We start from the raw sequence: 56,232 nt of genomic DNA, 5'->3' as shown, positions 1-56,232 counted from the left end.
TGCACACCGGCGTCCTGGTCGGTGCCGGCCTGGTCGGCCTGCTGGTCGGCCGCGGCAGCCTGGTGCTCGGCCTGGTCTTCCTGGTCCTCGGGGCCCTCGGACCGTGGTTGGTCCTCGGGCTGCGCCGCTCGCGCCGGCGTCGGGCCTTCGAGGCCCTGCTGCCCGAGACCCTGCAGCTGATGTCCGGTTCGCTGGCCGCCGGGCTCTCGCTCGCCCAGTCGGTCGACACGATCGTCCGCGAGGGCTCCGAGCCGGTCGCCGGCGAGTTCCGGCGGGTGCTGGTGGAGACCCGGCTCGGGGTCTCGCTGGAAGATGCCCTCGAGGGTGTCGCCGACCGGTTCCGCAGCCGCGACCTGGCCTGGACGGTGATGGCCGTCCGGATCCAGCGCGAGGTCGGTGGCAACCTCGCCGAGCTGCTCGACACGGTGGCCGCGACCATGCGAGAGCGGGAGTACGTCCGCCGCCAGGTCAACGCGCTGGCCGCCGAGGGCAAGCTCTCGGCGATCGTGCTGGCGGCGCTGCCGCCGGTCTTCCTCCTCTACCTCCTGGTCGCCAACCGCGACTACGTCGAGGTGCTTTTCACCGACGTGCGCGGCCTGGTGATGCTGGTCGGGGCCGGGCTGTGGCTAGCGGTCGGGGCGCTCTGGATGAGCCGCCTGGTCCGGGTGGAGGTCTGAGATGGTGCTCCTGCTGGTGCTCGGCGTCGTCCTCGTGCTCGTCGCCCTCGTGCTGCTCGGCCAGGCCCTGCGCCCGGCCGGAGACCTGACCGGCGTCGGCCGGTCGCTCGCCGTGCTCGAAGCGATGACGAGCGCCCCCGCCGAGCTGCGCCAGGACGCCGACCGCCCGTTCTCCGAGCGGGTGGCCGGGCCGCTGCGTGCCCGGGCCGCCCGGATCGGGCGACGCTTGGTCGGCGCCGACCGCACCGAGCGCTACCGGCACCGCCTCGACCTCGCCGGCAACCCCGCGGGCTGGGGCGTGGACCGCGTCCTGACGACCAAGGTGGTCGGCGCGGCCGCCGGTCTGGTGGCCGGCCTCGGGCTCGGGCTGCTGCTCACCGACGCCACCACGCTGCGGGTCCTCGCGTTGGTCGTCGGGCTGGCCGTCGGCTTCTTCGCCGTCGATCTCTACCTCTACCAGCGCGCCTACGACCGCTCCGAGCTGGTCCAGCGGGCCCTCCCCGACGCCATCGACCTGCTGACGATCAGCGTCGAGGCCGGCCTCGGCTTCGACGCGGCGGTGCGCCAGGTCGCCCGCAACACCGACGGCCCGCTCGCCGACGAGCTGTCCCGGGTGCTCCGCGAGATGCAGCTCGGACAGGGCCGCTCGGAGGCCCTCCGCGGACTCGCCGAGCGCACCAACGTCGCCGACCTGCGCACCTTCGTCTCCGCCATGGTCCAGGCCGACCAGTTCGGCATCCCGGTGGGTCAGGTGCTCCGGGTGCAGTCGCAGGAGATCCGGGTCAAGCGCCGCCAGCGGGCCGAGACCCGCGCCCAGCAGGTGCCGGTCAAGATCACCGTGCCGCTGATCTTCTTCATCCTGCCCACGCTCTTCGTCGCCGTGCTCGGCCCGGCCGCGATCACCATCATGGACAGCGGCATCTGATGCTGGTCGAACGGCATCCGCTCGGCTACCTCGCCCTGGCCGGTCGCGTCTTCGGGTTGCTCGTCATCGGGGCGCCGGTGCTGTGGTCCAAGGACCAACGGGCGGTCGCGAGCCTGGTCCTGCTCGGCGCGATCATGGTGGCCTGCGCCGGCCTCGACCACCTCTCACGCCGGTTCGACCAGTTCTCCCCGGCCCCGGAGGCCGTGCTCGTCGCGACGGTCTGCAGCCTCTGGGTGCCCACCCAGTCACCCCTGGTCGCGGCCCTGGCCCTCCCGGCGCTGAGCGGGGGCCTGCGCCGCGGCCTGCGCGGGGTGCTGGTGGCCCTGACGGCCGAGATGGTGGTGCTCACCGTCATCACCGTCCCGGGGTGGCTGCCCGACGTGGACCCCGAGGCCGCCCTCGCGACCAGCACCTGGCTGCTCGCCGGCCTCGGTCTCGGGCTGATCGGGGCATTCCTGCACAGCGTCGTCCGCCGCGAGCCGTCGCCCACCGAGCCGTACGTCTACGCCCGGAGCCTGCTGCGCCAACTGCTCGACCTGTCGTCCGGCCTCGACTCGGGCCTCGACCCGCAGGTGCTCGGCGGCCGGATCCTCGCCGAGGTCCGTGACGAGCTGCCCACCTCCACGCTGGCCCTGTACGTCGCCCGCGAGCACACGGTCACCCCCCTCGTCACCACGTCGGTCGGCGAGCCCCGCGACCTCGAGGAGTGCGGGATGGTCGCCGTCCACGCCTGGTCCCAGAGCCACACGATCGTGGACGGTCACGTCTTCGCCTTCCCGCTCACCACCGGCATGGACACACCCGCCGTCATCGCCGGTGTCCTCTCGGGACGTCTCGACAACCAGCGCTTCGGCCTCGAGGAGCGGCTCCGCCGGCTGGCCCGCCGGCTGGAGCCCAGCGCGCTGCACCTCGACACCGCGCTGCTCTTCCTGGCCTTCCGCGACGCCGCCAGCGCCGACGAGCGGCGCCGGCTGGCCCGCGAGATGCACGACGGGGTCGCCCAGGACATCGCCTCGCTCGGCTACCTGGTCGACGTGCTGGCCGCGAAGCCGGACGCCCCCGAGGTGCCCGAGCGGATCGACGTGCTGCGCGACCGGATCAGCTCCGTGGTCTCCGAGGTCCGGCAGACCGTCACCGACCTGCGCACCGACGTCGGCACCAGCGCGAGCCTGGGCGCCGCGATCAGCACCCTGGCGCGCAGCCTGAGCGAGGTGTCCGGGATCCCGATCCGGGTCACCCTCGACGAGCACCCCGCCCGGCTGAGGTCCGACGTCGAGGCGGAGCTGCTGCGCATCGCCCAGGAGGCGATGAACAACGCCGTCAAGCACGCGCGGGCCAGCACCATCGACGTCCGCTGCCAGGTGCACGCGCCCCAGGCCCTGATCTCGGTCTCCGACAACGGGCTCGGGCTGCAGCGCGGCCGGACCGACTCCCACGGCCTGAAGATCATGCGGGAGCGCGCCATGCTGCTGGGCGCCGACCTCTACATCGAGGAGGTGCCCACCGGGGGTCTCCGCGTGTCGGTGTGGGTACCCGGATCCGCCCGGGACGACGACCCGACCGAGACCGAGCCCAGCGAGACCAGGACGGTGACCGCATGACCGAGCCCACCAGCCCCATCCCCCTTCTCCTCGTGGACGACCACGAGCTGGTCCGCGAGGGTCTGGCCAGCGTGCTCGACCTCGAGGACGACCTGAAGGTGGTGGGCACGGCCGCGAACGTGGCCGAGGCGCTCGCCCGCTTCAACCAGGTCCGGCCCCGGGTCGTGGTGACCGACCTCCAGCTGCCCGACGGCACCGGTCTCGACGTGGTCCGCGCGCTGCGCCGGCTCGACGAGAACGTCGGCCTGGTCGTGCTCACCATGCACTCCGGCGACGACCAGATCTTCGCTGCGATGGAGGCCGGCGCCTCCGGCTTCGTCGGCAAGGACGCGCCCTCGCGCGAGGTGGTCCGAGCCGCCCGGCACGCGGCCGTCTCGCCACGGTCGTTCGTGTGCGCCGGGCTGGTCGAGGCGATGACGCGCCGTACCTCCGCGGAGTCGACGCGGCTGACCGACCGCGAGCAGGAGGTGCTCCTGCTGCTCGCCGAGGGCCTCGGGGCCGGCGCCATCGGCGACAAGCTCTACATGAGCGAGTCGACGGCGAAGTCCCACATCGCCCGGATCTACCAGAAGCTGGGCGCCTCCAACCGCGCCCAGGCCCTGGTCACGGCCATGCGGATCGGCCTGCTCTCCAGCGTTCGGCGCGCGGAGTAGCCCGAACGGACTACCCCGGGTCCGGCCGCTCTCCCGTACCGCGGCCGGCCCCTCTCGCGGATCCTTGATGGTGTGAGGGAGGGACCTCTCACCCCGTCAGCCCCGAGAGGACACACCATGCTTGAGAACCTGCGCACCTTCATCGAGAGCCTCCGCGACGCCCGTGCCGAGCGGCGTGACGAGCGCGGCGCCTCCGCGGTCGAGTACGGCCTGCTGGTCGCCGGCATCGCGGCGCTCATCGTGACCATCGTGTTCCTGTTGGGCGACCAGGTTCAGGGCGCCTTCCAGGACACCTGTGACGAGATGGCCCAGGGCACCTGCGCGCCGGCTCCCGCCAACCCCTGATCCCGCTCTCCCCACGGGACGGCTACCGGCCCTCGCCGATCCGTTCGGCGAGGGCCGTCCGCTGCAGCACGGTGGGATGGCTGCCGAACCAGAAGTGCTCCCAGGCCGGTCGCTCGGGGTCGGCCACGGAGCGCAGGGCGAGCTGGCGCTGCAGCTCCACGAACGCGGCCGGGTCCTCAGTGGCCCGGAGCGCACCGACATCGGCGCGCAGCTCGATCTGACGGCTGATGGTGTTCTGCACCGGGCTGCTCAGCACCAGCGCGACGGCGTACAACGCCAGCACCAACGGTACGACGGCCGGGTCGGCGGGCGATCTGCCCCGGCGTCGTAGCGCGCCGAGCACCACGCCCAGCAGCCCGATCGCGAAGCAGGTGCCGGCCGCGCCGAGCACCGTCCCGGTGACCACGTCGTCGTGCTTGGCGTGGGTCAGCTCGTGGGCGACCACGGAGAGCGCCTGGTCCTGCGGCAGGTCGTCGACCAGGTTGTCGTAGAGCACCACCCGGCGGCTGCCGGCGATGCCGGAGACGTAGGCGTTCAGCGTCGTCGTACGACGGGACGCGTCCGCGACGAGCACCTCGTCGACGTCGACCCCCTCGCGCTCGGCCAGCGCCAGCACGCCGGTCCTGAGCGAGCCGTCGGGCAGCGGCTCGAAGTTGTTGAACAACGGCTCGACGACCAGCGGGTAGGCGAACGAGCCGAGCACCACCAGCACCGCCGCGATCGATCCGGCGACCGCCGGCCAGGCCCGGCGCCACCGGCGCGCGCAGGCGACCAGGACCAGCAGCGCGAGCGAGACACCGACGACGTCGACCGCCTCGCCCTTCGCGAGGTCGATCGCCCAGGCCGGCCAGGACTGCGTGCTCAAGCCGTAGGCCAGCAGCTGGCGGCGCATCAGCACCGCGAACGGCAGGGTCAGCAGCCGCAGGCCGACCTCGAAGACCGCCACCGCCAGCACGACCGACATCCACCAGGGTCCCGGCAGCCGCGCGAAGAGCGCCCGACCGCGACGCGAGAACCCCAGCCAGCAGGCGGCGGCCAGCCGGACGGCCAGCGAGGCCCAGCCGATCCAGTCGGTCCGGCTCGCGAACCCGGCCGCCCGGTCGAGCTGCTCGGGCGTGAAGAGCGTCGCCGGGTCGGTCGGCGTCAGCGGGCCACCGGGGACCGGGTCCCACGGCACCAGCAGCACGGCCAGGACGACGAACGCGACCCCGCCGACGGCCGTCGTGACGAGAGCGGTGGTGCGGGCCGGAGGGGTCACCCGGCCAAGTCTGACAAACGGTTCCGCCAGGCCCGGACCAGCGCGGCCTCGGAGAGCCCGGCATCGTCCCGCAGGGCCTCGGCGACCGGCGTGCCGGCGGCGACGTCGTCGTACAGCTCGACGAGCGCGGCCTCCCCCGCCCGCTCGGCCAGGACCACGCAGGCCAGCCAGGCGCTCTCGTAGACCGCGCCCAGGTGGGTGGCCTGGAGGTCGAACTCCGTCGCGCCGGGCAGAGCGTCGGGCGGACCGTCGCGGCGGACCTGCTCGATGATCTGCGCAGCCGCCGTCGTCTCCGGGATCCGGACGTCGCGCAGCGCGACGTAGTCGGCGAAGCCTTCGAGCAGCCACAACGGCGTGCTGCTGCTGGACGGCGCGTCGGTGGCCACGTGGGTCGCCTCGTGGCTCATCACCACCTGCGCGCCCGTGGGCCGCAACCGGCCCAGCTCGGCCGGGTTGACCAGCACGTGCACCGGGGCGTCGGGGGCCAGCGAGCCGTCGACGCTCGTGGTGACGGCGGCGATGCTCGCGTAGGTGCCGGGCTCGGCGTCGAGGGCCCGGTCGAGGTCGTCGGCGGTCGCGGGGATCTCCACGACCAGCCGCGGCCGCCACCCGGTGACCACCCGGCGCACGACCGGCACGGCCCGTTCGGCGAGCCCCGCATAGCGGTCGGCGTCCTCCGCCCGGGCGGCCAGCACCAGGGTCTCGGCCGTACGACGGACCGCCACCGGTCCCGCGAGCCACAGTGGCGACCGTGCGTCCCCGCCCCCGAACGAGACCAGGGCCACCTCGCCGTCGACCGCCCGGAAGGTCACCTCCACCTCGGCCAGCGCGGGGGCCCGGTCGAAGCCCGCGAAGCGCCAGCCGAGGTCGGCGCGCGCCGACCAGCTTCCGTCGGCGGCCGCCGGTCCGGTGGCGTCGACGTAGCGGGCGGAGAGGTCACGGACCTCCAGCGCGCCGGCGTTGGTCGCGATCGCGGCCAGCCGGTCCCCGGCCGCCGGGTCGTCGGCCGGCGCCAGGGCTCGGGCCGCCTCCGGGTCGGCCGACGCGGCGGCCGCGACGAACTCGCCGAGCACCCGGCCGGCGCCGGCCGGGTCGACGGCGGCCGCGGACGGGCCCGCGGGCGGCGCGGCGACGTACGGGTCGTCGGCGAGGGTCTGCCAGGTCACCACCCCGACGACGAGGAGCAGGGACAGCGAAAGGCCGGCCACCCACCAGAGGGGGCGACCGGCCTTCGGCCGAGGAACGTGGGCCAGCGTCGTCAGCCGGGCCGGACGGCGCCGACGTACGGCATGGAGTGGAGCTCGGAGACGCGGACGCCGGCACCGGGGTTGGCGGCGTGCACGATGAGGCCGTTGCCGATGTACATGCCGACGTGGCTGATCGGGCTGTAGTAGAAGACCAGGTCGCCGGGCTGCAGGTCGCCCTCGGCCACGTGCGGGCCGGAGGAGTACTGGGCCGCGGACGAGTGCGGCAACGCGACGCCGGCCTGGGCCCAGGCCATCATCGTCAGGCCGGAGCAGTCGAAGGCGTTGGGGCCGGCCGCGCCGTAGACGTAGGCGTCGCCGACCTGGGCCATCGCGTAGGAGATGGCCGCACCCGCGCGCCCGGAGGCGGGGACGTCGGACGGGACCCGCTGCGAGCCGCGCGACAGCAGCTCCCTGCGCTCCTCGGCCTTCAGCTCGTCGAGCAGGTCCTTGGCCTCGGCGAGCTTGCCGTCGGCGGTCTTCTTCTCGGCCGCCAGCGCCTCCTCGGTCTGGGCGACCTGGTCGGCGCGGGCCTCGGTGGCGTCGCGGCGGAGGTCGAGCGCCTCGACCTCGGCGGTGTAGCCGGTCAGCAGGTCGCCCTGCAGGTCGTTGTAGGTCGACATCGTCGACAGCTGGGTGAGGAAGGCGCTCGGGTCGTCGGAGACGAAGAGCTGGCCGGCCGCGGACGTCGCGGAGCCGGAGTACTCGCGGACGAGGGAGTCGGCGACCTGGTCGCGGATCACCTCGAGCTTGGCGTCCTGGCGCTTCTCGTCGGCGCGCAGCGCGTCGAGGTCGCTGCGCAGCTCGCCGAGCTCCAGCTTGGCGTCGTTGTAGCGCTCCGAGGCCTGCTCGGCCTCGTGGAAGAGCCGGTCGACACGTGCCTGCACGTCGTCGATGTCGGGCTCCGCCTGCGCGGGCGAGGAGGGGACGAAGCCGACGGATCCGGCGAGGGCGAGGCCCGTGAGGGCGGTGATGAAGCGCTTGCGACCGTTGAGCACGAGCGGTCTGGTCCCCTTGTGGTGTCGTACGCCTACCGGGTGAGCTGACGGGTTCGGGCACGACTTGCCCTACTCACGCTCCTCGTACGACGCCCGAGAACGCCACACGCCTTGCGAGAGATTCACCCCAGAAGTGGTGGGTCCCCGGCTCCCGGTCCGCACGCGGACCGGAACTCGACGCGGTGCCCGCGCGAACCATGGGCGGTCCACTTCCACGAGCACCTGAGTGCGACAGGTTAGTCGCCCGCGACGGGCTGGCAAAACCCGCTCGGGGTGTCGCGGTCGTTTCTTTACCCATCCGGCCCTCAGGCCGACTCGACCACCGGGGGGTCGACCGGCCGGACCAGCCGCAGCGGCGGCACCAGCCCGCTCTCGGCCAGCACGTCGAGCGCCCGGCGCTCGTCGTCGTCGAAGGTCAGCTCGGGCGGCGGGCCCAGCAGCACCGTGACCACGCAGTCGTGGCACGCCAGACCTCGCACCACGCAGGTGTCGCAGTCGATTCTCGTCGTCATGGGAGGAACCGTGGCACCCCCCACCGACAGTCCGCCTGTGGACGAGGTCAGGACGTGCGGGCGAGGAGGCCCAGGAGGACCTCGGCGGCGACGGCGCGGGCACCGGCGCGGGTGACGTCGGTGGCGACCTGGCGGTCGCTGGAGACGACCAGGACCATCCGGCCCGGGGGCTCGGCGGCGACCAGGTCGCGCAGCACGTCGTCGGCGATCACGCCCTCGGGGCTGAAGAGCACCTTCACGCCGCGCGGCGCGCGCACCACCGGGCGTGTCGCGCTGGCGGCGGCGTCGAAGACGACGGTCGTCTCCGCGCCGGTGCGGGCCGCCACCGGGGCGATCGCGCTCAGCAACCGGGTGCGCTGGGCCTCCAGCGACGACTCCGGCCACGCGGTCTTGCTGACGTTGTAGCCGTCGACGAGCAGCCGGGCGCGCGGCATCGCGAGGTACTGCTCCAGCAGGGCCGGCGTCGCCCCACCCGGTACGGCGGCCGCAGGCGCGGCCGGTGCCCCCGCGTCGGCGACCTCCTGCTCGACCCGGTCCCCCGGCGCGCCGGAGGCCGGCGGCAGGCCCAGCTCGCGCTGCAGGCCGGCGGCCGCCTCGATCACGGTGTCGAGGAGCACCCGGGCCCGCAGCGTGCCCTCGTCGCGCTCGGTCCGGGCCGCCCGGCGACCGGCGCTCAGGTCGGCCTCGGCCCGCTCGAGCTGGGCGCGCAGGCGTCGTACCTCCTTGTCCTGGGCGGCGACCGCCGCCTCTGACTCGGTACGGCGCTCCTCCGCGGACCGGGTCACCGCGTCGGACTCCTGGCGCGCCGAGCGCTCGGCGGCCCGCGCCTCGCCCAGCTTGCGCCGCAGGGCGGCGACCTCGGCCTTGTACTCGTCCACCTGCACCCGGTGCGCCGCGCGCACCTCGCGCAGCGTCTGCTCGGTCTGCTCCAGCCGCTGGCGCAGCCGGGCTGCCTCACCGTCCTCGCGCTCGGGGTCGCCGGCGCGCGCGGTCAGCTCCTCCGCGGCCTCCGCGACGACCGCCTCCCAGCCCACCGGGCGCAGCAGCCAGGCCAGCGCCACGCGCTGGGCCGCGTCGTCGGGGTCGACGGCGGCCCGGGCCGCCACCTGGGTGGCGACCCGCTCGCGGAACTCGTCGTCGGCCAGCGCCGCGGTGATCGCACCGGTGCCGAGCCGGGCACGGCGCGCCGGCGCGAACTCCGCCACCCGCCGCAGCGACGGCGGCAGCCGGACCACGGCCGGCAGGGCGTCGGCCGTCAGGGCCACGACCCGCACGCGGGCCGCAGCCGGCAGCGCGTCGAGAGGGCCCGTCGCCATGGCGGTCTAGTGGTCCGTCCAGGAAGTTCTGGAACGCTTCGCGCACCCAGGGCACGCACCTCGCTGCGTTGCCGACGCCCGCGAGACGACCCGGTACGGCGTCGCGGCGGCGTCTGGCGACGCACCCACCCTGAGCACGCCGAGCGACCCCCTACCTCCCGGCCGGACCACTAGCCGGCCGCCGGGTCGTCGGCGACGGCGGCGTCGTTGCGGGAGACGACCTCGATGGCGTCGGCCCGGCCGCACCAGCGGCAGGTCACCGACCCGACGGTCTCGCCGTCCACGGCCGTCTCCTCGACCCGGTGGTCGCCCGCCAGGTCGAAGTGCCAGTACTCCGTCGTACGACGGGTGCGGGTGACGTCGAAGCGGGTGAGGTTGCCGCAGCCGGCGCAGCGCCAGCGGTGCGCGGCGTCGGGGATCACGGTGCTCACAGGGGTTCTCCTCGTCGGTGGTGCTGCTCGGGACGCGACAACCCTAGGACCGACCCGGCTGGCGCTGGCGCGCCGCCCACGGATTGTCGGTGGCCCGACCTACGTTCGTGGTCATGAGCAGCGCCACCCACGGTGCGCGCTCCCGCTGGGAGTCGCAACGCAGTTTCGACGAGCTGGGCCGACGGCTCAGCGACGTCACGTTCTGCGTGGTCGACCTCGAGACCACCGGCGGCTCGGCCCAGGGCGGCTCGATGATCACCGAGATCGGAGCGGTCAAGGTCCGCGGCGGCGAGGTGCTCGGCGAGTTCCAGACCCTGGTCGACCCCCACACCGAGATCCCGCCGTTCATCGCGGTGCTCACCGGCATCAGCAACGGCATGGTGGCCGGGGCGCCGTCGATCGAGTCGGCGCTGCCGGCGTTCCTGGAGTTCGCGCAGGGCAGCGTGCTGGTCGCCCACAACGCCCCGTTCGACGTCGGCTTCCTCCAGCACTTCGCGGCCCAGCAGGGCCGGGCCTGGCCGACGTTCGAGGTGCTCGACACGGCCCGGCTGGCCCGCCGCGTGATCACCCGCGACGACGCCCCCAATTGCAAGCTCTCGTCGCTGGCCCGGCTCTTCGGGGCCACGACGACGCCCAACCACCGCGCACTCTCCGACGCCCGCGCCACCGTCGACGTGCTGCACGGCCTGATGGAGCGCCTGGGCGGGCTCGGCGTGCACACCCTGGAGGAGCTGCAGACCTTCTCCTCCCGGGTCAGCACCGCCCAGCGCAAGAAGCGCCACCTCGCCGAGGGCCTCCCGCACTCCCCCGGTGTCTACCTCTTCCGCGACGACAGCGAGCGGGTCCTCTACGTCGGCACCTCCAAGGACCTGCGCACCCGCGTCCGCAGCTACTTCACGGCCTCCGAGACCCGCTCGCGGATGGGCGAGATGGTCGGGCTCGCCGAGAAGGTCGTCGGCATCGAGTGCGCCACCACGCTGGAGGCGGAGGTGCGCGAGCTGCGGCTGATCGCCGAGCACAAGCCCCGCTACAACCGTCGCTCCCGGTTCCCCGAGAAGGTCCACTTCGTCAAGCTCACCCGCGAGCCGTGGCCGCGGCTCTCGCTGGTCAAGCGGGTCCTCGACGACGACGCCGACTACCTCGGCCCGTTCGGGTCCCGCAAGGCCGCCGAGAAGTGCCTCGCAGCCCTCCACGACACCTTCCCGGTCCGCCAGTGCTCGGAGCGGATGGGCCGCGCGCCGTCCCGGACCGCGTGCGTGCTCGCCGAGCTGGGCCGCTGCCTCTCCCCGTGCGACGGCAGCGTCGACGAGGCGACGTACGCCGCCGTCGTGCGCCAGCTGCGCGACACCCTGCTGAGGCGGCCCGACGAGGTCGTCGAGGCGATCAACACCCGGATGGAGGCGCTCGCCCGCGACGAGCGCTTCGAGGAGGCCGGCGCCCACCGCGACCGGCTCGCGGCGTTCATCCGCGCCGCTGCCCGCACCCAGCGGCTCTCCGCGCTGACCCGCTGCCCCGAGGTGGTGGCCGCCCGGCGCGAGGACGACGGCCGCTGGGCCGTCCACGTCGTCCGCTTCGGCCGGCTCGCCGCCGCCGGCGTGATCCCCTCCGGGGCCGACGCCCACCAGTTCGTCCGCGAGCTGCGCGCGACCGCCGAGACCGTGCACGGCGCACCCGGACCGGTCCCGGCCGCCACCGCGGAGGAGACCGAGAAGGTGCTGCGCTGGCTCGAGTCGCCGGGCATCCGGCTGGTCGAGGTCGACGGGGAGTGGGTCTGCCCGGTGGCCGGTGCGACCCGCCACCTCGCGGTCCACGACGCCGTGGCCGAGTCGCGGCGCTCGCTGGTCCCCTTCGGCGAGCGCCGGGACCTCGCGACCATCCACCGACCGACCCGATAGCGTCGCCCCCATGATCACCGCCATCGTGTTCGTGAAGGCCGACGTCGCCCGCATCCCCGAGGTGGCCGAGGCGATCGCCGCGCTCGACGGCGTCAGCGAGGTCTACTCCGTCACCGGCCAGATCGATTTGATCGCCCTGGTCCGGGTCCGCGAGCACGACGACATCGCCGCCGTGGTCGCCGACCGGCTCAACAAGGTCCCGGGCGTCACCGCCACCGAGACCCACATCGCGTTCCGCGCCTACTCCCGCCACGACCTGGAGTCCGCGTTCTCGCTCGGGCTCGACTGACCTCCCGACGAGCGGCGACCGTGCTCGACCGGGCCCGGAGGCTCGCCCCGCTCGGCCTCGTGCTGGTCGTCCTGGGCATGCTGACGTTCCGCGCCGCCGGCCCGATCCACAACCAGGACACCTACTTCCACCTCCGCTTCGGCCACGAGTTCCTCAGCGGCTGGTCGCTGCGCGACCCCGGCAGCGTCAGCACCTTCGCGACCGCCGACTGGGTCCCGACCCAGTGGCTGCCCCAGGTGACCATGGCCGCCGTCGAGGACCGGCTCGGCCTCGCGGGCGTCGCCTGGCTGAGCGGTCTGGCCTTCGTCGCTCTCGCCCTCACCTGGTACGCCGTCGCCCGCCGCTGGGCCGAGCCGCTGGTCGCCGCGCCCGTCGTCGGCCTGGGCCTGGTCGCGGCCAGCTCCGGGCTGTCCGCGCGGCCGCAGGTGCTCAGCTACCTGCTGGTCGCGGTGACCGCTGCGGCCTGGCTAGCCTGGAGCCGGGAGGGCCGCACCCCGTGGTGGCTGGTGCCGCTCACCTGGCTGTGGGCCTGCTGCCACGGCATGTGGCCGATCGGACTGGTGGTCGGGGGCGTGGCCGTGGCCGCGGCCGTCGTGACCCCCGGCCGGTCCTGGCCCCGGGTGGCCCGCGGCGCGGGGGTGGTCGCGCTCGGCGCGGGCGCCTCGCTGGTGACCCCGGTCGGACCGCGGCTGGTCGGAGCGGTCGTCGCGGTCGGCGACCGCCGCGAGTTCTTCGGCGAGTGGGGCCGGCCGGACCCGACCGACCCGCGGCTGCTCGGCCTGGTCGTGCTGGTCCTGCTCGCCGCGGCCGCCTGGGCCCGACGGCCGTCGTACGACCCGACCTGGCTGGGGCTCTTCGTCCTGGCCCTGGCCTGCTCGGTCTCCTCCACCCGCACCGTCCCGGTCGCGGTCGCGCTGCTGGTCCCGCTCACCGCGATCGCGCTCCAGCCCCTCCTCGGCGCCCGACCGACCTGGACGCGGCCCGAGGGCGGGGTGGTGCTGGGCGGGGCCGCGCTCGCGCTCGCGGTGCTCGCGGCCGTCGTACCCCTCACGGCGGACGAGCCGCCCGCCCAGCCCGCCTGGGCCGACCCCGCCCTCGACGCGCTCCCGGCCGGCACGACCGTGCTGAACGACTGGAACCTCGGCGGCTGGCTGATGTGGCGCCACCCCCAGCTCGACCCGGTCATGCACGGGTACGGCGACACCTTCACCACCGCCGAGCTGCGCCGCAACACCGACATCCTCGTCGTACGACGGGGCTGGACCGACCTGGTCCGCGAGACCGGCGTCGACTACGCCCTGGTGCGGCCCGGTTCCGCCCTGGGCCGCGCCCTCGTCGACGAGGAGGGCTGGCTGCCGGTGCACCGCTCCCCCGACCTGGAACTGCTCACACCGCCGCCCGGCTGGATGTGACCGCACGCCGGGGCCCGCCGTAGCCTCCACCGGTGACCTGGATCGACGTCCTCGGCTGGGGCGGCAGCGCGCTGCTGGTCTACTCCCTGCTGCAGGCCCGGGTGCTGCGCTTCCGCACCCTCAACCTGGTCGGCTGCCTCGTGCTGCTGACCTTCAACGCCATCATCGGCGTCTGGCCGATGGTCGGCATGAACACGGTGCTGGCGGCCATCAACGTCTGGTTCATCGTCCGGCTGCTGCGCGAGCGCCACGACGAGCAGGTCTTCGAGGTGCTGCCCGTCGGCACCCGCGACGCCTACCTCGCCCACGTCCTGCGCCAGCACCACCCCGACATCGCCCGGTTCCAGCCCGACTGGGACGGCGTGCACGACGAGGACCACGCGTTCGTCGTCCAGCACGGCGACGAGACGGTCGGCGTCGTCGTGGTCCGCCCGGACGGCGACGTCGCGCGGGTGCGGCTCGACTACGTCACGCCGAAGTACCGCGACTTCACCCCGGGCGAGTTCGTCTGGCGGCACAGCACGGTGCTCCGCGACCTCGGCTTCCGGCACGTGATGACCGCCCCGGGGATGGTCGGCGCCTACTACGCCCACGTCGGCTTCCGCCCGAACGGTCGCGAGTTCGTCCTCGACCTCTGAGGCGGTCGAGCGTCAGGCCGAGCTGGCCGCGACCCACCGGTCCAGCAGCGCCGCCGCGGCACCGGAGTCGACGGCCTCGCGGGCCCGCTCCAGCCCGGCGGCGAGCGCGGTGTCGACCGGCTCGCCCGGCGCCCCGTGCACGGCCAGCGCCGCCCCGGCGTTGAGGAGTACGGCGTCCCGCACCGGTCCGGTCTCGCCCTCCAGCACCCGCCGTACGACGGCCGCGTTGTGCGCCGCGTCGCCGCCGCGCAGGTCCTCGGTCGTCGCCGGAGCCAGTCCGTACGCCGCCGGGTCGACCGTCGCGGTCGAGACGGCGCCGCCGTGCACGACCCAGACCGCCGACGTCGTGGTGGTGGTCAGCTCGTCGAGCCCGTCGTCGCCGCGGAAGACCCACGCGTCGACGCCGCGGGCGGCGTACACCCCGGCCATCACGGGTGCCGTCCGGGCGTCGGCGCAGCCGATCGCCTGGGCGGCGGGGCGGGCCGGGTTGGTGAGCGGGCCGAGGAAGTTGAAGGTCGTGCCGATCCCGAGCTCGCGGCGCGGCACCGCCGCGTGGCGCATCGCCGGGTGGAAGGCGGCGGAGAAGCAGAAGGTGATGCCGGCCTCGACCGCCACCTCCGCGACCCGCTCGACGGGGAGGTCGAGCCGGATGCCGAGCGCCTCGAGGACGTCGGCGGAGCCGGACTTCGACGAGGCCGAGCGCGCACCGTGCTTGACCACGGGTGCGCCAGCGCCCGCGGCGACGATGGCCGCCATCGTCGAGATGTTGACCGACATCGAGCGGTCGCCCCCGGTCCCGACGATGTCGAGCAGGCGGCCGGGCACGGAGATCGGGTTGGCCCGCGCCAGCATGGCGTCGGCCAGGCCGGTGATCTCGTCGATGGTCTCGCCCTTGGCGCGCAGCGCCACCGCGAAGCCGGCGATCTGCACCGGGGTCGCCTCGCCGGCGAGCAGCTCGCCCATCGCCCACGCGGTCTGGTCGCGCGACAGGTCCGCCCCGGCGACGAGCGTGCCGAGGACCTCGGGCCAGGTGGTCACCTCGGCCGGGATCAGGCGGTGGCGGGGACCCGTGCGCGCAGCAGCGCGATCACGGTCTCGGCCAGCTGAATCGGGTCGATCGGGTGCGGCACCGCCGCCTCCGCGCGCGACCAGGTGGCCAGCCACGCGTCCTGGGGACGCCCGGTGAGCACGATCACCGGCGGGCACTGGTAGATCTCGTCCTTGAGCTGCTTGGCGATGCCCATGCCACCCGCGGGCACGGCCTCGCCGTCGAGGATGACCAGGTCCATCCGGCCGGAGTCCATGTTCTGGATGACGACCGGCTCGGTCGCGACCTCGACGTACTCGAGCTCCGGCAGGTCGGGGTGCGGTCGCCGGCCGAGGGCCAGGATCACCTGCTGCCGGGTGTTGACGTCGTCGCTGTAGACCAGCACCTGGAGGGGCTTCGTCGTCTCGCTCACGCTCGGATCGTACGACGTCCCGGGGGCCGCTGCCCATGCACCTCCTACGATCCCTACGTCACACCGACCGGCACCACGAGCCGCCCCAGGAGTGAACCGCCCTGATCGACGCCCAGACCTTCCTCAACCTCGCGCTCGTCGTCGTCTTCGTCCTGGTGGGCGGGGTCTTCGCCGCGACCGAGATCGCGCTGGTGTCGCTGCGCGAGAGCCAGCTCGTCCAGCTCGAGCGCACCGGATCGCGCGGAGCCAAGGTCGCGTCCGTCGCCCGCGACCCCAACCGCTTCCTGGCGGCCGTGCAGATCGGCGTCACCGTGGCCGGGTTCTTCTCGGCGGCGTACGGCGGCTCGACCCTGGCGCCGGACATCGCGCCGTACCTCGTGGACCTCGGGCTGGCCGACGGCGCCGCCGACACCGTGGCCCTGGTGGTGATGACGCTGCTGATCGCCTACCTCTCGCTGGTGCTCGGCGAGCTGGTCCCCAAGCGGCTCGCGCTCCAGCGCTCGGCCGGACTGGCGACCCTGGTCGCGCCGCCCCTGGACCGGTTCGCGACGGTGATGCGGCCGGTCATCTGGCTCCTGTCGCGCTCCACGGACGTGCTGGTCCGCCTCCTGGGCGGCGATCCCTCCGCGACGAGCGAGGAGCTCAGCGAGGAGGAGCTGCGTGACATCGTCTCGACCCACGAGGGCCTGGGCGAGCAGGAGCGACGCATCCTGCGCGACGTCTTCTCGGCGACCGACACCTCCCTGAAGGAGGTGATGCGCCCGCGCGGCGAGGTCGCCTTCGTCGCGGCCGACACCCCGGTCACCGAGGCCCGGGACCGGGTCGGCTCGCTGCCCTACTCGCGCTACCCCGTCACCGGCGACGACTTCGACGACGTCGTCGGGTTCCTGCACGTGCGCGACCTGCTCGGCGTCCGCGACGAGGATCCCCGCCTGGTCCGCGACCTGGTCCGGGACGTGCTGGTCCTCCCGTCGACCAACCAGGTGCTGCCGACGGTCGCGACGATGCGCAAGTCGGGCATCCACCTCGCCGTCCTGGTCGACGAGTACGGCGGCACCGACGGCATCGTCACGCTCGAGGACCTGGTCGAGGAGATCGTCGGCGACATCCGCGACGAGTACGACGCCCCCGCGCACCCGCCGTCGTCCGTCGACGGGCCGCACGAGGTCGACGCCGGCCTGAGCATCGAGGACTTCGCCGAGACGACCGGCCTGGAGCTGCCCGACGGCGACTACGAGACCGCCGCGGGCTACCTCGTCGCCCGGCTCGGGCGGATCCCCGAGGTCGGCGACGGCGTCGACGTCGGCGACCACCGTCTCGAGGTCACCGCCATGACCGGGCGCCGGGTCACGACTCTGCGCGTGTCGCCGCCCGCTCCCTAGCCTCCCTCGCCTCCTGCAGGTCCAGGCGCCGGTCCTCGCGCGCCGCCTCCTTCATGGACGAGCGCACCCACTGCACGAAGAGCACCCCGAAGAACACCAGCCCGATCAGGTCGCCCGAGCCCCAGAGGATCCCGCCGGCCAGGTGCTGGTCGTCGGCCATCGACGGCAGCCACGAGGCCATCGGCCCCTCCCGCAGCTCGGCGTAGTGCTCGCCGCCGATCAGCTCGGACTGACCCATGATCGTGACACCCAGGAAGGCGTGGAACGGCAGCGTCAGCACGGTCAGCAGCACCCGGAACGGGTAGCCGACGCGACCCGGCAGCGGGTCGATGCCCATCAGCGGCCAGAAGAAGAGCGAGCCGACGAGCACCAGGTGCACGTGCATCATCTCGTGCACGTACGTCGAGCTCAGCGACGCGTCGTACCAGCCGCTGAAGTACAGGGCCCACGGCGAGATCACGTAGAGCAGGAACGTCAGCGGCGGGAAGGACAGCACCCGGGCGACCTGCGAGTGCAGGACGGCGAGCAGCCACCGTCGCGGCGCAGGCGGGAGCGTGCGCAGCGCCAGGGTGATCGGCGCGCCGAGCGCGAGGGCCAGCGGCACCACCATCGACAGCACCATGTGCTGGACCATGTGCACGCTCAGCAGGGTGGTGTCGTACGCCGCCAGGCCGGACGCCGTGGCGACGTAGAACGACCCCATCCCGACCCCGACGAAGGCGATCGTCCGCCCCACCGGCCAGCGGTCGCCGCGGCGCCGCAGCACGACCACGCCGGCGACGTAGAGGCCGACCACCCAGACCGTCACGACGAACGGCAGCGGGGCCAGCGACCACTCCGAGAAGAAGGTGCCGAAGGACGGCTCCGGGAGGTCCGGGGCGGTCGTGAGAGCGGTCGGCACCGCGAGGTTCAGCACTCCATCAACTTTAGGTCCCCCGGTAAGGGGGGTCGTTGGTGGCCACGGGACCGGGTCGGGACATAATGCTCGGGTGGCGACAGCAACGACCATTCCGGCATCCCGTCTGCACGGGCACCACGACCGACCCAGCATGGTCAGCGTCGGGACGATCATCTGGCTCTCCAGCGAGCTGATGTTCTTCGCGGCGCTCTTCGCGTCGTACTTCACGATCCGCTCGGTGAGCCCCGACCTGTGGTCGCAGAACACCGAGATCCTGAACATCCCGTTCGCCGCGGTGAACACCACGATCCTGGTGCTGTCGTCACTGACCTGCCAGCTCGGCGTGTTCGCGGCCGAGCGTGGTCAGGTCGGCCGGACCGGCTCGGTGCTCCACGTGAAGGGCTGGGGGCTGCGCGAGTGGTTCATCCTGACCTACCTCATGGGCGCGGTCTTCGTGGCCGGCCAGGCCGTCGAGTACGCCACGCTCGTGCAGGAGGGCGTGACCATCCAGGACTCGGCCTACGGCACGATGTTCTACCTCACCACCGGCTTCCACGGGATCCACGTGACCGGTGGCCTGATCGCCTTCCTGTTCGTCCTCGGACGCACCTACATCGCCCGCCGGTTCACCCACGAGCAGGCGGTCAGCGCGATCGTCGTCTCCTACTACTGGCACTTCGTCGACGTGGTCTGGATCGGGCTCTTCGCCACGATCTACCTCGTCAAGTAGCCCGCCCGCCGACTCGCAAGGATCTTTCGTGCGTCTCCTCAACCGCTCCGCCGGTCGACTGTCACGGCACCGCCGTAGCCGTCTCGCCGGGCTGGTGCTGCTCCTCATCGGACTCCTCACCACCGGGGGCATCACGTACGCCGTGATGCCCAGCTCCTCCGCCGGCGACGCGCAGAGCAACGCCGTCCAGGTCGAGGAGGGGCGCAAGCTCTTCCTCCAGGGCTGCTCGTTCTGCCACGGTCAGAACGGCGAGGGCATCACCACGATCAACGGTGACAACTACGGCCCGTCCCTGGTGGGTGTCGGCGCCGCCGCCGTGCACTTCCAGGTCGAGACCGGCCGGATGCCGCTGGTCCAGCCCGGCGTGCAGGGCCAGGCCAAGCCCGAGACCTACTCCGCGGAGGAGGTCGAGCAGCTCGCCGCGTACGTCGCCTCGCTCGGCCCCGGCCCGGCCCGGCCCGACGAGGCCGAGTGGACCACCGCCGGCCTGACCGAGGAGGAGCGCGAGGCCGCGATCAGCCGCGGCGGCCAGATCTTCCTCACCAACTGCACCGCCTGCCACAACTTCAACGGCAAGGGCGGCGCCATGCCGCAGGGCGGCTACGCGCCCGACCTCAGCAACACCGAGGCCGTGCACATCTACGAGGCGATGCTGACCGGCCCCGGCCAGATGGACAGCTTCTCGAACGGCAACCTCTCCCCCGAGGAGAAGCGCGACGTCATCGCCTACCTCTACTCCCTGCGCGACCAGCCGGCGTACGGCGGCTTCTCGCTCGGCGGCCTCGGCCCCGTGTCCGAGGGCATGTTCGCCTGGCTGCTCGGCATCGGCGGCCTCGTGGGCTTCGCCGTGTGGATCGCCGCGCACACGACCCGCACCAAGAAGAAGAAGGTGGAAGCGTGAGCGGCCACACCGACAACCTGCCGGTCGCCGACGACGGCAACCCCGGCCTGCCGGAGCACACCTGGCGTCCCACCGACGTCGACCCGAAGGCCGAGAAGCGCGCCGAGCGCCAGGTCGCGGCACTCTTCGGCCTCTCCGCGGTCTGCGCCGTGCTGTTCGTGGTGGCCTACTTCAGCCTCCAGGTCGGCGACAACCACGACACCGTCCTCGGCCTCGGGGCCTCGAACGTCGCGCTCGGCAGCGCCCTGGGTGGCGCCCTGCTGTTCATCGGCATCGGCATCATCCAGTGGGCCCGCAAGCTGATGGCCGACCACGAGATCAGCGAGCTGCGCCACCCCGCCGCGTCCAGCGACGAGGACCGCGCGGCCACCGTCGCGGCCCTGCAGGCCGGCCTCGAGGAGTCGGGCATCGGGCGCCGCCCGCTGGTGCGCAACTCGATGCTCGGCGCCATCGGACTGCTCGGTGCGCCGGTCGTGGTGCTGCTGCGCGACCTCGGCCCCACCAACGCCCAGGTCGCGGACGCCGAGACCGGGCAGGGACTCGAGCACACCGTGTGGAAGCAGGGCGTGCGCGTCGTCCGCGACGTCGTCGGCACCCCGATCCGACCCTCTGACATCGAGATCGGCGACCTGTTCAACGCCGAGCCCGCCACCATCTTCGAGACCGACGAGGACGGGGAGCCGCTGATCGAGGGCGTCCCGCTCCAGGTCGCGAAGTCCAAGGGCGCCGTCGTCCTGATCCGGATGGATCCCGCCGACAACTCTCCCGGCCGCGGCCGGGAGAACTGGAGCGTCGACGGCATCCTCTGCTACTCCAAGATCTGCACCCACGTCGGGTGTCCGATCTCGCTCAACGAGCGCAAGACCCACCACCTGCTGTGCCCGTGCCACCAGTCGACCTTCGACCTGGCGGACGCGGGCCGGGTGATCTTCGGCCCCGCGGCCCGGGCTCTGCCCCAGCTGCCGATCGCGGTCGACTCCGAGGGGTACCTGGTCGCTCAGAGCGACTTCACGGAACCCGTCGGCCCGAGCTACTGGGAGCGTGACTACTGATGGCCATCGACACGAGCAAGGTCGCGACGAGCAACAGCTCGGCGGCGACCCCGGCCAAGCCCGGCAGGGCCGGCGCCGTGGCCACGTGGGCCGACGAGCGGCTCGGCCTGGCCGGCATGGCCAAGAAGAACCTGCGCAAGGTCTTCCCGGACCACTGGTCCTTCATGCTCGGCGAGATCGCGCTCTGGAGCTTCGTCGTCCTGCTGCTCAGCGGCGTCTTCCTGACGCTGTGGTTCACCCCCAGCATGAGCGAGATCCACTACGAGGGCTCCTACGACCAGATGCGCGGCATCGCGATGTCGGAGGCCATGGCCTCGGCCCTCGACATCTCGTTCGACGTCCGCGGCGGTCTGCTGATGCGGCAGATGCACCACTGGGCCGCGATGCTCTTCATCGCCTCGATGATGATCCACCTGCTCCGGGTGTTCTTCACGGGCGCGCACCGCAAGCCGCGCGAGCTCAACTGGGTGATCGGCTCGCTGCTGCTGCTGCTCGGCACCCTGGAGGGCTTCACCGGCTACTCGCTGCCCGACGACCTGCTCTCCGGCACCGGCGTCCGCGCGGCCGACGGCTTCATGAAGTCGATCCCGGTGGTCGGCTCCTACATGTCGTTCTTCCTCTTCGGGGGCGAGTTCCCGGGCGACTCGATCATCCCGCGGCTCTACATCATCCACGTGCTGCTGATCCCGGGTCTGCTGCTGGCCCTGATCGCGGCCCACATGCTCCTGCTCGTCTACCACAAGCACACCCAGTGGCCCGGCCCCGGCCGCACCGAGGAGAACGTCGTCGGCTTCCCGATGCTCCCGGTGTACGCCGCCAAGGCCGGCGGGTTCTTCTTCATCGTCTTCGGCGTGACCGCGCTGATGGGCGGCCTGATGCAGATCAACCCGATCTGGCTGTACGGCCCCTACGACCCGTCGAAGGTGACGGCCGGCTCCCAGCCGGACTGGTACATGGGCTGGCCGGACGGCGCGCTCCGCATCATGCCGGGCTGGGAGACCCACCTCTTCGGCAACTTCACCATCGCGTGGAACGTCTTCCTGCCGATCATCGTGCTGCCCGGCCTGATGTTCACCATCTTGATGCTGCTGCCGTTCCTGGAAGCGTGGATCACCGGTGACAAGCGGGAGCACCACCTGCTCCAGCGGCCGCGCAACGCGCCCACCCGCACCGCGCTGATGGTGGCGCTGATGACGTTCTACGGCCTCCTCTGGATGGCCGGCGGCAACGACATCATCGCGATCAAGCTGAACTCGTCGATCAACACGATCACCTACATGCTGCGATTCCTGGTGTTCGTGGGGCCGATCATCGCCTTCGTGATCACCCGTCGCTGGTGCATCTCGCTGCAGCGCCACGACAACGAGAAGCTGCTGCACGGCTACGAGACCGGCATCATCATGCGCTCCCCGGAGGGTGGCTACTCCGAGAAGCACCTGCCGATCAACCCCTCGGCGGCCTACGTCCTCAGCGCGCGGGAGCGCGACGAGGTCTACACGGTGGAGCAGGAGACCGACGAGAACGGCATCCCTGCCCCGACCAGCCGGGCCAAGGCGCTGCGCGCCAAGCTGTCGACGCTCTGGTTCGCCGACAACGTGCAGGCACCGACGGCGGCCGAGATCGAGGCGGCCCACCACCACGCCGACCACGAGCACGAGCTCCAGGCGGCGCTGGACGGCCACGCGGCCGACGGGCACCAGTTCGACGGCCACCACTCGGTCGAGGGTGACCCGCTCCGCGGCAGCGACCAGCACTAGGCAACACCAGCAGCACACGTGACGAGGGCCCCGGGATCTTCCCGGGGCCCTCGTGCGTCCCCGGGTCGGAATGCCCACGCCGGGACAGTGGTTGAATCGGCAACGACCTACGGAAGGCAGCACCATGACCACCGGAAACCAGCCCGGAATCCAGCTCGGACTCGACACCTTCGGCGACGTCACCGTCGGCCTCGACGGCACCTCCCTCTCGCACGCCGAGGTGGTCCGCAACACCGTCGAGCAGGGCGTGCTGGCCGACCAGGTCGGGGTCGACGCCTTCGGCGTGGGCGAGCACCACCGCGACGACTATGCCGTCTCCGCCCCCGACGTCGTGCTGGCCGCGATCGCCGCCCGGACCGAGCGGATCGTGTTGGGCACCGCCGTCACCGTGCTCAGCTCCGACGACCCGGTCCGGGTCTACGAGCGCTTCGCGACCCTCGACGCGATCTCCCACGGCCGGGCCGAGGTCACTCTCGGGCGCGGATCGTTCACGGAGTCCTTCCCGCTGTTCGGCTTCGACCTCGCCGACTACGAGCGGCTCTTCACCGAGAAGCTCGACCTGTTCGCCGCGCTCCGCGCCGAGGGCCCGGTCTCCTGGGAGGGCTCCGTACGACGTCCGCTGGTCGACGCCGAGGTCTTCCCGAAGACCGAGCGCGGCACCCTGCCGGCCTGGATCGGCGTCGGCGGGTCCCCCGAGTCGGTCGTCCGGGCCGCGCGCTACGGCTTTCCCCTCGCATTGGCCATCATCGGCGGCGAGCCTGCGCGGTTCGCGCCGTACGCCGACCTCTACCGCCGCGCTCTCGACGAACTGGGTCAGGAGTCGCAGCCGATCCTGGTGCACTCCCCCGGCTTCGTGTTCGACACCGACGAGGAGGCCCGTGAGCTGCTCTTCCCGCACTTCAAGGCCAACCGGGACCGGATCGGTCGCGAGCGCGGCTGGCCCCCGGCCTCACGCCTGGACTTCGACCGCGAGGTCGCCGGCGGCTCGCTCTACGTCGGCTCCCCCGAGACCGTCGCACAGAAGATCACCGCCACCGTGCAGGTCCTCGGGATCGACCGATTCGATCTGAAGTACAGCAACGGCCCGATGCCGCACGAGCACCTGATGCGCTCCGTGGAGCTCTACGGCACCCAGGTCGCCCCGCGGGTCCGCGAGCTGCTGGCCGGCTAAGAGCCGGACGGCCCCGGACGCGGCGTACCCGCACCCGACGGGACGCGGTGGGTGGGCGAGGCCGGGGTCTGCCGGCACCTCCTCGCACTCCCCGGCAGCGACGTGCTCGTCGCTGTCACGATGACCGACGACGGCGGCGCATCCTGGCAGGACGTCCGCGACTCCGTCCGGGTGCTCCCGGAGGGCCTCACGACCGTGCCGCGCTCCGCGCCGCGCGGCTGCAGGTCGAGACGTTCATCCTCGAACGCGAGGAGACGGAGGCGACTACGGCACCGTCGTGACGGGCAGCCTGCTCGGGGTCGAGCCCGTGCCGGGCGCCGTCGTCGAGGTCGTCAGCACCATCACCCTCTCGGTCTCGGGCGATTGCTCAGCTGAGCGCGGACCCCGAGCGGTAGTCGGCGAACGACGCGTTCCAGTCGCCGTAGCCGTTGTCGAGGGTCATCGGGCGGTCGGTGCCGACGTACTCGACGACGTCGCCCCGCTTGCTGCGGGCGTAGAGCCAGCCCGCGTCCTCGGTGCTCATGCCAGTGCAGCCGTGGCTGACGTTCGCATGCCCTTGGGAGCCCACCGACCACGGCGCGGCGTGGATGAACTCGCCCGAGTTGGTCAGCCGCATCGCCCAGCGCACGTCGTCGATGTCATAGGCCTCGGCGCTGCCCGCGGAGATGCCGACGGTCTCGGAGTTCATCCGGCGCTTCTCGAACTTCTCCATGATCACCTTGGTGCCGGAGCGGGTCGTGAAGCCGGCCTTGCCGGTGGTGATCGGGAAGGTCCGCACCTTCTTGCCATTGGTGAAGACCTGCATCTGGTGGGTCTTCGCATTCACCTTGTAGATGTTGGCGTCGCCGACGTGGAACTGGACCCGACGGCTCTCCTGGCCGTAGACCCCGCCGCCGGCCGGGACCGAGTTGATGTCCACGTCGACCGTGACGTCGGTGCCGGCCTGCCAGTAGTGCTTCGGCCGCCAGTGCACCTCCTGATCGCTGAGCCAGTGCCAGCTGCCGGCCTGGACCGGGCTGGAGGTGACCTGCAGGTGCTTCTCGATCGAGGCCCGGTCGGTGACCGGCACGTCGAAGGACACCACGACCGGCATGCCGACGCCGACGGTCTCGCCACCCAGCGGGGCGACCGAGGCGTAGGTCTGCTCGGCGAGCGTGAGATCCTGCGTGGTGAACCGGACGTTGCGCTTGGCGGCCTGGCCGTCCTCGCCCGTCCCCCGGGCCTTCAGGACGTACGTCGTGCCGGGCTCCAGCCGTCGGGACGCGGTCCAGGTCGTCCGGTCGCTGCTCAGCTCGCCGACGACCTCGCCCGCCTCGCCCGACGTCGCGGTGACCGAGACGCGGGACAGGCTGGCGTGGGTGGCCCGCACCTTCAGCACCTGGTCCACCGGGACCCCGGTGGCGCCCGAGCGGACGTTGGCGCGCACCTTCCCGGCCGGGAGGCCGGCCGCGGGCGAGGTGGCCGCGGTCGGGTCGTCGTCGGACGCACCCGGCAGCGCGGACTTGGCGTCGCAGGCGGTCAGGCCGACGGCCAGAAGCAGGGCGGTGCCGGCGGCGAGGGCCGAGTGCGCACGGCGCAGGGTCATGCGTAACTCCCGGGAACGACGTTCAATGGCGAAGCCGCCGGACCCCAGGTCCGACGGCTTCTCCAGCGTAACCGCGCCCACCCCCGGTTCTGGAAACCGGCGGGTGCGGCGCGCGTCACGTGTGCGTCAGTGGGCGTGCTCTCCGCGGTAGTACTCGAAGACCAGGCCGCTCAGCGCCACCGCGCCGAGCACGCCGCCGATGATGACCAGCCACCACGCGGCCATCGCCAGGGCGAAGACCATGACGCTGAGCGTCAGGGCGCACCACAGCGGCCACCAGGAGTACGGCGGGAAGAACCCGAGCTCACCCGCGCCGTCGGCGATCTCCGCCTCCTTGCGGTCCTCCGGACGGGGGTCCATCCGGCGGGCGTGGAAGCCGAGGTAGAGCGTGACCATCGCGGTCAGCAGCGTGGTCATGAACAGCGCGGACGTGCCCGTCCAGTCGCCCCCGTGGTCGCTGGCGTCGGTCACGAGCCAGTAGGCGGGCGTCACCAGCACCAGGAAGATGGTGCAGGCCGCGAAGATCCAGGCCTCGGCCTTCATCAGTGCTTGCCCTCCGGGTCGTCGTCCTGGGTGCGCTCGTTGATCAGGTCCTCGCGCCCCTCCATGTCGGGTGCGTCGGCGAAGCCGCCGTCGCGCGCGGCCTGGTTCTCCTCGAGCTCGATGGCCGCGATCTCCGGGTGGTGGAGGTCGAAGGCCGGCGACTCGGACCGGATCCGCGGGATGGTCACGAAGTTGTGGCGCGGCGGCGGGCAGCTGGTGGCCCACTCCAGAGAGCGGCCCCAACCCCACGGGTCGTCGACCTCGACCTTGGGGGCCCGGCGCGAGACGTAGACGTTGTAGAAGAACGGCAGCGTCGACGCGCTCAGCAGGAAGGCACCGATGGTCGAGACCTGGTTGAGGGTGGTGAAGCCCTCACCCGGCAGGTAGTCGGCGTAGCGACGCGGCATGCCCTCGACGCCCAGCCAGTGCTGGACCAGGAAGGTCGTGTGGAAGCCGACGAACAGCAGCCAGAAGTGCAGCTTGCCGAGGCGCTCGTCGAGCATCCGGCCGGTCATCTTCGGCCACCAGAAGTAGAAGCCGGCGAACATCGCGAACACCACCGTGCCGAAGACGACGTAGTGGAAGTGCGCCACCACGAAGTAGGAGTCGGACACGTGGAAGTCGAGCGGCGGGCTGGCCAGGATGATGCCGGTCAGACCACCGAACAGGAAGGTGGTGAGGAAGCCGATCGACCAGAGCATGGGGGTGTCGAAGGACAGAGATCCCCCCCACATCGTGCCGATCCAGTTGAAGAACTTCACTCCGGTGGGCACCGCGATCAGGAACGTCATGCCGGAGAAGAACGGCAGGTCGACCGCACCGGTGACGAACATGTGGTGCGCCCAGACCGCGACCGAGAGGATCGCGATGCCGAGCGTGGCGCCGACCAGGCCGACGTAGCCGAAGAGCGGCTTGCGGCTGAAGACGGGGAGGATCTCGGTCACGATGCCGAAGAACGGCAGCGCGATGATGTAGACCTCCGGGTGCCCGAAGAACCAGAACAGGTGCTGCCACAGGATGGCGCCACCGTGGGCGGTGTCGAAGACGTGCGCGCCGAGCTGACGGTCGGCCTCGAGCGAGAGCAGCGCGCCGGCGAGCACCGGGAACGCGATGAGCACCAGCAGCGAGGTGATCAGCGTGTTCCAGACGAACAGGGGCATCCGGAACATGGTCATGCCGGGGGCGCGCATGCAGATGATCGTGGTGATGAAGTTGACCGCGCCGAGGATGGTGCCGAGACCGGCCATCCACAGACCCATGATCCACAGGTCGCCGCCGACGCCCGGCGAGCGCACGGCGTCCGAGAGCGGCGTGTAGGCGAACCAGCCGAAGTCGGCCGCGCCCTGCGGGGTCAGGAAGCCGGAGGCGGCGATCAGGCCGCCGAACAGGAACAGCCAGTAGCTGAACATGTTGAGGCGCGGGAACGCGACGTCCGGCGATCCGATCTGCAGCGGCATGATCACGTTGGCGAAGCCGAAGAACAGCGGCGTCGCGAACAGCAGCAGCATGATCGTGCCGTGCATCGTGAACAGCTGGTTGTAGAGCTCGTCGTTGACGATCTGGTTGCCCGGGTAGGCCAGCTCGGAGCGGATCAGCAGGGCCATCAGGCCGCCGATCAGGAACCACGCGAACGACGTGATCAGGTACATCTTGCCGATCAGCTTGTGATCGGTCGTGGTCATCAGCCGGACCAGCTCCTGGCCCAGCGGCTTGCGGGTCGACACGACGGTCGGCCGGCTGGCGGTGGCGGTCACTCTGCTGCTCCCTCGTGCTCGGCGGACTCCTCGGTGTCGAGGCCCACCTGCGTCCTGGTGTAGTCGCCGCCGATCAGGGGCTTCTCGGAGCTCGCGCGGGTGGCGAGGTCCTCGACGTACGCGTCGTACTCCTCACCGCTGACCACGTGGACCTCGAAGAGCATCCGCGAGTGGTAGACGCCGCACAGCTCATAGCACTTGCCGGCGTAGACGCCCTCGGTCTTGGGCGTGACCTCGAAGGTGTTCACCCGACCGGGGATGACGTCCATCTTCATCAGGAAGCCGGGGACGCCGAAGTCGTGGATCACGTCGGGCGAGTGCAGGTTGAACCGCGTGGTGCGGTCGACCGGAAGGTAGAGCGACGGGATGTCCGAGCCGGTGCCCGAGACGTACGCGTACTCCGAGTAGGGGAACTCGTCGTCGTCGTTCTCGCCCTTCTCGTCCTTGGTGTAGTCGACCTCGCCGACCCCGTGGTTGAACGCCCAGCTCCACTGCTGCGCGGTGACCTCGACGATGTTGTCGGGCTCCGCGGAGCGGTGCAGCATCACGTTCTGGGTCTCGACGGTCTGCTGGAAGAAGACGACGACCATCATGATCGGCGCGATCGTGTAGAAGATCTCGAGCGGCAGGTTGTAGCGGGTCTGGATCGGGATCTCGTCGTCGCTGCGGCGGCGGTAGCGGATGACGACCCAGGCGATCAGGCCCCACACCACCACACCGGTGATCAGGGCGGCGATCCACGCGCCCTGCCACAGCGCGAGGGTGCTCTCACCCTGCTTGGTCGCGGGCTCTGGCATCGCCAGCCGCTTCCACTCGCTCTGGCTTTCCGAACCACAGCCGGCGAGGGCCACGACGCTGACACCGAGCACGGTAAGCAGGATCAGGCGGCGGACGGAGCCGCGCCCTCCGGTCCCGCGCCTGGGGAGTTGCAGACTCAACGCTGGAGCCTTCCTCTCGGGCGTTCACAAGTACCGTCGAACAGTATCCGAATCGAGCGCCGAGGTTGGGAGCGGGGCACCCGGTAGGTTCCCCGTGTGACAAATGCCGCGGACCGGTCCGGGGTACCCCTCCCCCGCTACTTCGACACGGCCTCGGCCGAGGCACTGCACCCGGCGGCCCGCCAGACCCTCCTCGCGGCCCTCGACCAGGGGTACGCCGACCCTCGCCGGCTGCACGGACCGGCCCGGAGCGCGCGGCTCCTCCTCGACAACGCGCGGGCCGTCGTCGCGGAGTGCCTGGGCGTGCGCCCCGACGAGGTGTCCTTCACCTCCTCGGGCACCGAGGCCGTCCACCGCGGGCTCCTGGGCCTGCTCGCCGCCCGCCCGGACCGCGGGGACCGGGTGGTGCTGAGCGCCGTCGAGCACTCCGCCGTCGTCCACGCCGCCACCTGGCGGCGCGCCGAGGGACACGTCGAGGTCGGGGTCGACCACCTCGGGCGGGTCGACCCGGACGCCGTCGCCGAGGCCGCCCGACTGCCGGAGGTCGGCGCCGTGGCGGTGCAGACGGCCAACCACGAGGTCGGCACGGTGCAGCCGGTCGCCGCCGTGGCGGCCGCGCTGGACGGCGTACCGCTGGTCACGGACGCGTGCGCCTCGATGGGACGGCTGCCGCTGCCCGAGGGCTGGTCGGTCGCCGCGGGCTCGGCCCACAAGTGGGGCGGCCCGGCCGGGGTGGGCGTGCTGGTGGTTCGCAAGGGCGTGCGGTGGACGACGCCGTTCCCGTCCGACGACCGGGTCGACGAGCGGGTCGCCGGCTTCGAGAACGTCCCGGCCGCTCTCGCGGCGGCGGCGGCCCTGCAGGCGGTCGTCGGCGAGCGCGACGAGGTGAACGCCCGCCAGACGGCGCTGGTCGACCGCGTGCGGGCCGGTGTGGCCGCGATCCCGGACGTGGAGGTCGTCGGCGACCCGGTCGACCGACTCCCCCACCTCGTGACGTTCTCGTGCCTCTACGTCGACGGCGAGGCGCTCGTGGACGGCCTGGCCCGGCGCGGCTTCTCGGTCGCCAGCGGCTCCGCCTGCACGTCCTCCACGCTCGAGCCGAGCCGGGTGCTGGCCGCCATGGGCGCGTTGACCCACGGCAACGTGCGGCTGTCGCTCACCCGCGACGCGAGCACCGACGACGTCGACGGCTTCCTGGCCGCGCTGCCCGAGGTGGTCGCGGCGATCCGGGCGGACGCGGGCCTGTGACGGTCGACCTCGAGCTCGACTGCCGGGGGATGCTCTGCCCGCTGCCGGTCATCGAGCTCGGTCGCCGGTACGCCGAGGTGCCGCCCGGCGGCGTGGTGGCCGTGGTGGCCACCGACGTCGCCGCGCGGCACGACGTACCGGCGTGGTGCCGGATGCGCGGACAGGAGTACCTCGGCGAGGACGCCGCCGACGACGGCGTCCCGCGCTACCTGGTCCGGGTCAGCGCACCAGGCTGAGGTGCGGCTCGACGTCCTTGGCGGACTCGGCGCCGTACGACTCCTCGAGGCGGGCCAGGAACTGGTCGCGGGTGAAGGTGTACTCCTGGGTGCCGACGGTCTCGACGACGTACGCCGCGAGGACGCACCCGACCTGGGCCGCCCGCTCCAGGCTGACGCCCCAGGTCAGACCGGCCAGGAAGCCGGAGCGGAACGCGTCGCCGACGCCGGTCGGCTCGACCGCGGTGACGTTCTTGGCGGCCGGCAGCACGATGTCGGGCTCGCCGGAGCGGCTGACCTTCACGCCCTGGGCCCCGAGGGTGGTGACCTGGGTGCCCACCCGCGAGAGGATCTCGTCGGCCGACCAGCCGGTCTTCTGCTCGATCAGGTGCGACTCGTACTCGTTGGAGAACAGGATCGCCGCGCCGTCGACGAGGTCGCGGATCAGCTCGCCCCCGCTGAACGCCAACTGCTGGCTCGGGTCGGCGATGAACGGGTAGCCGCGCTGGCGGCACTCCTCGGTGTGGCGCTGCATCCCGTCGGGGTCGTCGGCACCGATCAGGACGTACGTCGGCTCCCCGACCCGCTCGACGATCGGCCCCAGCTCGATCAGCCGGGCCTCGCTCATCGCCCCGGGGTAGAACGAGGCGATCTGGGCGCCGGTCGGGTCGGTGGTGCACACGAACCGGGCGGTGTGACGGGTCTCGGAGATCCGGACGTGGGAGCAGTTGACGCCGTGCCGCTCCAGCCAGGAGCGGTAGTCGGCGAAGTCCTCGCCGGCGGAGCCGACCAGCACCGGACGGAGCCCGAGCCGACCCAGGCCGAAGCACATGTTGGCCGCGACGCCGCCCCTGCGGATCTCGAGGTCGTCGACGAGGAAGGACAGGGAGATCTTGTCCAGCTGCTCGACCACCAGGGAGTCGGCGAACTTGCCGCCGTACCCCATCAGGTGGTCGGTGGCGATGGACCCGGCGATCAGCAGTGACATGGGACCGAACACTACTAGTCGGTACCTGTAGGACTACCCCGGAGTAGCCCCTAGCGTCGATCCCATGACTCAGCTCTCCCACGACGACCTGGGCTCGGTCCAGGAGATGCACGCCGACTGCGAGGCCGCCGTGCGTGCCCTCCCCACCGCGGCCCCGTCGCTGCGCTACGAGGACTACCCCCGCGACACCCCCAAGCCGGAGATCCAGATCACCGAGGCTGCGACGCGGATCGCGAACGCGCTGCAGCTCCACCTGGACTGACCGACCGGTCGGTCCCCCTCAGACGGCGGCCAACCCTCCCACGGCCGTTCGACGCCAACAGCCCCCGCCGGGATCGGCGGGGGCTGTTGTGTGTCTGGCTTCGCAGGCTTGTCGCGCCTGGATCACGCTGCGTCAGCGGATGAGTCTCGACACGCGCCTTCTGACTTCGCGAGCTCAGTCAGAGCGCTTGCTCGACCGCCTTCATCGAGGCCGCTGACGCGTCCTCGATCGACCACCTTCATCGAGGCCGCTGACGCGTCGTCGATCAGTGGAACGAGTCGCCGCAGGCGCAGGAGCCCGTGGCGTTGGGGTTGTCGATCGTGAAGCCCTGCTTCTCGATGCTGTCGACGAAGTCGATCATCGCGCCGTTGAGGTAGGGGACGCTCATCCGGTCGACGACGACGGCCACGCCGTCGAAGTCGGTGACGACGTCACCGTCGAGGGTGCGCTCGTCGAAGAACAGCTGGTAGCGCAGGCCCGAGCAGCCGCCCGGCTGCACCGAGATCCGCAGCTGCAGGTCGTCGCGGCCCTCCTGGTCGAGGAGGTTCTTCACCTTGGTCGCGGCCACCGGGCTCAGGTTGATCTGGTCGGTACGACGCTCCGTGGTCGTGTCCACCTGCTCGGTCATGTGTCTGCTCCAGTGAGGTGCGGGGGTGTGGGCTACAGGCTCAATCGTCGCACACCGGGGGTTATTCCCCCGCGCTCAGCGCGACCAGGTGCGGGCGACCCGGGCGGCGAGGTCGGCCAGTGAGCCGGCGGGGTCGGCGAAGGCGCGCTCGTCCCCCACCAGGTCGACCAGGGCGTACGCCGACTCGACGCCCAGCGCCCGCATCTCGCGGGAGCCGACCAGCACCTGGCCGGCCAGGGCGACGCAGGGCCGGAGCGCCGCCTCGGCGATCGCTGCGACGCCGTACGGGACCTTGCCGGAGCGGCTGGAGAAGTCGAACGCGCCCTCGCCCGTGAGCACCAGGTCGGCGGACCGGGCGCGCTCGGCCAGCCGGACGGCGTCGGCGACCAGCGCGATGCCGGGCTCGCGCGAGCCGCCCAGGGCGAGCAGGGCGAAGCCGAGGCCACCAGCGGCACCGGCGCCCTTCTCGAGGGAGGTACGGCGGTCCGTGGCGAGGGCCAGCTCCTCGAGCCAGCCGTCGAGGACCGGCAGCCGGTCCTCCGGGACGCCCTTCTGCGGGCCGAAGGTCTTCGTCGCGCCGAACAGCCCGGTCAGCGGGTTGTCGACGTCGCTGGCGGCGACCAGGCGCACATCGACGGTCGGCAGGGTGACGGTCGTGATGCCGGCGAGCGCGGCCACCCCGGCATCGAGCGGCCGGTCGGCGGTCGCCCCGAGCGCGGCGAGCAGGCCCGCTCCGCCGTCGTTGGTGCCGCTGCCGCCCAGCCCGACCACCACCGTCGTCGCGCCGGCGTCGGCCGCGGCGCGGACCAGCTCGCCCACGCCGTACGTCGTGGCCTCCTCGGCGCGCTCCGCTCCCGTCAGGTGCAGCCCGCAGGCCTGCGCGCTCTCGACGTACGCCGTGTCGCCGACGACCAGCACCGTCCCCGGCACCGGGTCCCCGAACGGTCCGCGGACCGTCACGGCCAGCAGCTCGCCGCCCAGCGCCGCGTGCAGCACGTCGACGAAGCCCGGTCCCCCGTCGGCCATCGGGGCCAGGTCGAGCTCGTCGTCGGGGGCGTGCCGGCGCCAGCCGGCCGCGATCGCCTCCGCGGCCTCGACCGCCGTCAGCGTGCCCGCGAACTTGTCGGGGGCGACCAGGATCCGCATGGCCTCACCCTAGGGTCGACCCGTGAGCGAGGTGCTGCTGCGGCCGATGCGGGTCGAGGACGTGCCGGCGGCGGAGCGGCTGAGCGCGGAGAGCTTCTACGAGCTCGACGTGCGGCTGCACCGGCCCGGCCTGCCGGTCCCGGAGCGGCGCCCGCCGACCCGCGCGGGCAACTGGATCACCCGGACCACGCACTTCCTCGACACCGACCCCGGCGGCTGCTGGGTGGCCGAGGTGGACGGCGAGCTGGTCGGCTTCGCGACGTCCTTCGTGCGCGAGCTGACCTGGTTCCTCGCGACCTTCGCCGTACGCCCGGGCCTGCAGGGGCGGGGCCTCGGCAAGCGGCTGCTCGACACGGCGATGGAGCACGGACGCGGCTGCCTGCGCGGGATGCTGTCGGCCTCTTCGGACCCGAAGGCCGTGCGCCGCTACCGCCTGGCGGGCTTCTCGTTGCACCCGCAGATGTTCCTGTCCGGCACCGTCGACCGCTCCGCGATCCCGGTGGTGGACAAGGTGCGGGAGGGCACGGCCGGCGACGTCGACCTGCTCGACTCCCTCGACCGCCGGACCCGCGGGTCGGCGCACGGGCCCGACCACGCGCTGATGCTGGCGTCCTGGCGGCTGCTGGTCTCCGACACCCCGACCGGGTCGGGCTACGCGTACGCCGGCCCCGACGGCAGCCTGGCCCTGCTCGCGGCGAGCGACCGCCGTACGGCGAGCCGCCTGCTCTGGGCCGTCCTGGCCGACACGACCGGCGAGACCCTCGTCCCGCACCTCACCGCGGCCAACGAGTGGGCGGTGGACGTGGGCCTCGCGGCGCGCCTCGACCTGCACCAGGAGGGCTACCTGGGACTTCGCGGGATGAAACCGCCCGCGCCGTACGTTCACAACGGCGCCCTGCTGTGACGTTTACGGCCCCGCACGAGCACAGGAATACGATCCCGACATGACGACCGTCGACCTTCCGCTGCTGCCGCTCGGCCGTGGCACCGACATCGCCTCCGAGCGTGGCGTCGACTGCCCCGGGGACCTGCCCGCGGCGTCCGACCCCGACCTGGTGGCGCGAGCGCAGGCGGCCAAGGCCGCGCTCGGGGAGCGGGTCTTCGTGCTCGGTCACCACTACCAGCGCGACGAGGTCATCCAGTTCGCCGACGTGACGGGCGACTCGTTCAAGCTGGCCCGCGACGCGGCCGCCCGGCCGGACGCCGAGTTCATCGTCTTCTGCGGCGTGCACTTCATGGCCGAGTCCGCCGACATCCTCACCGGCCCGGACCAGAAGGTCATCCTCCCCGACCTCGCCGCCGGCTGCTCGATGGCCGACATGGCCCGGATCTTCCAGGTCGAGAAGACCTGGGACGCCCTGAGCGCCGCCGGCGTCGCCGATTCGGTCGTCCCGGTGACCTACATGAACTCCAGCGCCGACATCAAGGCGTTCTGCGGCCGCAACGGCGGCGTGGTGTGCACCTCCAGCAACGCCGAGACCGCGCTGGAGTGGGCGTTCGACCAGAAGCCGGACGCCAAGATCCTGTTCCTGCCCGACCAGCACCTCGGCCGGAACACCGCCGTGCTGAAGATGGGCATCCCGCTCGACCAGTGCGTCGTCTGGAACCCGCTGAAGCCCAACGGCGGTCTGACCGCCGAGGAGCTGCAGAACGCCCGGATGATCCTGTGGAAGGGCCACTGCTCGGTGCACGGCCGCTTCTCCCCCGAGGTCGTCGACGAACTGCGCGCGACCATCCCGGACGTGCAGATCCTGGTGCACCCCGAGTGCCAGCACGAGGTGGTGCTCAAGGCCGACCTGGTCGGCTCGACGGAGTTCATCATCCAGACCATCGAGGCGGCCCCGGCCGGCTCCAGCTGGGCGATCGGCACCGAGCTCAACCTGGTCCAGCGGCTCGCGAAGGCCCACCCGGACAAGCACATCACGTTCCTCGACAAGACGGTCTGCTACTGCTCGACGATGAACCGGATCGACCTACCCCACTTCGTATGGGCGCTGGAGTCGCTGGTCGCCGGGACGGTGCCCAACCAGATCACCGTCGACCCCGAGACCGAGCGGTGGGCGCTGGTCGCGCTGGAGCGGATGCTCGCCCTCCCGGGACGCACCCACAAGGACTGAACGCGCCCCTTCCGCGTTTACCTGCGCCCGGCGCGGGAATGCCCGCAGGTGACCTCATCTGCTGACGAAAGGGCGTTCCCGTGGCCGACACAGGCACCGAGCTGGGCGTGGACTGCTACGAGCTGTGGAACGCCGGCAACAGCCTCTACCCGACGATGGCCGCGGAGTTCGACAGCGCGGCCGAGAGCATCGACTCCACCTCGGTCGAATGGGCGTTCAACCGAGACGCCAGCATCGGCCTCGGGGCGAACGGTCCGTTCGCCATATGGTCGGCGTGCGCCAACATGCTCGACGACCGGCTGGCCGAGACCGGGCGCAACCTGCGTGACACCGGCACCGCGCTGGTGCTGGCGGCCAACACCTACGCCGCCAGCGACGAGGCGGCCCGGGCCGAGTTCGAGAAGCGCAAGGCGGAGCTGGGCTGATGAGCTACGAGGAGCTGGGCGCGCACGCGACCGAGATCGTCCGCAAGGCCAAGGAGTGGGAGCTGACCCGCCTGGGCTACACCGACATGGGCGACGGCACCTGGATGCCCCCGGCGGGCTACAGCTACGCCGACAATCAGCCCACCAACTACGGCGACCCCGGCGGGACGGCTACCCAGACGACGTCGTCGCAGGACATGGTCGACCGCGACATGGCCGAGATCGACGGCAAGTACGACGACATCCCCGAGCTGTTCTCGCCCTTCACCTGGCTGCCCGACCCGACGTCGTTCGACGGCGCGATCACCGGGATGGAGAACGTCCAGGCCCGCCTGTCCGCGGGCGCGGAGGACACCACCGACCCCGCCAGCGGCTCCCCCGTGCCGGCCAACCTCGTCCTCGACGGGATGGACACCAGCTCCGACTACCTCGCCCGCTGGACCGGTGTCGCCGCGATGGCCTTCAAGCAGAACTTCGTCGACACCTTCGAGTCGATCACCACCAACCAGTTCCTGGCCGCCAGCTACGTCAAGGGTGCACTGGAGGCCGAGAAGTCGCTGTGGCACGCCGCGCGCGCCAACGTCGACCAGATCGCCGAGGACACCCTCACCGCGCTGGAGCACATGGACGACTGTGGCAAGAACGAGTGGTCGATGGCCTTCACGGTCGCAGGGGCCGTGGTGGCGATCGCCGCCATCCCGTTCACGGGCGGCGCCTCCACGCTGGCCTTCACCGCCGTCGGCGGTGCGCTGTCGATCGGCGGCGCCGCCATCGGCAACACCGATGACCCGCCCGAGCTGCCGATGGCCGGCGAGTCCCCCGAGGCCGTCTGCGACGCGATGCGCGAGGCGCTCCGGGAGCTGAAGTCCGAGATCTCGAAGGCCGAGCAGAAGGTCTACGACTCCATGGTCGACCTCAACAACATCCTGGCCGTCAACCGCAGCCTCTTCGTCGCGCCCCGGCCCGACCTGGCGGACTCCGGTCCCGGTGACATCCGCGACGACATGGGCGTGCCGCGATGAACCAGCCCGCTCCCGTCGTCCTCGGCACGCCACCCGGCGGCCGGCGCGATCCGCTCGCCGACCTCGACGCCCACGCGTCCACGCCGGACGGCCGGGTCGGCGTCCGGATCCGGGGCCGCAGCAGCCTGACCGTGACCCTGGCGCCCGGCTACTACGACCAGGCCACCGAGACCGAGATGTCCCGGCAGCTGACCCAGCTCGCCCGGCTCGCGTTCGTGCAGCGCACCCGCGCCTACTACGAGCTGCGCAGCCGGGCGTTCGGCCGGACCGTCACCCGCGAGTCCTCGTCGTACGGCGCGCGCGACCTCTCGTTCACCTCCGGGCGGGCGAGCATCGTCGCCTCCGGCAGCTCGCCCGACGGGCGGATCCGGGTGACCGCGGCCGGGATGGAGTCCTGGACGGTCGACCTCGAGCCCGGCACGCTCGCGGCGTACGACGAAGCGGGGTTCTGCGCCGCCGTCGCCGCCGCCGGCCACGACCTCGTCGAGGACCAGTTCCGCCAGATCCGGCGACTCAAGGACGAGATCTACGGGTAGGACCCGCGGTCGATCAGGTCGGCCGCTCGCCGTGACGGTCGCAGGCTGGACTGACCGCAGCGGGCGCCCAGCGGGGATCGGTACGTTCTCGGGGTTGCGATCCGAGCCTTCGGGGCCTCTGCACGACCAGGAGCGTGCCCTCATCGCCGGCTTCCTCTCTCACGATCTCGTGAGCGCGGCGGAGCTGCGCGAGCAGGCCACGCCCCTGTGGGCGAGGAGACGTCGCGACTGCGGATGCGGCACGAACGAGCTCGCCATAGACGTAGTCGACGTACCGCGCTCGACCGCAGCCGGTCCGCTCCCGATCGAGCCCAGGGTGTGACGCGGACGGCAACGAGGTCGGCAGCCTCCTCCTCTTCGTCTGGGACGGACTGCTGGAGTCCCTGGAGATCTACTCGTAGGACCACAACCGCTGCCACCCGCCGACCGCGTCACGTGGTGGACGTAGCGTCCGCGTGGATGGTGCCTTCCGGGCGTCGCGGCGCCACGTCCTTTCCAGGTCGCAGCGCGCCATGCGGCTCGGCAGGTCGGCCGAGCGATCGTCGTCCGGGGTCGTCCTCGGTGTGCTGAGCCGTCGTCACCCGCCAGTGGTCCGAGCACCTGCTGCTGAAGCCGGCCGAGACGGCGACGGCGTGAGCGACCTCAGCCGAGCGTCCGGGTCAGGGTCACCGAGCGGTCCCGCGGGCCGGGCGCGCCATCGTCGGCCTTCTCTAGCCCCTGGGTGACGCTCACGGTCAACGCGCCGCTCGAGCCCGCCGGCACGTCCCAGACACCGAGGCCGCCCGAGGCGTCCGCGCGCACCGTGCGGGCCGCAGCCTCGCCGTCGAGGGTCAGCTCGACCTCGGCGGCCCCGCGCGGGAGGTAGGCCACCGGGGTGCCGTCCACCGGCAGCTGGACAGCCTGCAGAGAGAGGTCGAGGCCGGCGACCAGCCAGGCGCGGCCGTCCTCGGCCCAGCCGAGCTCCGGGTCGTAGGCGGTCAGCTGCGGTCCGGCCGTGCTGCAGGTCAGCCGCAGCTGCGTCCCGGCGGGCTCCCAGCCGGTCGCGGGGCAGTCCGCGGAGGGAATCTGGTCGGGGACGTCGTACAGCGCGGCGGCACGGCCGGGGTCGAGCTCGCCCGAGTCGACGTCGACGCGCTGCGCGACCCCTTCGTACGTCACCTCGAGGCGGGCACCGTCGGCGTCGTCGACGGCCACGTAGTAACTGCGGGCGGTGCCGGAGGTGGTGCCGGGCCCGCTGACGGCGTACGGCGCGGGGAGCTCGTGGCGCTCGTCGCCGGCGACGAGCGTCAGCGAGGTGGGCAGCGGAGTGCCGCCCAGCACCCCCAGCAGGCCGGCCGGGGCCGAGCGGGCGTCGAAGGAGATCCGGACCGGCACCAGGCCGCCCGAGCGCGGCGCGGCATGGTCCTCGCCGTCGGAGGACGCGTCGGCAGACACCGACTCGACCGGGTCACCCACGGTGAGCTCGATCGCGCCGACCGGGACCTGGACCGTCACCGCGCGCCCGTCGACGTCGCCGGCCGCCGGGATCACGGTCCCTGCGTCGGCGCGCTCGACACCCGTGAGCCGCAGAAGCAGCAGGACGAGCACGGTCAGCACGGACACCACCGCGATGCCGAGGACCACCGGACGACGTCGCGCGCTACTCACCGTCGGGGTGTTCCCGGGGCTCGTCCGGGACAAACGCACCGGCGCTCAGGCGGGAAGCTCGAACCAGGCGCAGGTGCCGCCGTACGCCGCGTCGTCGAGGCCGATCCGGCCTCCGTGCGCCTCGACGATCCGGCGGCAGGTGGCCAGGCCGATGCCCGACCCCTCGACCTCGGTGCTCACCCGCGCCAGCGGCTGGAAGACGCGCTCCTGCTGGTCGGCCGGGATGCCGGGGCCGCGGTCGCACACCTCGACCCGCCAATGGTCCCCGAGACGGGTGCTGTCGATCTCGATGTGGGCCGGCTGACCTGCGCGGACGAACTTCGCGGCGTTGGCGATCAGGTTCTGCAGGACGGCCCGCAGCTGCACGGGGTCCCCGGTGACGACCGGCAGGTCGCCGACCTCGACGGTGGCACCCGCCAGCGCGGTGGCGAGGTCCTCCCGGACGTCGCCGAGGACAGCGGCGAGGTCGACCGGCACCCGGTTGAGCTCGCCCCCGAGCCGGGCGAAGCTGAGCAGGTCGTCGATGAGGTCCTGCATCCGCTGGGCGCCGCTCGTCGCCCGGTCGATGAGGAAGGTGTCGCCGCCCTCCTCCTCGCTCTCCTCGGCGATGAGGCTCAGCGACATGGTCACCGCCGACAGCGGGTTGCGCAGGTCGTGGGCCACCTGCCCCGCGAACGCCGCCAGCACCTCGTTGGACCGCTCGAGCTCCGCCTGGGTGTCGCGCAGGTCCTCGACCGTGGTGCTGAGCTCGCGGGTGCGCAGCTCCAGCTCCAGCAGGTCGACCACCCGGTCGGCCAGATGGACCAGCGCGGCCTCCTGGGCGTCGGAGAGCGAGCGGACCACGGTGTCGAACACGCAGAGGGTGCCGATCAGCGTGCCTTCGGGGGTCCGCAGCGGGTGGGTCGCGTAGAACCGGACGTCGCCGATGACGCCGGTCACGAAGGGGTTGTCCCGGAACCGGTCGTCCTGGCTCGCGTCAGGGACGATCACCGGGACGCCGCCCTGGAAGACGACGTTGCACATCGAGTCCTCGCGGGCGCAGACCGAGGCCGCGAATCCGGCCGTGGCGATCTGGTGCTGCTCGGTGTCGGTGATCAGGTTGATCGTCGCCATCGGCACGTCGGCCACCTGGGCGGCGATCTCGACCAGGGAGACGAGGTCGCTGCGTGGCGGTCGCGTGACCACCTGGTAGCGCCCGATCTGGGCGACGCGCACCTCGTCCGTGGTGACGCTCAGGGTCACGGGCCGGCTCCTTCTGCTGTCGACGCCCTCCGGCCCGGAGTGTAGCCAGGCCGGACCGGGGTCCGGATCAGCCGCCCGGCCGCACCGGCATCCCGCTGCCTCCGCCGAAGCCGCCGCCCCCGGCGCCGCGGCCTCCGCCCAGACCGCCACCGGTTCCGAACGTCGTCTCGCTGTCCGTGTCCCCGCTCGGCAGGGCTGCGGAGAGATCGGCGAGCGAGACCCGCTGCCCTTCGTCGAGCCCGGAGGTCACCTCGGTCCGGGCGGTCCCGACCAGACCCGTCTCGACCCGGGTCCGGGTCGCGGTGTCGCCGTCGACCACGAGCACGCTGCCCGAGGACAGGGCCGAGGTCGGCACGGTGAGGACGCCCTCGGCCGTCCCGACGACCACGGCGACCGCCGCGGTCGCCCCGGTAGGCAGGCCGAGGTCCTCGCCGTCGAGCGTGACGGTGACGGGGTACGTCGTAGTGCCGGACGACGTGTCGGGCAGCGCGCCGACGGCCGTGACCTGGCCGGCCAGCGCGTCCTCGGCGCCGGCCGGCAGCACGGTCGCAGCCTGGCCGACCTCGAGCTGGCGCATCTGGGCCTCGGTCGCCGCCACCTCGACGGTGGTGGTGCCGTGGGCGACCACCGTCAGGACGGTCGTCCCGGCCGTCGTGTCGGCGCCGCGCTCGGTGGCGACGTCGACCACCGTCCCGTCGTACGGCGCCCGCAGGGTGGCCGAGGCCAGCGCCTGCCGGGCGGCCACCAGCTCGGCCCGGGCCTCGTCGATCGAGGCCTGGTCGCGGGCCAGGGTGGCCGCGGTGACGGTGCCGGACGGACCGGACGAACCGCCAGAGGCACTCCCCCCGGCTCCGCCGGTCGCGCCCGTGGAGCCGGTCGAGCCGGTCGTGGGCTGCTCGGCCTGCTGGGTCGGCTGGGTGGTCGGGGTGTCGCTGTCGGCGCCGTCGTCCTCGCTCGCCTGCGCAGGCGACCCGCCGTTCCCGGAACCGCCGGACGAGCCGTCGGCGTCGGCGTCGGCGGCATCGACTGTGTCGGCCAGCGTCTCGACGGCCCCGGTCAGGGTGCCCGCCAGCGTCTCGAGCGCGGCCTGCAGGTCGTCCTGCGCGGTCGCGACCGTGTCCTGGGCCGTCTGGACGGTGGCGAGCGCCGCGGTGCAGGCGGCGTCGGCCGGGTCGGGTTCCTCCTCCGCTGGTGCCTCGGTCGAGCCGTCGGTGGGCTCCGGACCGTCGGCCGGGTCGGCCTGGAAGGCGTCGGCACAGGCCTCCGTCTGGGCGGCCAGGGCGGTCTGGGCGTCTACGAGGGCCGCCGACGCGGTCGACTGGGACGAGGTGACCGCCTGCTGCTGCTTCGCGAGTTGGGCGAGGGCCGCGGCCATCGTGTCGCTCACGTCGGGGCCGGCCGGTGTCTGGTCGGCGGCCGGCTCCTCGGACTGCTGCGCGGTCGGAGCCTGGGTCTCCTGCTGGGTCGGCTGGTCGGAGCCGCCGCCCGAGGTCGCGGTCCCCGACGAGGACCCGTCCGAAGACGACGCCGCCGTGGTCGCGGCGCTCACCGTGTCGGCCTGGGCGTCCTCGTCGGACTCCAGCTGGGCCTTCGCCGACGCGACCGACGAGGCGGCCTGGCGCACGGCCCGGCGCAGCGCACTCCGGTCGAGCCGGGCCAGGACGTCCCCGGCCTCCACCGTGCTGCCGGTCTCGGCGGTCACCGACGCGACGGTGCCGTCGGTGCCGAAGGCCAGGTCGGCGCGTCCGGCGGGCGCGAGGGTGCCGGACAGCGCCAGCGTCTCCTCAACGTCGGCGACGCTCACGGCGGCGGTCCGGTAGGCCGCCGCGGGCTCGGCTGCGGCGGCGTAGGCGGCGTACCCGCCCCCGACGACCGCGAGCGTGACGGCGGCGGCGCCAGCGCGCCGTACCGCCCTCACGAGTCGGTCCCGTCGGCTGGGGGGCCTCCGAAGCCGCGGCCGCTGCTGCACGCGCCGTCGACCGGGTCGCTGACGCTGATCCGGGTCGCCGTCACGGCGCCGGTGTCGTCGGCCTCGCCCTGGGCGGTGGCGCAGCGGCCGACCTCGACGGCCGTGGCGTCCGCCGTCGCCGTCGTGGAGTAGGTCGTCGCCGCGGCGACCGTGACCTCGACGCTGCTGTCCGGGGCCTCGACGGTGAACCCGGTAGCGCTGACCGCGGTCACCGTGCCGAACGTGCCGCCGCCGAAGCCCCGACCTCCTCCCGGCAGGTCGGTCGGCAGGTCGGTCGGCAGGTCCGTGGGCATGCCCTCGGGACGCTCGCCGCCGCCCGGGCCACCGCCGAAGCCGCCCGTGCACTCGCCGTCCTGGGCCTCGGAGATCCGGACCGCCGTGGCGGTGACCGGGGAGCCCTCCTCCGCCTCGGCGTCGGACTGGACCATCACGCAACTGCCGACCGCGACGTCGGCCAGCGTCCCGGCGACCTGCTCGGAGAAGGTGGTGGCGTCGGTCCAGCTCACCGCCACCTGGCCGCTGCTCTCGCTCTGCACCTGCAACGTGCTGCCGCTGACCGCGGCGATGGTGCCCGAGGTGCCGGGAGCCCCGGGCATCCCCCCGCCGGCGCCGGCACCCCCGGCCGGGGCCGCGGCCGCCGACTCGGTCGGGGTGCTGTCGGTGGCCGACTCGCTCCCGCCGCCGCAGGCGGCGAGGGTGACCAGGACGAGCACCGAGCAGGCGGTGCCGCGGGCGGCCCGGGAGACACGGTGGAGCAACATGGGACGGGGTTCCTCTCGGTGGGGACGCACGCTGCTCATTCGCTGCGCAGCGCGTCGATGGGGGTGAGCCGGGCGGCCCGGCTCGCGGGGTAGACGCCGAACCCGATGCCGAGCGCCAGGGCGGTGCCGATGGCGCCGAGGGTGGCGACGAGCGAGATCGAGACCGGCTGGTCGATGAGGCCGGGCAGCACCTGGGCGCCGACGACGCCGACCAGGACGCCGACCAGGCCGCCGGTGAAGCCGAGCAGCGAGGCCTCGACGAGGAACTGCCGCCGGATGACCCGGGGCGTCGCGCCGAGCGCCTTGCGCAGCCCGATCTCGCGGACCCGCTCGGTGACGGAGACGAGCATGATGTTCATGACGCCGATGCCGCCGACCAGCAGGGAGATGGCGGCGATGCCGCCGAGCAGCACGGTGAGCGTCTCGTTGGTCGAGTTCGCGGTCTCGACCAGCGAGTCCTGCGTCGAGATGGAGAAGTCGGCCTCGTCGGCGCTCACCCCGTGCAGGGTGAGCAGCAGCGCGTTGATCTCCTGGTACGCCGCGGTCAGCGCGTCGGCCGACGCGGCCTCGACGTAGATCGTGGAGACCGAGGAGGTCGCCGTACCGGTGAGTCGCTTGGCCGTGCTGATCGGGACGACCGCCTGGTCGTCCTCGCTGGTGCCCGACGACGAGGCGCCCGACGACTCCAGGACCCCGATCACGGTCATCGGGGTGCTGTCGACGGTGACCGTCTGACCGACCGGGCTGCCGCGCTCGAACAGCTCGCTGGCCGTGTCGGGGCCGAGGACGACGACGTCGGCGGCCTGCTCGACCTCGGCCTCGGTGAAGAAGCGCCCCGCCGACAGGTCGCGCGCCCGGACGTCGAGCCAGCTGGTCGTCGTCCCGACCACGGAGCTGGTCCAGTTGGTCTGCCCTGCCGCCAGCGCGGTCGACGTGGAGGTGGTCGGGGCGACGCGGGCCGCGTCCGGTACGACGCTGTCGTCGGCGATCGCGGTCGCGTCCTGGAGGGTCAGCGTGGACGCGGAGCCGAAGCCGCCGCGCCGGCCGCTGGAGTCGGTGCTGCTGCCCGGCGAGACGATCAGCAGGTTGCTGCCGAGCGCGCTGATCTGCTGGCGCACCTGGTCCTGGGCCCCCTGCCCCAGCCCGACGGTGAGGATCACCGACGAGATGCCGATGACGATGCCGAGCATGGTCAGGATCGACCGCAGCCGGTGGGCGCGGACCGCCTCGGCGCCGGCCCGGAAGGTCTCGAACCAGTTCATGCCAGAGCCCCGACCGGCTCGTCGGAGGTGATCGCCCCGTCGCGGATGACCAGGTTGCGGCTCGCCCGGGCGGCCACCTCGTGCTCGTGGGTGATCAGCACGATCGTGCGGCCGGCCGCGTGCAGCTCGTCGAGCAGGGCGAGCACGTCGGTGGTCGACTTCGAGTCGAGGTTGCCGGTGGGCTCGTCGGCCAGGATCATCGCCGGCTCGGTCACCAGGGCGCGGGCGACCGCGACACGCTGCTGCTGGCCGCCCGAGAGCTCGCCCGGGCGGTTGTCGACCCGGTCGGCGAGGCCGACCCGGCCCAGGGCCGCGACGGCGCGCTCACGACGCTCGGCGCGGGGCACGCCGGCGTACACGAGCGGGAGCTCGACGTTGCGCCATGCGGGCAGCATCGCCAGCAGGTTGAACTGCTGGAAGACGAAGCCGATCCGCCGGTTGCGCACCTCGGCGAGCTGGGCCTCGCTCATGCCCGACACGTCCTCGCCGGCGAGCAGGTAGCGTCCCTCGGACGGAGTGTCCAGGCAGCCCAGGATGTTCATCAGCGTCGACTTGCCGGAGCCGGACGGCCCGATGACGGCGACGTACTCGCCCTCGGCGATGGTGGTGTCGATGCCGCGCAGGGCCTCGAACTCGATGCTGCCCGAGCGGTAGGTCTTGCGGACCCCCACGAGCCCGATGATGCCGCTCACGAGGGGGCCCCGGGAAAGCTGCCGCCGCCGGGCATCTGGCCACCGCCGAAGTCCGGCATCTGGCCGCCGCCGAAGTCCGGCATCTGCTGGCCCCCGTCACCCTCGCCGCCGCCGGTCGGGCGGGTGAAGCCCGGGATCTCGACGACGTCGCCCTCCACGAGACCGGAGACGACCTCCGTCGTCATGCCGTACGCCGTCCCGGTCTCGACCTCGGTCCTCACCTCGTCGCCGTCGACCACCTTGGTCACGTACGTCGCGTCGTCCTCGGTCGTGAGGGCCCGGCTCGGGACGGTCAGCACGCCCTCGGTCTGCTTGACGATGATCGAGACGTCCGCGGAGGTGCCGGCGTAGAGGCCGTCCGGGGTGCCCGTGACCTCGACGGTGACCGGGAAGACCGCGGCGCCGCTGCTGTTGGCCTCGGCCACCAGCCCGACGTCGCTGACCGTGCCGTAGACGACCTCGGTCGCGCCGCTGGGGGTGATCTCCGCCTGCAGGCCCTCCGTCACCTTCTCGACGTCGGCCGCGGCGACGGTCGCCTCGACCACGAACCTCGTGGTCGACACGATGCTCACCGCGCTGGTGGTCGTGGTGGCGGTGGCGCTCGACCCGGTGCTGGCCCCGGCGCCGGCCGACGAGCCACCGACGGAGCCGACGACGTCGCCCTTCGCGAGGTCGAGGCTGACGACGGTTCCGCCGATCGTGGCGCGCAGGGTCGCGTCGCGGACGGCCGCACGGGCCTCCTCGGCCGATCCCTCGGCGGCGACGATGGCGGCCTGGTCGGCCGCGAGCTGGGTGTCCGAGGCGCCGGCGTCCTGGTCCTCGTCGAGCTGGGTGTAGGCCGCGTCGAGGGTCGCGATCACCGCGGTCCGCTGGGCCACCAGCGTGCTGGCGTCGACCCGGGCCAGGGCCTGGCCCTTCTTCACCCGGTCGCCCTCGGCGACGAAGACCCGGGTCACGGTCCCGGAGACCTCGAAGTCGAGGTCGGCGCTGCGGGCCGGGCTGACGGTGCCGGTCGCCGCGACCGTCTCGCGGACCGTCTCGGCCGAGACGGTCGCCGTGGTCGGCTCGACCGCGGCCGACTCCTCCCCCCGCGTCAGCAGCCAGGCACCGGTGCCGCCGGTGGCGAGGAGCAGTACGACGGGGACCGCGAGCCAGCGCCGCGTCCTCCCCCGCCAGATCCTGCGGAACAACCTGCGCACGTGCGATCCCTCCGACGAGCGTCCGCGGACCCTGGGCGGGCCCGACAGGAGGAGGCTCGTCGGCGGGACTGTGCCGACGGTGGGCCGAACCTAGGAGGAGCCTGTGAGCCCCGGGGCGCCCCAGACGGCCAGCCAGCGCGAGAGGTCGGGCTCGATCGGGAGCTCGCCGCGCAGCGCGTCGCGGATCTGGATCTCGGTGAGGTTGTCGCGCTGCTGCGGGCCGGTCGGCACGAACGGGTAGAACGTGCCCTGCTTGTAGAGGTAGACGAGGCCGACGTGGCGGCCCGCGGGGTCCTCGAAGGTGACCAGGGTGCACAGCAGCCCCGGCCCGAAGCCCTGGGCCTCCAGGCTGGTGTTGACCGCGTGCAGGCTGGTGCAGAGACCCTCGACGCCGGAGCCCGGCTCGCGGTCGACCTCGACCCAGGTGAAGCCGAACCCGTCGCCGGTGACCCGCACCTCGGGGGCGTCGCCGGTGCTGCGGATCAGCTCGACCAGGTCGCGCTCGGTCTCGGCGAAGGCCACCCCGGAGGCGCCGCGGTAGCAGACCGAGCCGTCACCGGTCGGCACCAGGCCGAGCGTGGTCTCGAGCGTCACGGCAGCGTTCGGGACGCCGAAGAGCGCGTCCAGGTTGGCCTGCTTCGGCTTCGTCCGGCCGAGGAGGGAGTCCCAGAGGCCCATCAGGGCGTACGCCGACTCAGGTCCGCCTGGATCTCCGCGAGCTGCTCGAGCCGCTGCTCCAGCGTCGGGTGGGTCGAGGTGAGGGTGCGCAGCGAGACGCCCTTGATCGCCGGGGCGATGAAGAAGGCGTTCATGGCCTGCGAGGCGCGCAGGTCCTTCTGGGGGATCGCGTTCATCTCGCCGGTGATCTTCTGCAGGGCCGAGGCGAGGGCCTGGGGCTTCATCGTGAGGTAGGCGCCGGCCCGGTCGGCGGACATCTCGCGGTAGCGCGAGAGCAGCTTCAGCAGCACGAAACTGACGGCGTAGACCAGCATGCTGACGATCAGCACGAGCAGCCAGACCGGCAGTCCGTTGTTGTTGTTGTCGCGGCGACCGCCGCCGAACAGCGCGCCGTACTGGGCGCCCTGGGTGAGCATGCCGGCCGCGATGCCGGCGCTGGAGGCGACCGTCATCACCAGCACGTCGCGGTGGGCGACGTGGGACAGCTCGTGGGCGAGGACGCCCTCGAGCTCCTCGGCGGTGAGCGTGTTGAGGATGCCGGTGGTGACGCAGACGACCGACCGCTCCGGGGAGCGACCGGTGGCGAACGCGTTGGGGATCGCCATGTCGGCGATGCCGACGCGCGGCTTCGGCATGTCGGCCATGGCACAGAGCCGGTCGATCATGCCGTGCAGCTCGGGCGCCTGCTCGGGGGTGACCTCGCGGGCCCGCATGGCCTTCATGGCGACGGTGTCCGAGGAGTACCACTGGTACCAGGCGATCCCGAGGCCGACGAGACCCACGATCACCGCCAGCCCCGGCGAGCGGACCGCGAGCATCACGCCCACGATCAGCACGACGAACAGGCCGCCCAGCAGGAACATCACGAGGGTCATCCGGGCGGTGAGCCCGCGGTCGGGGAGGAAACGGCTGTGTGCCATGCCCCTATTCTCCGGGGTCTTCCCAAGAGGTTCCTGTGAGCGTCAGCGGGGTTCCTCGGTGGGCCTCTCCGTGGCCTCGTAGGCGATGCCGTTGCCGGCGGTGCCGGGCTCCTCGCCCGCCTCGAGGGCGGCCGGCGGGGTCGAGGGTCCGCCCTTGAGCCGGGCCAGCTCGGCCTCGACCTCGGACTGGGAGCTCATCGCCTCCAGCTCACGGGCGATGTCGTCGCCGCGGTTGACCGAGCTGGCGTCGTCGAGCACGCCGGAGGCGATCAGCTCGTCGATGGCGCCGGCGCGGGCCTGCATCTGCTGGGTCTTGTCCTCGGCCCGCTGGATCGCCTGGCCGACGTCGCCCATCTCGTCGCCGATGCCGGACATCGCCTCGTTGATGCGGGTCGACGCCTCGGCCGCGGTGTAGGTGGCCTTGATGGTCTCCTTGCGGGTGCGGAAGGCCTCGACCTTCGCCTGCAGCTGCTGCTGGGCGCGGGTGAGCTTCTCCTCCTCGCCCTGGAGCTGCTCCAGCTGCACCGTGAGGTCGTTGATCTGGCCCGTCAGGCCCGACTTGCGGGTCAGCGCCTCGCGGGCCAGGTCCTCGCGGTTCATGTCGATGGCCTGCTGCGCCTGCGTCTGCAGCTTGGCCTGCTGCTGCTCCAGCTGCTTGATCTGGAGCTCGACGCGCTTGCGGCTGGTGACCACGTCGGCAACACCGCGGCGCACCTTGGACAGCAGGTCGAGCTGACGCTGGTAGCTGTAGTCGAGGGTCTCGCGCGGGTCCTCGGCGCGGTCGAGGGCCTTGTGGGCCTTGGACTTGAAGATCAGGCTCACGCGCTTCATCAGGCTCATGGGGGTCCCTCTCGGTGGTGTTCAACGCTGCCGCCACGTTGCCCTCACCCTATGACCGATCGCCAAGGTCGGGCGACCCGGCACCGGAGGCGCCGGTAGAGTGGCCGAGCCCGTCGTACCGCCCGACAGACCCTCAGAAGGCCAGCGTTGTTCCGTCGCAGCAAGACCGAGTCCCCGTCCCCCGAGTCCGCCGAGGTCAAGCCCGGCGGCAAGGGTCGACCCACCCCGAGCCGCAAGGAGGCCGAGGCCGCCGCGCGGGCTCGCGCCAAGACGCCGCGCACCCGCAAGGAGATCGCCGCGGCCCAGCGCCTCGCTCGGGCCGAGTCCAGCCAGCAGGTGCGGACGGCGATGAAGACGGGCGACGAGCGCTACTACATGCCGCGCGACAAGGGGCCGGTGCGCCGGTTCGTCCGGGACTTCGTGGACTGCCGGTTCACGTTCCTCGACATCCTGTTCCCGCTGCTCATCGTCTCGATGATCCTCGGCTACACCGGCGTCGACAGCCTGATGGAGCTGAGCAGCTTCCTGCTGCTCGCCACCCTGCTGATGCTGGTCTTCGACATCTTCCGGCTCCGGCTGCGGCTGCGCCGCGAGCTGGCCGCGCGGTTCCCGGAGGAGAGCACCAAGGGCACCAGCTACTACGCGATCAGCCGCGCGCTGAACCCGCGCTTCCTGCGGATGCCGAAGCCGCAGGTCAAGATCGGCTCGCAGCTCCCCGAGACCTACCGCTGACGCGCGCCCGGTGACCACCGACCAGGTCTACGGCCTGGCGGCCGGGCTGCTCAGCGCCTTCGTCTTCGGCGTCGCCGCGGTCGCGCAGGCCCACGGCGTACGGCGCACCTCCGCGTCGCCCGACCGGCTCTCGGAGTTCGTGCGCACCTCGGTCCGCGACGCGTGGACCTGGGCGGTCCTGCTCGCCTACCTGGTCGGCTTCCTGCTGCACGCGGTCGCCATCTGGCTGCTCCCCCTCTACCTGGCCCAGGCCACCATCGCGATGTCGCTCCCGGTGACCGCGTTCGCCTCGCGGCGGCTCGCCGAGCACCTCGACGGCGCCCAGTGGTCGTCGATCGGCCTGGTCACCGGCGGCCTGGTGCTGCTCTCGCTGGGCTCGGGCGAGGCCGGCTCGGTCCGCACGGACGCCGAGTTCGTGCTGTCGCTGTGGGCCGGCGTCGCGCTGCTCGCGGCGGCCTCGACGCTCGCTGGACGCCTAGGCGGTGCCGGACTCGGCACCCTGGCCGGACTCGGGTACGCCGGCTCCGCGATCGCGGTCCGCGGGGTCGGAACGCCGATCGACGCGGGCACGGTGCTGGCCGCGCTCGCCGTACCGTCGCTGAGCCTGGTGGCCTTCTGGCTCTACTCCCGCGGCATGGCCGGCAGCTCGATCTCCGCCACGACCGCGCCGATGATCGTCGGCCAGACCTTCGTGCCGGCGTTCATCGGCGTCGCGCTGCTCGGGGACGGCGTGCGCGAGGGCTGGTGGTGGTCGGTCGTGCTGGGCCTGGTGCTCTCCTCCGTCGGCGCGGTCCGGCTGACCCGCGCGCAGGCGGGCCAGCCGGTCGGCTGATCAGCCGAAGTCGCGCCGCTGCGGCGACTGCGTCTTGGCCGGGTCGCGCTCGACGACCGGGCCGACCACGTCGTCGATGGCGGCCAGCACGTCGGCGTCGAGCCGCACCCCGGCGGCCTTGACGTTGTCGGTGACCTGCTCGGGCCGGCTGGCGCCGATGATGGCCGACGACACGTTGTCGTTCTGCAGCACCCAGGCCACGGCCAACTGGGCCATGGTGAGCCCGGTGTCGGCCGCGATCGGCGCCAGCCGCTGCACCCGCTCCAGGACGTCGTCACGCAGCCAGCGGCTGATCATGTCCGCGCCGCCCTTGTCGTCGGTCGCGCGCGAGCCCTCGGGGTGGGGCTGGCCCGGCTGGTACTTGCCGGTCAGCACGCCCTGCGCGATCGGCGACCAGACGATCTGGCCGATGCCGAGCTCCTGGGAGGTCGGCACGACCTCCTCCTCGATGACCCGCCAGAGCATCGAGTACTGCGGCTGGTTGGAGATGAGCGGGATCCGCAGCTCGCGGGCCAGCGCGTGCGCGGCCCGGAGCTCCTCGGCCCGCCACTCCGAGACCCCGATGTAGAGCGCCTTGCCGGAGCGGACGACGTCGGCGAAGGCCTCCATCGTCTCCTCCAGCGGCGTCTCGTGGTCGTAGCGGTGCGCCTGGTAGAGGTCGACGTGGTCGGTGCCGAGCCGGCGCAGCGAGCCCTCGATCGACTCGAGGATGTGCTTGCGCGAGAGGCCGTGGTCGTTGTGCGCCTTCGGACCGGTCGGGAAGAAGACCTTGGTGAAGATCTCCAGACCCTCGCGCCGCTCCCCCTTCAGCGCCTTGCCGAGCACCGTCTCCGCGGCGGTGTTGGCGTAGACGTCGGCCGTGTCGAAGGTCGTGATGCCCTCGTCCAGGGCCTGGCGGACGCAGGCGGTGGCCGCGTCCTCCTCGACCTGGGAGCCGTGGGTGAGCCAGTTGCCGTACGAGATGGCCGAGATCTTCAGGCCACTCCTGCCGAGGTTGCGGATCTCCATGTCGGCGAACCTAGCCCGCCTGACAAGATGCCCCGGTGACCACTCCCGGCCCCGACGTCTCCGTCCGCGTGGCCTGGGCGGACGACGCGCCCGCGATCGCCGACCTCCAGCTCCGCGCCTGGCCCGAGATGTACGGCGGGCTGGTGCCCGCGGACGCCCTCCCGTCCGGACCGGAGGCCACGGCGCAGGCCGCCGAACTGTGGCACGGGGCGCTCACCCGCCCGCGCGACGCCCGCCACCGGGTCCTGGTCGCCCTCGAGCGCAACCGCGTCTGCGGCTTCGCGATCACCGGCCCGGCCGCAGACCCCGACTGCGACCCGGTCGCCGACGGCGAGCTGAGCGAGCTGACCGTCGATGCCGCCGAGCGCGGCAAGGGACACGGCTCCCGGCTCCTGCAGGCGGTGGCCGACACGATGGTCGCCGACCGGTTCACCCGGGCCGTGACCTGGGCGGTCGCGTCCGACGACCGGCTCCGCAGCTTCCTCGTCGAGGCCGGCTGGGCCGCGGACGGCGCCCACCGCGAGCTCGACCTGGACGGCGAGGGCAGCACCCTGGTCAAGCAGGTCCGGCTGCACACCGCACTGGTCTGAGCAGGCCCTTGATTTCGCAGCCGACGGGGGCACGATGGAGCACATGATCGGCCCGCTGCCCCGGTTGCACAGCCTGCTCGTCCTGGTCACCGTCCTGCTCGCCGGCGTGACCGGCGGTGCCTGGGTGGCGCACTTCTCCCGCGTCCCGGTCGCCATCGGTGCCGGCGCGCTCCTGGGCGCGCTGCTGGGCGCGGCGGCGTCGTACCTGCTCCTCCACGACTTCCACCAGCGCACGCCCGCGCACGTCCGCGCCCGGTCCCGTCGCTGAGCCCGGGCCGGACGGTCCCGACCCGCAGCGCGCCGGGATCGTCCGCGACAGCCTCGGCGTCGGGATCGCCACCGGGCTGTACGGCGTCTCGTTCGGCGCGGTCGCGGTCGGCTCCGGGCTGAGCGTCGCGCAGACCTGTGTGCTGTCCCTGCTGATGTTCACCGGCGGGTCGCAGTTCGCGTTCGCCGGCGTGCTCGCCGGCGGCGGGACGCCCGTCTCCGGCGCCGCCACCGCGCTGCTGCTGGGCACCCGCAACACCCTCTACGGGCTCCGGCTCGCTCCCCTGCTCGCCTGGACCGGCGTACGACGCCTCGGCGCGGCCCAGCTGCTCATCGACGAGTCGAGCGCGATGTCGGTCACCCGCGACACCACCGCCCGGGCCCGGACCGGGTTCCTGGTCACCGGCTGGTCGGTCTTCGTGCTGTGGAACCTCTTCACCCTCGTCGGCGCGCTCGCCGGTCAGGCGCTCGGCGACCCGCGCACCTACGGACTCGACGCCGCGGTCGGCGGCGCCTTCCTGGCCCTGCTCTGGCCCCGCCTCGCCGAGCCGCGCAACCGGGTGATCGCGGTCCTCGCTGCGGCCGTCGCGCTGGGGGTCGCCCCGTCCGTGGCCGTCGGCGTCCCCGTGCTCGCCGCCGGCGGGGTCGCCCTGCTCGCCGGCGTGCTGTCCCGGAGTCCGCGATGAGCGTCTGGGCGGCGATCCTCGCTGCCGGCCTCGGCTGCTACCTGCTCAAGCTCGCCGGACTCTCCGTCCCCGCGGCCGTCCTCGAGCGGCCCGTCGTACTGCGGGTCGCGGACCTGATCCCCGTCGCGCTCCTCGCGGCTCTCGTCGCCGTCCAGGTGTTCACCGAGGGTCAGCGCCTGGTGCTCGACGCCCGTGCCGCCGGGCTGGGCGCGGCCGTCGTTCTGCTGCTGCTCCGCGCGCCGTTCCTGGTCGTGGTGCTCGCCGCCACCGCCACCGCCGCCCTGCTCCGGCTCTGGGCCTGACCCTGGTCCGGATCGGCCGCGGTGAGTTTTATCGGCTAGCCGATAAAACTCACGCCGGGACGACAAAGGTTCATCGTCCGGGCGTGAGGTTCGTCGGCCAGCCGATGAAACTCTCATCGGCCCCACCGGAGACGCACCGCGGGCCCGGCCCGGCTCGTAGGAGCCGGGCCGGGGCCGCGGAGTGGAGATCAGGCGGGCTGGACGGCGCCCAGGACCTGCAGCACCTCGTCCGGGGTGGCCGCCGCCTCGAGGCGGGCGACCTGCTCCTTGTCGAGGAAGATCTCGGCGATCCGCCCCAGGAGCTTCAGGTGGTCGTCACCGAGGGCGGCGATGCCCACGACGAAGGTCACCTGCTTGTTCTTCCACTCGACCGGCTCGGAGTAGCGCACGAACGAGATCGCCGTCCGCTGCACCGCGGCCTTGGCCTCGTTGGTGCCGTGCGGGATCGCCAGGCCGTTGCCCATGAAGGTCGAGACCGACTCCTCCCGCGTGTGCATCGCGTCGACGTACGACGCCTCCGCGGCACCGGCGGCGACCAGCAGCTGACCGGCCCGGGTGATCGCCGCGTCGCGGCTCTCGGCCGGGGCGTCGAGCACGATCGACTCGGCGTCGAGCAGCCCGCCCGTGTCGATGCCCGGCGCCTCGTCGGCGACGGGTGCACCGGCTCCGGCGCCGTTGCGCTCCTGGACCAGCTCGACGATCTCGTCGTACCGGGGACTGCCCATGAAGTTGTCGACCGACACGTGGATGGCCGACCCGGTCCGCTGCTGCGCCCGGGCGGTGAGGTCCTGGTGGGTGACCACCAGGTCGTAGGTGTCGGTCAGGTTGGCGATGGACTTGTTCACGACCGTGACGTCAGTGAACCCGGCCCCGTGGACCTTCTTGCGGAGCACCGAGGCGCCCATGGCCGACGAGCCCATCCCGGCGTCGCAGGCGAAGACGATCGAGCCGATCGGACCCGAGCCCGCGGCCGCGCCGCCGGTCAGCATCGAGGAGACCGACGACTTCTTGCCCTTCGTGGCCTCCATCTGCGCAGTGGCCGCCGACAGATCACCCTCGTCGTCCGCCTTGTCGGTCTTCAGCAGCGCGGCGGCAACCACGAAGGTCACTGCCGCGGCGAGCACGACCGAGAGCGTGACGCCGAAGATCGAGCTGGGCGGCGAGGAGAGCCACACCGAGATGATCGAGCCGGGCGAGGCGGGCGAACGCAGGCCGGAGTCGAAGATCAGGTTGGTGCCGATGCCCGTCGCGCCGCCGAGGATCAGGGCCAGGATCAGCTTGGGCTTCATCAGCACGTACGGGAAGTAGATCTCGTGGATGCCGCCCACGAACTGGATGATCGCCGCCCCGGGGGCCGAGGCCTTGGCCGCACCCTTGCCGAAGAACATGAAGGCAAGGAGCAGACCGAGGCCCGGACCCGGGTTGGCCTCCAGCAGGAACAGGATGGACTTGCCCGACTCGGCGGCCTCGTTGGTGCCGAGCGGAGTGAGCACGCCCTGGTTGATGGCGTTGTTGAGGAACAGCACCTTGGCCGGCTCGATGAAGACCGAGGCCAGCGGCATCAGGCTGTGGTCGACGAGGAAGTCGACGACGTTCTCGGCGGCGTCGCTGAACGCCTCGACGAACGGACCGGCGACCAGGAACCCGACGATGGCCAGGAACATGCCCCAGATGCCGGCCGAGTAGTTGTTCACCAGCATCTCGAAGCCCGGCCGGATCTTGTGGGCCCACATGGCGTCGAGCTTCTTCATCGACCAACCGCCGAGCGGGCCCATGATCATCGCACCGAGGAACATCGGCACGCCCGCGCCGGCGATGGCGCCGAAGGTGGCGATCGCGCCGACGACACCGCCGCGGATGTTGTCGTCGTACATCATCCGGCCGCCTGTGTAGCCGATCAGCAGCGGCAGCAGGAACCGGATCATGAAGCCGACGATGCCGTCGTCCTCGCCGTTCCACCCGCCCAGCATCGACACGAAGCCGTAGTCGTACTGACCGGCCTCCACCCCCGGCGTGTAGCCGAAGAGCTTGTCGCCGATCAGGGTGATCCAGCCGGTCTGGATGAACAGGGCCGTGATCAGACCCCATGCGATGAACGCCCCAATGTTCGGCAGGACCATGTTCGAGAGGAACGTGCCGAAACGCTGCACGCGCAGTCGCATGCTCGGGCCTCCGGTGGAAACCGGATCGACCGTGGATGTGGTGCTGGCCATGAGACCTCTTTCCAGAGCTGAACTGCTCGTGTGACCCCAATCACGAGCATCTTTGAATGCCTTTATATTCCTCGATGTCTGCGGCGTCAAGACTTCCAAAACAACACGTTCGGAAGAACAACCACATGAATGCGCTACGCTGGAGCGTCGCTTTGCGATCGCCGCCAAGCGTCGCCACCAGTCGTCACAGGAGGACAAGCGAATGAAGGCCCTGCGGTTCTACGCACCCGAGGACGTCCGGCTCGAAGACGTGCCGGAGCCGGAGTGCGGACCCGACGAGATCAAGCTGAAGGTCAAGAACTGCTCGACCTGCGGCACCGACGTGAAGATCTTCCACAACGGCCACCAGAACCTCACGCCGCCGCGGACCATCGGTCACGAGATCGCCGGCGAGATCGTCGAGGTCGGCAGCAACGTCAACGCGACGTACGGCTCCGACTGGAAGCCGGGCGACCGCACCCAGGTGATCGCGGCCGTGCCGTGCGGCGACTGCCACGAGTGTCGCAAGGGCTGGATGGAGGTCTGCCAGAACCAGACCTCGGTCGGCTACCAGTACGACGGCGGCTTCGCCGAGTACATGATCGTCCCCCAGCAGGTGCTGAAGGTCGACGGCCTCAACAAGATCCCCGACAACGTCGGGTACGACGAGGCCTCGGCCGCCGAGCCGTTCGCCTGCGCGATCAACGCCCAGGAGCAGCTCGGCATCGAGGAGGGCGACTTCACCGTCGTCTTCGGTGCCGGCCCGATCGGCTGCATGCACATCCGGATCGCTCGCGGCGTCCACAAGGTCGGCCCGATCGTCCTGGTCGACATCAACGCGGAGCGGCTGAAGATGTCGGCCGACGCCGTGCAGCCCGACTACGTCATCAATGCGAGCGAGGAGGACGCGGTGGCCCGGGTCATGGAGCTCACCGACGGTCGCGGCGCCGACGTCATCATCACCGCCACCCCGGCCAACGTCACCCAGGAGCAGGCCATCTCGATGGCGGCCCGACAGGGCCGGATCTCGTTCTTCGGCGGCCTGCCCAAGAACGACCCGTTCATCAAGGCCGACTCCAACGTCATCCACTACCGCCAGCTGCACGTCCACGGCGCCAATGGCTCCTCCCCCGCCCACAACAAGCGGGCGCTGGAGTACATCTCCACCGGCCAGGTCCCGGTCAAGGACCTGATCACCAAGCACATCCCGCTCGACGAGGTGCTCTCCGCCTTCGACATCGTCAAGTCCGGCCAGGCGATCAAGGTCACCGTCGAGCCGTGAGCGACGGAGTCGCTCACGGCGTCCGACGGGGAGGTCGAGCAGCCCCACGACTGAGCCTGCGAAGTCGTGACAGGGCGCGTCGAAACCCCGACCGAGGGTTGCGAGCGACGGAGTCGCTCACGGCGTCCGACGGGGAGGTCGAGCAGCCCCACGACTGAGCCTGCGAAGTCGTGACAGGG

General features: G+C 72.2%; 58 protein-coding genes and 1 riboswitch (1 of these 59 only partly in view). Of the genes, 30 read left to right on the top strand and 28 right to left on the bottom strand.

Translation table 11 applies throughout. The features are described from left to right. The 5 genes from V7S47_RS10585 to V7S47_RS10565 form a co-directional block, all read left to right on the top strand. Positions 1–677, top strand: the 3' portion of a protein-coding gene (locus V7S47_RS10585; protein ID WP_336561529.1) for a type II secretion system F family protein. 304 nt of this gene lie to the left of the window's left edge; the window shows 677 of its 981 coding nt (coding positions 305–981); its start codon lies beyond the left edge, outside the window; its stop codon occupies positions 675–677. Position 678: 1 nt separating this feature from the next. Further along, entirely contained in the window at positions 679–1,602 is a 924-nt protein-coding gene (locus V7S47_RS10580) for a type II secretion system F family protein (RefSeq protein WP_336561528.1), read from the top strand. Further along, entirely contained in the window at positions 1,602–3,203 is a 1,602-nt protein-coding gene (locus V7S47_RS10575) for a sensor histidine kinase (protein WP_336561527.1), read from the top strand. Before V7S47_RS10580 ends, V7S47_RS10575 begins: the two co-directional genes overlap by 1 nt. Further along, positions 3,200–3,856 carry a response regulator transcription factor gene (locus tag V7S47_RS10570; RefSeq protein WP_336561526.1) on the top strand — a complete coding sequence of 219 codons (657 nt, stop codon included), beginning with the start codon at positions 3,200–3,202 and terminating at the stop codon, positions 3,854–3,856. The genes V7S47_RS10575 and V7S47_RS10570 overlap by 4 nt, the downstream gene beginning before the upstream one ends. A gap of 117 nt (positions 3,857–3,973) precedes the next feature. Next, positions 3,974–4,201, top strand: a complete 228-nt coding sequence (locus V7S47_RS10565) for a Flp family type IVb pilin (protein ID WP_336561525.1) — start codon at positions 3,974–3,976, stop codon at positions 4,199–4,201. Positions 4,202–4,223: 22 nt separating this feature from the next. On the opposite strand, the gene V7S47_RS10560 is transcribed toward V7S47_RS10565, so the two are convergent. The 6 genes from V7S47_RS10560 to V7S47_RS10535 form a co-directional block, all read right to left on the bottom strand. Further along, positions 4,224–5,459 (bottom strand): M48 family metallopeptidase, encoded by a 1,236-nt coding sequence (locus V7S47_RS10560; protein WP_336561524.1) that lies wholly within the window; start codon positions 5,457–5,459, stop codon positions 4,224–4,226. Further along, complete coding sequence (locus V7S47_RS10555; RefSeq protein WP_336561523.1) at positions 5,456–6,667, bottom strand: hypothetical protein; 1,212 nt, start codon at positions 6,665–6,667, stop codon at positions 5,456–5,458. Before V7S47_RS10555 ends, V7S47_RS10560 begins: the two co-directional genes overlap by 4 nt. A 50-nt stretch (positions 6,668–6,717) precedes the next feature. Continuing rightward, entirely contained in the window at positions 6,718–7,701 is a 984-nt protein-coding gene (locus V7S47_RS10550) for a C40 family peptidase (RefSeq protein WP_336561522.1), read from the bottom strand. Between the two features lie 31 nt (positions 7,702–7,732). Then, positions 7,733–7,867: riboswitch (cyclic di-AMP (ydaO/yuaA leader) on the bottom strand. Positions 7,868–8,006: 139 nt separating this feature from the next. Beyond that, on the bottom strand, positions 8,007–8,213 hold the full coding sequence (locus V7S47_RS10545; RefSeq protein ID WP_090852359.1) for a hypothetical protein: 207 nt from the start codon (positions 8,211–8,213) through the stop codon (positions 8,007–8,009). A 47-nt stretch (positions 8,214–8,260) separates the two neighbouring features. Continuing rightward, positions 8,261–9,529 (bottom strand): NYN domain-containing protein, encoded by a 1,269-nt coding sequence (locus V7S47_RS10540; protein ID WP_336561521.1) that lies wholly within the window; start codon positions 9,527–9,529, stop codon positions 8,261–8,263. 170 nt (positions 9,530–9,699) lie between these two features. Beyond that, the gene (locus tag V7S47_RS10535; RefSeq protein WP_090852365.1) at positions 9,700–9,960 is read right to left on the bottom strand and encodes a hypothetical protein; all 261 of its coding nucleotides are present in this window, start codon (positions 9,958–9,960) and stop codon (positions 9,700–9,702) included. 113 nt (positions 9,961–10,073) lie between these two features. Here V7S47_RS10535 and V7S47_RS10530 point away from each other — a divergent pair, with 113 nt between their 5' ends. From V7S47_RS10530 to V7S47_RS10515, 4 genes are read left to right on the top strand one after another with little or no spacing between them, the layout of a single operon-like run. After that, on the top strand, positions 10,074–11,855 hold the full coding sequence (locus V7S47_RS10530; protein WP_336561520.1) for a DEDD exonuclease domain-containing protein: 1,782 nt from the start codon (positions 10,074–10,076) through the stop codon (positions 11,853–11,855). Between the two features lie 10 nt (positions 11,856–11,865). After that, positions 11,866–12,144 (top strand): Lrp/AsnC family transcriptional regulator, encoded by a 279-nt coding sequence (locus V7S47_RS10525; protein WP_090852370.1) that lies wholly within the window; start codon positions 11,866–11,868, stop codon positions 12,142–12,144. Positions 12,145–12,164: 20 nt separating this feature from the next. Continuing rightward, positions 12,165–13,556, top strand: coding sequence for a hypothetical protein (locus V7S47_RS10520; protein ID WP_336561519.1), 1,392 nt, complete (start codon positions 12,165–12,167; stop codon positions 13,554–13,556). A gap of 32 nt (positions 13,557–13,588) precedes the next feature. Continuing rightward, positions 13,589–14,194 (top strand): hypothetical protein, encoded by a 606-nt coding sequence (locus tag V7S47_RS10515; RefSeq protein ID WP_336561518.1) that lies wholly within the window; start codon positions 13,589–13,591, stop codon positions 14,192–14,194. Positions 14,195–14,206: 12 nt separating this feature from the next. On the opposite strand, the gene trpD is transcribed toward V7S47_RS10515, so the two are convergent. Both trpD and V7S47_RS10505 read right to left on the bottom strand, forming a co-directional pair. Further along, a complete protein-coding gene (gene trpD / locus V7S47_RS10510) occupies positions 14,207–15,232 on the bottom strand; it encodes an anthranilate phosphoribosyltransferase (protein ID WP_336561517.1) in 1,026 nt (341 codons plus the stop codon). A gap of 11 nt (positions 15,233–15,243) precedes the next feature. Beyond that, entirely contained in the window at positions 15,244–15,654 is a 411-nt protein-coding gene (locus V7S47_RS10505; protein ID WP_244509281.1) for an Rv3143 family two-component system response regulator, read from the bottom strand. A 101-nt stretch (positions 15,655–15,755) separates the two neighbouring features. Between V7S47_RS10505 and V7S47_RS10500 the strand changes: the two genes are divergently transcribed. Then, positions 15,756–17,036 carry a hemolysin family protein gene (locus V7S47_RS10500; protein ID WP_336561879.1) on the top strand — a complete coding sequence of 427 codons (1,281 nt, stop codon included), beginning with the start codon at positions 15,756–15,758 and terminating at the stop codon, positions 17,034–17,036. Here V7S47_RS10500 and V7S47_RS10495 read toward each other — a convergent pair. Continuing rightward, positions 17,002–17,952, bottom strand: a complete 951-nt coding sequence (locus V7S47_RS10495) for a cytochrome c oxidase assembly protein (protein WP_336561516.1) — start codon at positions 17,950–17,952, stop codon at positions 17,002–17,004. The genes V7S47_RS10500 and V7S47_RS10495 overlap by 35 nt on opposite strands. 73 nt (positions 17,953–18,025) lie before the next feature. Here V7S47_RS10495 and ctaE point away from each other — a divergent pair, with 73 nt between their 5' ends. From ctaE to V7S47_RS10470, 5 genes are all read left to right on the top strand, one after another. Beyond that, positions 18,026–18,664, top strand: coding sequence for an aa3-type cytochrome oxidase subunit III (gene ctaE / locus V7S47_RS10490; protein WP_090853383.1), 639 nt, complete (start codon positions 18,026–18,028; stop codon positions 18,662–18,664). A 28-nt stretch (positions 18,665–18,692) separates the two neighbouring features. Further along, positions 18,693–19,565: a cytochrome bc1 complex diheme cytochrome c subunit gene (gene qcrC / locus V7S47_RS10485; protein WP_170866959.1), complete on the top strand. Its 873-nt coding sequence runs from the start codon at positions 18,693–18,695 to the stop codon at positions 19,563–19,565. Continuing rightward, complete coding sequence (gene qcrA / locus V7S47_RS10480) at positions 19,562–20,617, top strand: cytochrome bc1 complex Rieske iron-sulfur subunit (RefSeq protein ID WP_336561515.1); 1,056 nt, start codon at positions 19,562–19,564, stop codon at positions 20,615–20,617. The genes qcrC and qcrA overlap by 4 nt, the downstream gene beginning before the upstream one ends. After that, positions 20,617–22,374 carry a cytochrome bc1 complex cytochrome b subunit gene (qcrB, locus tag V7S47_RS10475; protein WP_336561514.1) on the top strand — a complete coding sequence of 586 codons (1,758 nt, stop codon included), beginning with the start codon at positions 20,617–20,619 and terminating at the stop codon, positions 22,372–22,374. The genes qcrA and qcrB overlap by 1 nt, the downstream gene beginning before the upstream one ends. Positions 22,375–22,498: 124 nt before the next feature. Then, positions 22,499–23,545, top strand: a complete 1,047-nt coding sequence (locus tag V7S47_RS10470) for an LLM class flavin-dependent oxidoreductase (RefSeq protein WP_336561513.1) — start codon at positions 22,499–22,501, stop codon at positions 23,543–23,545. A gap of 367 nt (positions 23,546–23,912) precedes the next feature. On the opposite strand, the gene V7S47_RS10465 is transcribed toward V7S47_RS10470, so the two are convergent. The 4 genes from V7S47_RS10465 to ctaC form a co-directional block, all read right to left on the bottom strand. Then, positions 23,913–25,130: a L,D-transpeptidase gene (locus V7S47_RS10465; protein ID WP_336561512.1), complete on the bottom strand. Its 1,218-nt coding sequence runs from the start codon at positions 25,128–25,130 to the stop codon at positions 23,913–23,915. 126 nt (positions 25,131–25,256) lie between these two features. Continuing rightward, a complete protein-coding gene (locus V7S47_RS10460; RefSeq protein ID WP_090852401.1) occupies positions 25,257–25,673 on the bottom strand; it encodes a cytochrome c oxidase subunit 4 in 417 nt (138 codons plus the stop codon). Continuing rightward, positions 25,673–27,427 carry an aa3-type cytochrome oxidase subunit I gene (gene ctaD, locus V7S47_RS10455; protein WP_090852404.1) on the bottom strand — a complete coding sequence of 585 codons (1,755 nt, stop codon included), beginning with the start codon at positions 27,425–27,427 and terminating at the stop codon, positions 25,673–25,675. The genes V7S47_RS10460 and ctaD overlap by 1 nt, the downstream gene beginning before the upstream one ends. After that, entirely contained in the window at positions 27,424–28,365 is a 942-nt protein-coding gene (gene ctaC / locus V7S47_RS10450; protein ID WP_090852408.1) for an aa3-type cytochrome oxidase subunit II, read from the bottom strand. The genes ctaD and ctaC overlap by 4 nt, the downstream gene beginning before the upstream one ends. A 96-nt stretch (positions 28,366–28,461) precedes the next feature. On the opposite strand from ctaC, the gene V7S47_RS10445 reads away from it, so the two are divergent. Beyond that, positions 28,462–29,613, top strand: coding sequence for a cysteine desulfurase family protein (locus V7S47_RS10445; RefSeq protein WP_336561511.1), 1,152 nt, complete (start codon positions 28,462–28,464; stop codon positions 29,611–29,613). Continuing rightward, positions 29,610–29,849: a sulfurtransferase TusA family protein gene (locus V7S47_RS10440; RefSeq protein ID WP_336561510.1), complete on the top strand. Its 240-nt coding sequence runs from the start codon at positions 29,610–29,612 to the stop codon at positions 29,847–29,849. Before V7S47_RS10445 ends, V7S47_RS10440 begins: the two co-directional genes overlap by 4 nt. Here the strand turns inward: V7S47_RS10440 and V7S47_RS10435 are convergent. Next, on the bottom strand, positions 29,833–30,816 hold the full coding sequence (locus V7S47_RS10435) for a carbohydrate kinase family protein (RefSeq protein ID WP_336561509.1): 984 nt from the start codon (positions 30,814–30,816) through the stop codon (positions 29,833–29,835). The genes V7S47_RS10440 and V7S47_RS10435 overlap by 17 nt on opposite strands. A 64-nt stretch (positions 30,817–30,880) precedes the next feature. On the opposite strand from V7S47_RS10435, the gene V7S47_RS10430 reads away from it, so the two are divergent. Beyond that, complete coding sequence (locus V7S47_RS10430; RefSeq protein ID WP_336561508.1) at positions 30,881–31,078, top strand: hypothetical protein; 198 nt, start codon at positions 30,881–30,883, stop codon at positions 31,076–31,078. Positions 31,079–31,343: 265 nt separating this feature from the next. On the opposite strand, the gene erpA is transcribed toward V7S47_RS10430, so the two are convergent. Continuing rightward, positions 31,344–31,706: an iron-sulfur cluster insertion protein ErpA gene (gene erpA, locus V7S47_RS10425; RefSeq protein WP_090852420.1), complete on the bottom strand. Its 363-nt coding sequence runs from the start codon at positions 31,704–31,706 to the stop codon at positions 31,344–31,346. A gap of 75 nt (positions 31,707–31,781) precedes the next feature. After that, complete coding sequence (locus V7S47_RS10420) at positions 31,782–32,852, bottom strand: glycerate kinase family protein (RefSeq protein ID WP_336561507.1); 1,071 nt, start codon at positions 32,850–32,852, stop codon at positions 31,782–31,784. A 22-nt stretch (positions 32,853–32,874) separates the two neighbouring features. Here V7S47_RS10420 and V7S47_RS10415 point away from each other — a divergent pair, with 22 nt between their 5' ends. The 5 genes from V7S47_RS10415 to V7S47_RS10395 all read left to right on the top strand — a co-directional run bounded on the left by V7S47_RS10415 (position 32,875) and on the right by V7S47_RS10395 (position 36,952). Further along, positions 32,875–33,756: a GNAT family N-acetyltransferase gene (locus V7S47_RS10415; RefSeq protein WP_336561506.1), complete on the top strand. Its 882-nt coding sequence runs from the start codon at positions 32,875–32,877 to the stop codon at positions 33,754–33,756. Between the two features lie 40 nt (positions 33,757–33,796). Further along, positions 33,797–34,969, top strand: coding sequence for a quinolinate synthase NadA (gene nadA, locus V7S47_RS10410; protein WP_336561505.1), 1,173 nt, complete (start codon positions 33,797–33,799; stop codon positions 34,967–34,969). Between the two features lie 80 nt (positions 34,970–35,049). After that, on the top strand, positions 35,050–35,394 hold the full coding sequence (locus V7S47_RS10405) for a hypothetical protein (RefSeq protein ID WP_090852431.1): 345 nt from the start codon (positions 35,050–35,052) through the stop codon (positions 35,392–35,394). After that, entirely contained in the window at positions 35,394–36,416 is a 1,023-nt protein-coding gene (locus tag V7S47_RS10400; RefSeq protein ID WP_090852434.1) for a hypothetical protein, read from the top strand. The genes V7S47_RS10405 and V7S47_RS10400 overlap by 1 nt, the downstream gene beginning before the upstream one ends. Beyond that, a complete protein-coding gene (locus V7S47_RS10395; protein WP_336561504.1) occupies positions 36,413–36,952 on the top strand; it encodes a hypothetical protein in 540 nt (179 codons plus the stop codon). The genes V7S47_RS10400 and V7S47_RS10395 overlap by 4 nt, the downstream gene beginning before the upstream one ends. A 642-nt stretch (positions 36,953–37,594) precedes the next feature. On the opposite strand, the gene V7S47_RS10390 is transcribed toward V7S47_RS10395, so the two are convergent. The 10 genes from V7S47_RS10390 to V7S47_RS10345 form a co-directional block, all read right to left on the bottom strand. Further along, positions 37,595–38,599 carry a hypothetical protein gene (locus V7S47_RS10390; protein WP_336561503.1) on the bottom strand — a complete coding sequence of 335 codons (1,005 nt, stop codon included), beginning with the start codon at positions 38,597–38,599 and terminating at the stop codon, positions 37,595–37,597. Positions 38,600–38,644: 45 nt separating this feature from the next. Then, a complete protein-coding gene (locus tag V7S47_RS10385; protein ID WP_336561502.1) occupies positions 38,645–39,841 on the bottom strand; it encodes a sensor histidine kinase in 1,197 nt (398 codons plus the stop codon). Positions 39,842–39,908: 67 nt separating this feature from the next. Next, the gene (locus V7S47_RS10380; protein WP_336561501.1) at positions 39,909–41,759 is read right to left on the bottom strand and encodes an HlyD family efflux transporter periplasmic adaptor subunit; all 1,851 of its coding nucleotides are present in this window, start codon (positions 41,757–41,759) and stop codon (positions 39,909–39,911) included. Next, the gene (locus V7S47_RS10375; RefSeq protein ID WP_336561500.1) at positions 41,756–42,571 is read right to left on the bottom strand and encodes a DUF5666 domain-containing protein; all 816 of its coding nucleotides are present in this window, start codon (positions 42,569–42,571) and stop codon (positions 41,756–41,758) included. Before V7S47_RS10375 ends, V7S47_RS10380 begins: the two co-directional genes overlap by 4 nt. Before the next feature lie 35 nt (positions 42,572–42,606). Continuing rightward, complete coding sequence (locus V7S47_RS10370; RefSeq protein ID WP_336561499.1) at positions 42,607–43,833, bottom strand: ABC transporter permease; 1,227 nt, start codon at positions 43,831–43,833, stop codon at positions 42,607–42,609. Next, positions 43,830–44,525 (bottom strand): ABC transporter ATP-binding protein, encoded by a 696-nt coding sequence (locus V7S47_RS10365; protein ID WP_336561498.1) that lies wholly within the window; start codon positions 44,523–44,525, stop codon positions 43,830–43,832. Before V7S47_RS10365 ends, V7S47_RS10370 begins: the two co-directional genes overlap by 4 nt. Next, a complete protein-coding gene (locus V7S47_RS10360) occupies positions 44,522–45,724 on the bottom strand; it encodes an efflux RND transporter periplasmic adaptor subunit (protein ID WP_336561497.1) in 1,203 nt (400 codons plus the stop codon). The genes V7S47_RS10365 and V7S47_RS10360 overlap by 4 nt, the downstream gene beginning before the upstream one ends. A gap of 90 nt (positions 45,725–45,814) precedes the next feature. Next, positions 45,815–46,402, bottom strand: a complete 588-nt coding sequence (gene pspAB / locus V7S47_RS10355; protein ID WP_090852466.1) for a PspA-associated protein PspAB — start codon at positions 46,400–46,402, stop codon at positions 45,815–45,817. Continuing rightward, the gene (gene htpX / locus V7S47_RS10350) at positions 46,402–47,322 is read right to left on the bottom strand and encodes a zinc metalloprotease HtpX (RefSeq protein ID WP_090852469.1); all 921 of its coding nucleotides are present in this window, start codon (positions 47,320–47,322) and stop codon (positions 46,402–46,404) included. The genes pspAB and htpX overlap by 1 nt, the downstream gene beginning before the upstream one ends. A gap of 42 nt (positions 47,323–47,364) precedes the next feature. After that, positions 47,365–48,162, bottom strand: a complete 798-nt coding sequence (locus V7S47_RS10345) for a PspA/IM30 family protein (RefSeq protein ID WP_336561496.1) — start codon at positions 48,160–48,162, stop codon at positions 47,365–47,367. Positions 48,163–48,309: 147 nt separating this feature from the next. Between V7S47_RS10345 and V7S47_RS10340 the strand changes: the two genes are divergently transcribed. Both V7S47_RS10340 and V7S47_RS10335 read left to right on the top strand, forming a co-directional pair. After that, the gene (locus V7S47_RS10340; RefSeq protein WP_336561495.1) at positions 48,310–48,894 is read left to right on the top strand and encodes a DUF3043 domain-containing protein; all 585 of its coding nucleotides are present in this window, start codon (positions 48,310–48,312) and stop codon (positions 48,892–48,894) included. A gap of 10 nt (positions 48,895–48,904) precedes the next feature. Continuing rightward, positions 48,905–49,726 carry a hypothetical protein gene (locus tag V7S47_RS10335; protein WP_336561494.1) on the top strand — a complete coding sequence of 274 codons (822 nt, stop codon included), beginning with the start codon at positions 48,905–48,907 and terminating at the stop codon, positions 49,724–49,726. On the opposite strand, the gene V7S47_RS10330 is transcribed toward V7S47_RS10335, so the two are convergent. Further along, on the bottom strand, positions 49,727–50,734 hold the full coding sequence (locus V7S47_RS10330) for an aldo/keto reductase family protein (protein WP_336561493.1): 1,008 nt from the start codon (positions 50,732–50,734) through the stop codon (positions 49,727–49,729). A gap of 35 nt (positions 50,735–50,769) precedes the next feature. Here V7S47_RS10330 and V7S47_RS10325 point away from each other — a divergent pair, with 35 nt between their 5' ends. Genes V7S47_RS10325 through V7S47_RS10310 form a run of 4 tightly spaced genes read left to right on the top strand, consistent with a single transcriptional unit; the run spans position 50,770 to position 52,579 of the window. Beyond that, positions 50,770–51,324, top strand: a complete 555-nt coding sequence (locus V7S47_RS10325; RefSeq protein ID WP_336561492.1) for a GNAT family N-acetyltransferase — start codon at positions 50,770–50,772, stop codon at positions 51,322–51,324. A 34-nt stretch (positions 51,325–51,358) separates the two neighbouring features. Then, positions 51,359–51,592: a hypothetical protein gene (locus tag V7S47_RS10320; RefSeq protein ID WP_170866960.1), complete on the top strand. Its 234-nt coding sequence runs from the start codon at positions 51,359–51,361 to the stop codon at positions 51,590–51,592. Continuing rightward, on the top strand, positions 51,483–52,277 hold the full coding sequence (locus V7S47_RS10315) for an AzlC family ABC transporter permease (protein ID WP_336561491.1): 795 nt from the start codon (positions 51,483–51,485) through the stop codon (positions 52,275–52,277). The genes V7S47_RS10320 and V7S47_RS10315 overlap by 110 nt, the downstream gene beginning before the upstream one ends. Continuing rightward, positions 52,274–52,579 carry an AzlD domain-containing protein gene (locus tag V7S47_RS10310; RefSeq protein WP_336561489.1) on the top strand — a complete coding sequence of 102 codons (306 nt, stop codon included), beginning with the start codon at positions 52,274–52,276 and terminating at the stop codon, positions 52,577–52,579. Before V7S47_RS10315 ends, V7S47_RS10310 begins: the two co-directional genes overlap by 4 nt. 188 nt (positions 52,580–52,767) lie before the next feature. Here V7S47_RS10310 and V7S47_RS10305 read toward each other — a convergent pair whose 3' ends face one another. Further along, a complete protein-coding gene (locus V7S47_RS10305) occupies positions 52,768–54,741 on the bottom strand; it encodes a PTS mannitol transporter subunit IICBA (protein ID WP_336561488.1) in 1,974 nt (657 codons plus the stop codon). Positions 54,742–54,994: 253 nt separating this feature from the next. Between V7S47_RS10305 and V7S47_RS10300 the strand changes: the two genes are divergently transcribed. Next, entirely contained in the window at positions 54,995–56,053 is a 1,059-nt protein-coding gene (locus tag V7S47_RS10300; RefSeq protein ID WP_336561487.1) for a zinc-dependent dehydrogenase, read from the top strand. Positions 56,054–56,232: the final 179 nt, after the last annotated feature.

This window comes from Nocardioides sp. CCNWLW216 (genome assembly GCF_037120545.1).
In the GTDB taxonomy this organism is placed as follows: domain Bacteria; phylum Actinomycetota; class Actinomycetes; order Propionibacteriales; family Nocardioidaceae; genus Nocardioides; species Nocardioides lianchengensis.
The sequence above is the reverse complement of the archived record's forward strand: the minus strand, read 5'-3'. Positions and strand labels throughout refer to the sequence as shown.

Bases quoted from the DNA above. Each gene is read 5' to 3' on its own strand.
- V7S47_RS10580 (WP_336561528.1), top strand. From the start codon at position 679: ATGGTGCTCCTGCTGGTGCTCGGCGTCGTCCTCGTGCTCGTCGCCCTC.
- V7S47_RS10575 (WP_336561527.1), top strand. From the start codon at position 1,602: ATGCTGGTCGAACGGCATCCGCTCGGCTACCTCGCCCTGGCCGGTCGC.
- V7S47_RS10570 (WP_336561526.1), top strand. From the start codon at position 3,200: ATGACCGAGCCCACCAGCCCCATCCCCCTTCTCCTCGTGGACGACCAC.
- V7S47_RS10565 (WP_336561525.1), top strand. From the start codon at position 3,974: ATGCTTGAGAACCTGCGCACCTTCATCGAGAGCCTCCGCGACGCCCGT.
- V7S47_RS10545 (WP_090852359.1), bottom strand. From the start codon at position 8,213: ATGACGACGAGAATCGACTGCGACACCTGCGTGGTGCGAGGTCTGGCG.
- V7S47_RS10540 (WP_336561521.1), bottom strand. From the start codon at position 9,529: ATGGCGACGGGCCCTCTCGACGCGCTGCCGGCTGCGGCCCGCGTGCGG.
- V7S47_RS10530 (WP_336561520.1), top strand. From the start codon at position 10,074: ATGAGCAGCGCCACCCACGGTGCGCGCTCCCGCTGGGAGTCGCAACGC.
- V7S47_RS10525 (WP_090852370.1), top strand. From the start codon at position 11,866: ATGATCACCGCCATCGTGTTCGTGAAGGCCGACGTCGCCCGCATCCCC.
- qcrB (WP_336561514.1), top strand. From the start codon at position 20,617: ATGGCCATCGACACGAGCAAGGTCGCGACGAGCAACAGCTCGGCGGCG.
- V7S47_RS10470 (WP_336561513.1), top strand. From the start codon at position 22,499: ATGACCACCGGAAACCAGCCCGGAATCCAGCTCGGACTCGACACCTTC.
- V7S47_RS10465 (WP_336561512.1), bottom strand. From the start codon at position 25,130: ATGACCCTGCGCCGTGCGCACTCGGCCCTCGCCGCCGGCACCGCCCTG.
- V7S47_RS10460 (WP_090852401.1), bottom strand. From the start codon at position 25,673: ATGAAGGCCGAGGCCTGGATCTTCGCGGCCTGCACCATCTTCCTGGTG.
- V7S47_RS10435 (WP_336561509.1), bottom strand. From the start codon at position 30,816: ATGTCACTGCTGATCGCCGGGTCCATCGCCACCGACCACCTGATGGGG.
- V7S47_RS10430 (WP_336561508.1), top strand. From the start codon at position 30,881: ATGACTCAGCTCTCCCACGACGACCTGGGCTCGGTCCAGGAGATGCAC.
- erpA (WP_090852420.1), bottom strand. From the start codon at position 31,706: ATGACCGAGCAGGTGGACACGACCACGGAGCGTCGTACCGACCAGATC.
- V7S47_RS10420 (WP_336561507.1), bottom strand. From the start codon at position 32,852: ATGCGGATCCTGGTCGCCCCCGACAAGTTCGCGGGCACGCTGACGGCG.
- nadA (WP_336561505.1), top strand. From the start codon at position 33,797: ATGACGACCGTCGACCTTCCGCTGCTGCCGCTCGGCCGTGGCACCGAC.
- V7S47_RS10400 (WP_090852434.1), top strand. From the start codon at position 35,394: ATGAGCTACGAGGAGCTGGGCGCGCACGCGACCGAGATCGTCCGCAAG.
- V7S47_RS10395 (WP_336561504.1), top strand. From the start codon at position 36,413: ATGAACCAGCCCGCTCCCGTCGTCCTCGGCACGCCACCCGGCGGCCGG.
- V7S47_RS10375 (WP_336561500.1), bottom strand. From the start codon at position 42,571: ATGTTGCTCCACCGTGTCTCCCGGGCCGCCCGCGGCACCGCCTGCTCG.
- V7S47_RS10370 (WP_336561499.1), bottom strand. From the start codon at position 43,833: ATGAACTGGTTCGAGACCTTCCGGGCCGGCGCCGAGGCGGTCCGCGCC.
- pspAB (WP_090852466.1), bottom strand. From the start codon at position 46,402: ATGGGCCTCTGGGACTCCCTCCTCGGCCGGACGAAGCCGAAGCAGGCC.
- htpX (WP_090852469.1), bottom strand. From the start codon at position 47,322: ATGGCACACAGCCGTTTCCTCCCCGACCGCGGGCTCACCGCCCGGATG.
- V7S47_RS10345 (WP_336561496.1), bottom strand. From the start codon at position 48,162: ATGAGCCTGATGAAGCGCGTGAGCCTGATCTTCAAGTCCAAGGCCCAC.
- V7S47_RS10330 (WP_336561493.1), bottom strand. From the start codon at position 50,734: ATGGAGATCCGCAACCTCGGCAGGAGTGGCCTGAAGATCTCGGCCATC.
- V7S47_RS10320 (WP_170866960.1), top strand. From the start codon at position 51,359: ATGGAGCACATGATCGGCCCGCTGCCCCGGTTGCACAGCCTGCTCGTC.
- V7S47_RS10310 (WP_336561489.1), top strand. From the start codon at position 52,274: ATGAGCGTCTGGGCGGCGATCCTCGCTGCCGGCCTCGGCTGCTACCTG.
- V7S47_RS10305 (WP_336561488.1), bottom strand. From the start codon at position 54,741: ATGCGACTGCGCGTGCAGCGTTTCGGCACGTTCCTCTCGAACATGGTC.
- V7S47_RS10300 (WP_336561487.1), top strand. From the start codon at position 54,995: ATGAAGGCCCTGCGGTTCTACGCACCCGAGGACGTCCGGCTCGAAGAC.